This window comes from Sphingomonas sp., assembly GCF_035910975.1.
In the GTDB taxonomy this organism is placed as follows: Bacteria; Pseudomonadota; Alphaproteobacteria; order Sphingomonadales; family Sphingomonadaceae; genus Sphingomonas.
In genome coordinates this window covers 113902-171572 of the sequence record NZ_JAMHWM010000005.1, presented here as the reverse complement: position 1 = coordinate 171572, position 57671 = coordinate 113902, and the positions used below count along the sequence as shown (strand labels likewise).

Genomic DNA, 57671 nt, shown 5'->3' with positions numbered 1-57671 from the left:
GGCGCTAGTCGCGGCCGCAGCGGGACAGGAACAACCGGCATGACCGCGACCGATCACGCACCGGTCGAATGCGGCGCGCGCGGGGAGTTCGCCCTGCTGACGCTCCGGCGCCCGCAGGTGCTGAACGCGATCGACGTTGCGCTGCGCGACGCGCTGCTGGCCGCCTGGCATGCGGCCGAGCGTGAGGACCGGCGGGGCATCATCCTGACCGGGGCGGGCCGGGCGTTCTGCGCCGGGACCGATTTGAAGAACCCGCCGCCGGACATCGACGCGCATATCGACGTGATCCATCGCCTGCTGCTCGCGATGCGCCGCTCATCGCTTGTCAGCGTCGCAGCGCTGAACGGCCTCGCCCTTGGCGGCGGCCTCGAACTGGCGCTTGCCTGCACCTTTCGCGTCGCGGCGCCCGACGCGACCTTCGGCCTGCCGGAGATCCGGCTTGGCGTGATGCCATGCTATGGCGCGACGCAGTTGCTACCGCGCCTGATCGGCGAGGGTCGCGCGCTCGACCTGATGCTCAGCGGGCGTTCGATCGATGCCGCGACGGCATTGTCATGGGGACTGATCGACAAGATCGCCGACGATCCGGTGGCGGCCGCCGCCGTCTGGGCCGAGGCCCGCACCGGCCGCGCCCCGGTCGCTGAGCAGGCGATCCGCCGCGCCGTCGACCACGCGTTCTCCGGCCTGCCCGAAGCGCTTCGCGAGGAACAGCGTCTGGCGCGCGAGGTGCGTCATCATCCCGCGACCCGATCGGCGCTGGCCTCTTTCCGCGACCGCAGGCGCGACGGCGCTGGCTGAAGTCCGGCGCGCTTACGCTGTCACCGGCCGCCATTGCAGCAGCGAATAGCCTTCGGCACCGTCGCCGTGGTGCTCGAACACGCCGACCACGGCATCGTCGATCCGCGGATCGCGATCAGCGGGCGCCAGCAGATTGCCGATCAGCCGGACATTCGGCGACGCTGCCAGTTCGACCAGCACGACGAGATAGGGTACATCGGCGGCCAGCGTCTCGCGAACGGGGTGCCACACGCGCGTCCAGCTGAAGATGCGCCCGCGCGGCGCGACGTCGGTCCACCCGATGTCGAAGCCGTGGCAGGCATGGCAGATCCATTCCGGACCCCATTGGCAGGTGCCGCAGGTCTCGCAGCGCTGGACGCGCAGGCGTTCCTCGCGCAGCCCGGCCCAGAAGGGTGCGCTCAGCCCGTCGCGTTCGGCAACAGGCTGGCCGAGCGGCGCCGAAAGATATGGCATCACAGACATGCCGCCGTCCCCAGGATCAGGCTGCTGACAGGTGCGACCATCGGCCCGGCGATCATCATGGAGACCTTCGCGCCGGCCACCTGGTTGGGCGAGGTGCCGCGCAACTGGCGCGTCGCCTCGACGATCAGGTTGGCACCGTGGATATAGGCCTCCGCCAGATGGCCGCCGCTGGTGTTGAGCGGCAGGCGGCCGGTCCCGGCGGTCAGGTTTTCCGGCGTCAGCGCCGCGTTGGTTTCGTCGGGGTGGAACAGCCCGTGCTCCGCTAGCGACATCATCACCCCGCCGGTGAAATTCTCATAGGCCTGGACGACATCGATGTCCGCCGGGGTGACTCCGGCCTGGTCGTAGAGGTCGGCCGCCACGGTCTTGAAATTGGCGCTCGCGAAATCGTCGCCGCTATGGCTGGTGGCGCCATAGCGGCGCTGCGAGCCGGCCGCGACGCCGAGCAGATAGGCCGGGGTGGTCGGCAGGTCGCGCGCCTCTTCGGCCGATACCAGCAGCACCGCCGCGGCGCCGTCGTTCTCCTGGCAGCAGTCGTAGAGGTGGAACGGCTCGGCGATCCAGCGCGAGGCGTCATACGCCTCCGCCGTCAGCGGTCGTCCGTACATCACCGCGCGCGGGTTGGCCTGCGCGTGGTGGTAGGACGCCAGCGCGATCGCGCGCAGCGCGTCCTGGCGAACGCCGTGATCGTGCATGAAGCGCTTCGCCTTCAACGCATAGCGCTGCGCCGGCGAGATTGCGCCGTAGGGGAGCGAAAAGGCGGTTTCGCCGGACACGGTCGCGCCGGCCGCGCCGCCATAGCCCCCAAGGCCGAAGCGTGCGAACTGGCCCTGGGCGAGCGCGCGGAACACGATGACGCGCCGCGCCATCCCGGCCCGGATCGCGGCGGCCGCCTGCTGGACCGCGCCTGCGGTGCCGCCGCCGCCACCGCCCCACTGCATGCTCGACCAGCGCAGCGCATGGATGCCCAGCGCCGTCGCCAGCCGCACAGCATCGTTGCGATCGTCGCTGTACGACGCGAAGCCGTCGATCGTGCGCGGATCGATGCCGGCGTCGGCGCACGCCGCCAGGATCGCCTGCAGCGCCAGCTTGAATTCGGGATCGGGCGATTTGCCGTGACGGTAATAGGCAGATTCGCCGATGCCCGCGATCGCGACCGCGCCTTTCTGCCACCGTGCCATCATCGTCCCCGCGCGCGCCGTTACATGCCCAGCGTCTTGGCGATGACGTTGCGCTGGATCTCGTTGCTGCCCCCGCCGATCGGCCCGACGCGCGCGTCGCGAAAGAACATCGCCATGTCGTATTCGGTCGAATAGCCCGCGCCGCCCATCACCTGCAGCCCCAGGTCGGCGCACTTGAAGTTGTTCTCGGTGCAGATGATCTTCGCCATGCTGACCTCCCGCACCACGTCCTTCCCGCCGTCGAGCAGGTCGGCGACGCGGTAAACCGACTGGCGCGCCGTCTCCGCCATGATCGCCATGTCGACCAGCTTGTGCGAGACCGCCTGGAACTCGGTGATCGGCCGGCCGAACTGGATACGCTCCCTGGCATAATCGAGCGCATATTCGGTGATCTTGAAGCAATGGCCCGCGGAAATCGTCGCCAGGCACAGCCGCTCGAACGCCAGGCAGTGCATCAGGTTCTTCCAGGCCTTGTTCTCCTCGCCGATCAGGTGATCGGCCGGGACGCGGACGTTGTCGAAGAAGATCTCGTTCGCGTGCGTCGTGCGGCGGCCCAGCATGTTGAGCTTGCGTATCTCGACGCCCGGCGCCTTCGCATCGACCAGCAGCGTGCTCAGCCCGCCGTGGCGCTGCGCGCTGGGATCGGTGCGGGTGATGACGACCAGATAATCGGCGACGTGGCCGCACGTGATCCAGATCTTCTGTCCGTTGAGGATATAGTCGTCGCCGTCACGTACCGCGGTGGTCTTCAGGCCCGCGACGTCCGATCCCGTGCCGGGTTCCGACATCGCCAGCGCCAGCTTCACGTCGCCGCTGATGATCTTCGGCAGATATTTGCGCTTCAGCTCGTCCGATCCGTATTTGACGAGATGCATGCCGGCATAGACGATCGTCGTCATCACGCCCTGCGCGATGCCGGTATAGTAGTAGCCGAGCGCCTCGATGAACGAGGTGAAATCCTTGTAGCTGCCGCCCATCCCGCCATATTCCTCGGGATAGGCGATGCCTAGGAAGCCGGCGTCGGCCAGCGCCTTATAGGCCTTGAACGGGAAGTCGCGGTTCTCGTCCATCTCGCGGATCTCGGACCACGGCAGCTCACGCGACAGCAGCTCGAGCACATTCTCGCGGACCATCAGCTGCTGTTCGTCGAGCCCGAAGGTGTTGGTCAGTTCCATCTGGGTCATCTCACTTCTGGTCGCGGGGAACGGGGTTCGCGCGCGTGCGCACCATGGTGGTCATCAGGCCGGTCTGGACCACTTCGTCGCGCTGGTTGAGCAATTCCATCCGGCGGACGAGGACGCCGCGATCGGGCTTCGACGTCGGCCGGGCCGACACGATCGTCGTCCGCAGCCGCACCGTATCGCCGATGAAGATCGGCAGCAGGAACTTCCATTCGTCGACGCCCAGCGCGGCGATCGCGGTGCCGTCGAGCTGCCCCATGCGGGCGCTCAGGCCGGTGGCGATCGACATGCCGAGCGTGCCGTGCGCGATCCGGCGGCCGATGGGCGAGCGCGTCGCGATCTCCTCGTCGGTGTGCATCGGGTTGGTGTCACCGGACACCCAGGTGTAGGTCACGACATGGGTTTCGGTGACGGTGACCGCGGGACTGTTGCTGACCGCGCCCTCTTCGAAATCCTCGATATATTTAAACATCGCATCTTCCCTCGATCATCTCTCGCGGCACCGGCGGCCGCTGCCGTGCCTACTGTTCCGACAGTCTTACCGCGCCGGCGCGTGCCAGGTCGGCGACCGCTTCGTCGTCCAGCCCCAGCACCTGCGTCAGGATCTCGCGCCCATGCTCGCCGATCCGCGGCGCCGCGACCGGATCGGCGCAAGGGGTTCCGCTGAAGCCGAACGGCAGCGACACGTTGGGGATCTCGCGACCCGAGGGATGCGGCACGCGCGTGACCAGCCCCGACGCCCTCGTCGCCTCCGACGTCAGCGCGCCGGCCACCGTGCGCACCTCGCCGACGGCGACGCCGGCATCGCGCAGCAGTGGCCCCCAATGGCCCCAGCTTTCCCGGCCGAACGCGTCCTGGAGGATCGCGAGCAATTCGTCGCGCCGCGCCAGCCGGCCGCCGACGGTCTGCAGATCGGGCTGTTCGGCCACGTCCGGACGGTCGATTGCCTTGAACAGCTTGTGGAAGATCGCGGTGCTGGTCGTCGAGATGTAGAAGGACGCATCGCTGGCGTGGAACACCCCGGTCGGCGCGGTATCGTTGCTGACATTGCCGTTGCGTCGCGGCTCGACACCGGCGAGCAGATACTGCGCGGTGGCGAACCCGACCATCGTCAGCGCCGAACCATAGAGCGACACGTCGATCCGCTGGCCTTCGCCGGTCGTGTTGCGGGCGACGACGGCGCCCAAAATGGCGTTGCTGCTCATCAGCGCGGTGCCCAGGTCCATCACCACTGATTGCGCGCGCACGCCGTCGCGGTCGGCATAGCCGTTCATCGACATGAAGCCGCTTTCCGCTTGCGCCACCTGGTCGAAGCCGAGCAACTGCGCAAAGGGCCCCGTGCGGCCATAGGCGGAGATCGAGCAGTAGATCAGCCGCGGGTTGAGCGCGCGCATCTCGTCATAGCCCAGTCCGAGCTTTTCCATCACGCCGGTCGAGAAATTCTCGACCAGGATATCGGCGCGCGCCACCAGATCGCGAGCGATCCTTAGCCCTTCAGGCGTCTTCAGGTCGAGCGCGATGCTGCGCTTGTTGCGGTTGCACCACAGGAACGGCGCGCCCGCCTCGAATACCGTATCGACCGGCGGGTACACGCGGAAATTGTCGCCGCCCGGGCTTTCGATCTTGACGACGTCGGCGCCCATTTCGGCCAGCACCATCGTCGCCACCGGACCCGCGACATAATGGGTGAAGTCGGCGACCAACAGGCCGCCGAGCGCCAGCGCCGCGCCGGGATCGCGCGGGGTGTGCGCTGGAAAGTCGTCGATGGGTCGCGGGTCGCTCACGCCGATTCATCCCTGTTGATCGCCCTCGGCATGCGGGTCACACGTCTAAATGTCAATGGTTGGATCATTCTGGCTCTGTGGGTATCCGCAGTGTCCCGTCGCCATGCCAAACGGCTGATACGGACCGATTATCAGCTGCTCGAAGCTGCCCATTCCGGTGTGGCGCGCACCGTCCGATCCGGTCCATGTCGCGCGCACCGGCACCTGTACGTGCACATTGGCGGGATCGAGCGGGTCGAGATCGGCCAGGACCAGATCCTCGCGCTCGACGACACGCTCCCCCTTGTAGGTGCCGTGCATCCATCCCGGCGCGAAATATCCCGCACCGCGCATCTGGAACCCGCGGTTGAGCGGCGCCAGCTCGATGACCGCTTCCCCGCGATCGGCCAGGTCGATCCGCAGTTCGGCACGTTCCGCCCACCGCGTTCCGGCCCGCATCGGCGTGTCGATCCGCCCTTTGCCGCTGGCGAGCGGCAGCGCGGGATCGTCGGGGATCAGCACCGCGTGGCTGTTCCACACCCGGCCTTCGCCATCGGCATTGACGTGGAACAACAGGCTGAAGTCTTCGAAGTTGAGCGGAACCCATCGCCAGAACACCTGGCGTTCCTTGGCCGGGACCAGCGGCTGGGGATCGGGCGCGCCGAGCGGACGAATGCCCCAGCTGCGATCGCGCGTGCCCCGCGCTCCGCCCAGATCGATTCGCTCGCCATCGATCGCGATCCATCCGCTATAGTTGCCGTTCTGGGTGAGGCGGGTGTAATCGTAGATCAGCCGCGTGCCGTGGCGGTGCGTGAAGCGCGGCTCCTGCACGGGTCGCGACCGCGCTTCGAACACGATGTCCGCCGAGATACCGGTCTCGTCCTCGACCACCAGGCGCAGCCGCTGCAACGGTTCATCTACGATCACCCGTACCGGGCCGACATCCAGTCGCATGCGATCGCCGTCGAGCGTGCGCGACGCGTGGACGGCGTATTCGCGACCGTCGCGCATCACGGCGAAATGCGCGTCGGCGACGCCGACATTGGGATAAACGCCGAACGCTAGGCCGAAATACACCGACCCGTCGGGCGAATAGCCGTGAAACCAGTAGCGATCGTAGAAATTGCGGTCCGACCCGGCGAAGGCGATCGGATCGGGTGTCTGGTGAACCGGATAATCGTCTGCGGCGCTCAACACGGCACTCTCTCCCGGCAATGGATGATCCAATGATCTTTGCAGACGGGTCATTGTCGATTACAGCACAACGGGCAAGCCGTTTCGGCGGTCGCTTCACCCACCCCGTCCGGCGATCCGGACCATCTGGCCGGAGACATGATGGCGACGCCGGACAATTCGACCCATGACGTGGTGATCGTCGGCGCTGGCGCCGCCGGTCTGACCGCGGCGATCGTCGCGGCGCACGCGGGCCTCCGCCCGATCGTTCTGGAAAAGGCGCCGGTGTTCGGCGGAACCACCGCCTTTTCCGGGGGGGTGCTGTGGATTCCGGGAAACAGCCACGCCCGACGCAACGGAATCGCCGACAGCAGCGACGCCGCCCGTACCTATTTGCGGCACGAGGCCGGAAACCGGTACCGCGAGGACGTGACCGACATGTTCCTGCGGCACGGCCCGGAAATGCTCGATTATCTCGAAGCGCACAGCGAAGTCCGCTTCCAGCCATCCGAATACCCCGATTACCATCCCGAGGCGCCCGGCGGCGTCCAGCGCGGGCGATCGGTGACGACGGCGCCGTTCGACGGGCGCCGGCTGGGGCGCGACCTGCACCGCCTGCGCCCGCCGCTGCGATCGATCACCTTTCTGGGCATGATGTTCAATTCGGCGAACACCGACCTGAAGCATTTCTACAACGTCACGCGGTCGCTGAAATCGGCGGGCTATGTCGCGAAGCGGCTTGCCGTCCACATGGCGCATCTGCTGCGCCACCGGCGCGGGGTGCAGCTGACCAGCGGCAACGCGCTGGCTGCCCGCCTCGCCCGCTCGGTACTCGACCTAGGAATCGAGATCGTCACCGGCGCCGACGTGCGCGAGCTGATCGTCGAGCATGGTGCCGTCACGGGGGTGATCGCTTCGATCGATGGTCGGGACCGGACGTTCCGCGCCGGTCGCGCGGTCATCCTGGCGTCGGGCGGGTTCGCCCGTGACGGCGCGCGCGTCGCCGAACGCTATGCCCATCTCGGCCCCGGCACGCCGCACCTGTCGCCTGTTCCCGACAGCGTGACCGGCGACGGCATCGACATGGCCGAACGCGCCGGCGCGGCCTTTGCCGGCGACTATCCCAACGCGGCCGCCTGGATGCCGGTGTCGCGCGTGCCCGGCCCGACCCCGCTGGCGTTTCCCCATCTGGTCGATCGCTACAAGCCCGGCTTCATCATGGTCGGCGCCGCCGGCCGCCGGTTCGTCAACGAATCTCACTCCTATCACGACGTCGGCGCGGCGATGCAGGCGGCGCGCGGCGCCGCCGACACGGCCAGGGCATGGCTGATCGCCGATCACCGCGCCGTTCGGAAATACGGCATCGGCTTCGCCAAGCCCGCGCCGATGCCGATCCAGTTGTACCTGCGCAGCGGGTATCTGGTGCGTGCCGACAGCATCGCCGGGCTCGCCCAAAGGATCGGCGTTGATGCCGACGCGCTGCAGGCGACGATCGCCTCGTTCAACGCCGGCGCCGCACATGGCGAGGATGCCGCGTTCGGCCGCGGATCGACCGGTTTCAATCGCTATCTGGGCGATGCCGAACACCAGCCCAACCCCAATGTCGCGCCGATCGTCAAAGGCCCTTTCTATGCCGTCGAGTTGCGGATCGGCGATCTTGGGACGTTCGAGGGCCTGTCGACCGATCGCTACGGCCGTGTCCTGCGGGCCGACGGCAGCCCGATCGACGGCCTGTATGCGGTCGGCAACGACATGGCGAGCATGATGGGCGGCGCCTATCCGGGCGCGGGCATCACGCTGGGCCCAGCCATGACCTTCGGCTATGTCGCCGCGCGCCACATCGCGGGCGACCTGCCGGGCGAGCCCGTCGCCGCCTGACGATCACGGCATGAACGTGCCGCCGTTGAGGTCGATGATCGCGCCGGTGATGTAGGCGGCGCCATCGGACGCCAGGAACTGCGCGGTGGCGCCGATCTCCTCCGGCGCGCCGACTCGCCCCAGCGGCCCGCGCGATGCGGTGCGAGCGATGCCCTGGCCGCCGTCGGCGGTGCTCATCGGCGAGGTGATCGGCCCGGGCGCGATGCAGTTGGCGGTGATTCCGTGACGCCCCATCTCGCCCGCGATCTGCCGCGTCAGCCCGATCACCCCTGCCTTCGTCGCGGCGTAATGCGCCGCCGCCGTGCCGGTATACGTCCGCCCGGTGCGCGACGAGATGTTGATGATCCGCCCCCAGTTGCGCCGCTGCATGTGCGGAAGCACCTGTACGCACAGGTGGAATACCGAGTTCAGATTGACATCGACGACGTGCCGCCAGCCCTCGAGCGGGATCTCGAGCAGTTCGAAGATGCCGCCAGAGGGATTTTTCGGGTTGATGCCGGCGTTGTTGACGAGGACGTCGATGCGCCCGTGCTCGGCGATCACCGATGCGACCAGGGCGGCGACCGCGGGATAATCCGTCACATCGACCGCGTGCCCCTCGGCGGTGCCCAATGGGCTCGACAGCCCTTGCGCCACGGCATGGACCGAATCCGAGCGGTCGAGCAGGATGCAATGATGGCCGGACGCGGCCAGGCCGTTTGCGATCGCCAGGCCCAGCCCCTGCGCGGCTCCGGTCACGATGGCTGTGCGCGCGTCCGTCATGTGAAGGTCTCCCAGGCCTGTCGGCATTGATGATGGAACGGTCATTGCCCGTCGGCGGGCGCAATGGGCGCGCTTTCCCAGTCGCGTTCGATGAACCGACCGGCGACGTGGAACAGCACCGCCGCAATCGGCAGGATCACGATCGCGGCATAGATCATCGCGTGGCGCAGCGGCTCGGCAGTGTTGCTCGCGACAAAATGATCCGACAACACACCCATCGCCGCCGTCCCGCATCCCAGGCCGATCAGGTTGACGACCAGCGCGTACACCGCGGATCCGCTGGTCCGCGCGCGGGCCGGCAGCACGCTCGTCATCGCCGCCAGGATGCCGGGCACCCAGAATTGTTGCGCGATCATCGGGATCAGCAGGGCGGCGATCGTCACGGTCAGGCTGTCGCTGGTCATCGCGACAAGCATCGACGGCAGGGCGAGCAGCGCGACGATCGCCGGCAGGTTGCCGTAATGCCGGCGATCGCGCGAGCCGAAGCGATCCGACAGCAATCCGCCGGCGCTCATGCCGATGACGCCGGCCGCCAGCGTCAGCACGCTCATCACCTGCGCCGTCTCGATCAGCGTCAGCCCCCGCTCGCGGACGAAGAAGCTGGGCAGCCAGAAGGCCATCCCGAACCCGAGCATCGACATGATCCCGGCGGAAAACGCCATCAGCCAGAAGCTGCGCTTGCCGCGCACGATCGCCAGCGTGCCCCGCAGGCTGACCTTCGGCTCGGTGGCGGCAGCAGCCGCGCGCGGCGGATCCATCGCGCCGCGTACCGGCTCGCGGACCGACTTGTAGAACAGCGGCGCGAAGAAGATGCCGACCAGCCCGACGATGACGAACGTCGCGCGCCACCCGAACGTGGCCGCCACGACCCCGCCGATGAACAGTCCCAGTGCCGACCCGAACGGGATGCCGAACGCGAACACCGCCAGCGCCCGGCCGCGTTCGGACGCCGGATAATAGTCCGCGATGATCGAATAGCAGGGAGTGACGCCCCCCGATTCGCCGACACCGACCAGCATGCGCGACAGGAACAGCGACCAGAAGCCGACTGCCGCGCCGCACAGCGCGGTTGCTCCGCTCCAGATGGTGATGGCGCCCGCGATCACCCCGGTTCGCTTCCGCCGGTCCGCCAGCAGGCCCGCCGGTATGCCGAGCACGGTGTAGAAGATCGCGAAGGCGAAGCCGCCCATCAGCCCCAGCTGGGTATCCGACAGGTGGAGGTCCTGCTTGATCGCCGGTCCCAGAATCGCGATGATCTGGCGATCGAGATAGTTCAGCGTGAAGACGATGAACAGCATCGCCAGCACGAAACGGCGATAGGCCGGCGTGGCTGGTGCTGTCGCCACGCCTATTCCACCGACGCGCTCAACGTCGCCAGCTGCGTTGGCGTGTCGCCAAACAGATGTTCGAACGTCATCAGCCGCCGGAAATAATGCGACCCCGCATATTCCTCGGTCAGCGCGATGCTGCCGTGAAGCTGGACCGCCTCCTGTGCGAAGCGGCGCGCGGCCTTGCCGACGACATATTTGGCCTGCGCGATGGCGCGCGCGCCATCCTTGGCGTCGGCGCTCGCCAGCGCGTCGATCGCGACGATCGTCGCGCTGCGGACCGTCTCGACCGCGATGCGCAGATCGACCGCGCGGTGTTGCAGCGCCTGGTTCGATCCGATCGGTCGCCCAAACTGGACGCGCGTCTTGAGATAGTCGAGCGTCAGCGCGAGAAAGGCCTCCATCGCGCCCAGCGTTTCCGCGCACAGCGCGGCGATACCGCGTTGCAGCACATCGGCCAGCACCGCTGCACCGTCACTCTCTCCACCGAGCGGCTCCGCCGCCGCGCCGTCGAAGTCGATCGCGGCGGCGCGGCGGCCGTCGTGCAAGGGGTGGCCGCGCCGGTTGACGCCCGGCGCGGCGGCGTCGACGAGGAACAGGCGCACCGCGCCTTCCGCGTCGCGCGCCGTGACGACCAGCCGGTCGGCGACGTCGCCGTGCAGCACCAGCAGCTTCGACCCGCTCAGCCGCCAGTCGTCCCCGTCGCGCGTTGCTCTGGTTTCGACATGGTCGATCCGACCGCGGTTCGCCGCTTCGTCATGCGCGAATGCCACGATCGTCTCGCCGGCGAAGATGGCCGGCAGCAGACGGTCGCGCTGGGCGTCGCTGGCGCCCGCCGCGATCGCGCCGCCCGCCAGGATCACCGTTGACAGATAGGGTTCGAGGGCCAGCACCCGGCCGATCGCCTCGCCGACGATCATGATCGCGGTCGGGCCGCCGCCGAAGCCCCCGTGCGCCTCATCGAACGGCAGCCCGAGCACGCCAAGCTCGGCAAACTGCCGCCAGACGTCACGCGACCAGCCGTCGCCCGATTTCAGGATCGCGTCACGGCTGGCGAAATCATATTCCTTCGCCAGCAGCCGGCTGACGCTGTCGGCGATCAGGCGTTCGTCGTCGTTGAGATCAAAGTTCATTGTAGCCCCAGCGAGCGTGCGATGATGTTGCGCTGGATCTCGTCGGATCCGCCGTAGAGCGAGATCGCGCGCGACAGGAGGTAGCCCGACGTCGCGAGCGACGGCCATGCGGTGTCGTCGGTGTCGAACACGGGGGTGTCCTCGACGTCGATCGCCTCCAGCCCGGCGGGGCCGGCGATGTCGTGGATCAGTTCGTAGACCGCCTGCTGCAACTCGGCGCCGCGGATCTTCAGCATCGACGTGCCGGAGCCGTCGGGATCGCCGCTTTCGGCGAACTGCAGGCGCAACTGGGTGACCTCCAGCATGCGCAGATCGGCCTGGAGATCGGCGATCCGCTCGCGAAAGCGCGAGTCCTCGATCAGCGGTCGCCCGCCCGCCTGGACCGCACGCGCGCGTTCGATCGCGTAGCGCAGCCGCTCCTTGATCTTGCCCAGCCGCGCGATGCCAACCCGCTCGTGGCCCAGCAGGAACCGCGCATAGGTCCAGCCCTGGTTCTCCTCTCCGACGAGGTTCTCGACCGGTACGCGCACATTGTCGAAGAAGACTTCGTTGAGATGCGGGTGGCGATCCATCGAATGGATCGGTCGCACGGTGATGCCCGGCGTCTTGAGATCGATCAGCAGGAACGAGATGCCGCGCTGCGGCTTGGCGGCCGGATCCGTCCGCACAAGGCAGAAGATCCAGTCGGCGACATGCGCGGTCGAGGTCCAGATCTTCTGCCCGTTGACGACATAATGGTCGCCGTCGCGCACCGCCGACGTCTTGAGCGAGGCGAGGTCCGACCCGGAACCGGGTTCCGAAAACCCCTGGCAGAACCAGATGTCGGCGTCGGCGAGTTTTGGTAGGAACTCGCGCTTCTGTTCGTCCGATCCGAAATGCGCCAGGATCGGCCCCAGCATCCACGAATTGAAGGGGATCGGCTCCGGTCCCCAGCCGAGATAATTCTCCTCGGCCAGAATCAGCTTCTCCATCGGGCCGAGCCCGCCGCCATGTTCCTTCGGCCAGCCGGGGGTCGCCCAGCCGCGGCGGTTCATGATCCGCTGCCAGGCCACACTGTCCGACTTGCGCGGATAGCGGCCGAGCCGGATCCACTCGCGCGTATCCTCCGGCAGGTTCTGCGCGATGTATTCGCGCACCTCGCGCCGGAACGCCTCGTCATTTTCGTCGAGCGACAGGTCCATCTGCTATCCCTTCACCAAGCCGAGCCGCCGGTCGCTCAAACCGGGTCCCAGTTGATGTACTTGGCGCTCGACACCAGCGGCATGAACGCATGCTTCAGCGCGGGCATGGCGTGCGCGGCGATCGTCTCGGGCGTCCAGCCTTCGGCACGGTGGACGGTCCCGACCGGACGCGGCTGGCTGTAGAGGTAGATCTCGTTCATCCTAGTGCCGAAGATCTGGCCGTTGACATCCTTGGCCGCATCCGACGCCAGGAACACCGCGAGCGGCGCGTTCTTGTCCGGCGTCATCTGCTGAAGCTTGGCGACCAGCGCCTTCTGGGCGTCGGTCTCGGTCGGGATCGAACTGGTCATCCGGCTCCAGGCAAAGGGCGAGATGCAGTTCGAACGGACACCGTAGCGCTCCATGTCGAGCGCGATGCAGCGCGAAAGCGCCGCGATCCCGCCCTTTGCCGCGCCGTAGTTCGACTGGCCGACATTGCCCATCAGGCCGGTGCCGCTGGTGATGTGGATCATCGACCCGCTCGATTGCGCGCGGAAATGGTCGGCCGCGGCGCGGCTGATGTAGAAGGTGCCGCTCAGGTGCACCTGAATCACGCGCTGCCAGTCGTCGGGGTCCATCTTGTGGAAGATCGCATCGCGCAGGATGCCGGCGTTGTTCACTACCGCATCGATCCGTCCGAACGCGTCGATCGCGGTATCCACCGCGCGCTTGGCGCTGGCCCATTCGGCGACGCTGTCGGTGGTGATGACCGCTTCGCCGCCGGCTTCCTGGATCATCGCGCGGGTCTCCTCGGCGGGCGAGCTCGATCCGCCCGCACCCTCCAGCGACACGCCGATATCGTTGATGACCACCCGGGCGCCGGCCGCGCCCATCGCGACCGCGATCGCGCGGCCGATGCCGTTGCCGCCACCCGTGACCAGAACCACCTTACCCGCCAGCAGCGACATCAGCCTTCTCCATCGTTGATCATATGTTGGTCGAGTCCGTCGGCGGTGAAGCGCCCGCCGGCCAGCACCGGGCGATCGCGTCCCGGCACGCGCCCTTCGAACAGGACGGCGCCGTCCTCATGCCAGCCGCTGAGCTCGATCGTCTCTCCGGGCGTGACCGGCGCGGAGAACTGGGCGCGGATAGTGCGGAAGCGGACCGCGTCTTCCGCGCAGCACTGGCGCAGCAGCGCCGCGCCGACCATGCCGAACGCGGCGAGACCGTGCAGGATCGGCCGCGCGAAGCCCACCGACGTCGCGCGTTCGGGGTTCCAGTGCAGCGGGTTGAGATCGCCGCTGAGGCGATAGATCAGCGCCGCGCGGGGCGAAGTCGGGAGTGCCACCACGAAATCGGCAGCGCGCTGCGGCAGCGGCGATTCCTGGACCGGAGCGCCGGCATTGCCGCCGAAGCCGCCATCGCCACGGCAGAACGCCTCCTGGACCGACGTCGCCAGATGCTCGCCGGAGCCCTTGTCGTAGAGTTCGCGAGTGGTCGATACGATCGCCCCGCGGCCCTCGCCCTTGTCGACCAGTCCGGTGACCGACGCGCGGCTGTACACCGTTGCCGCGGCGGGCAACGGGCGGTGCATCGTCAGCGATTGCGCACCATGCACCACCTTGGCGAAATCGATCCCGGCGCGCGGGTCGGCAATCAGGCTCGGCCCCTGGGCCAGCACCAGCGCCATCGTCGGCAGCGCGCGCGGATCGGGCGCGGCGACATAGGCGAGGTCGCCCGGATCGCCGCCCAGACCGAGGCCGAGTGCGTAGATCCAGCTGTCGCGCTCGGTATAGCTCTGCTCGGTCTCGGTACGCAGCGCCAGCAGCGCCTCGGGATCAAGCATGGCCGGGCACCGTCGGTGCATCGCCGCCCGCGCGGATCAGCAGGGCATCGACCGCGATTCCGCCGGTCGGTCCGCATATCACGGGATTGATGTCGATCTCGCTCAGCTCGTCGGCGAAGTCGGCTACGAACTGCGAAAAGCGCGAGATGAGCTCGGCGATCGATGCGAGATCGATCGGTACCGAGCCGCGGAAGCCCGTCAGCAAGGGTGCCGATTTCAGGTCAAGCAGCATCGACCGCGCGGTCGCGATCCCGAACGGCGCGAACGCGACAGAGGTGTCCTTGAACAGCTCGACCATCACCCCGCCCAGGCCGACCATCACCAGTGGGCCGAAATGCGGATCGATGCGGGCGCCTACCATCACCTCGACGCCGCGTTCGACCTGCCGCTGGACGATCACGCCGTTGATGACCGCGTCGGGTGCCGCGCGATGCGCGTTCGCCATCACCTCGTCGAACGCGGCGGACACCGCCGCGGCGTCGGCCAGTCCCAGCCGGACCACGCCTGCCTCCGACTTGTGCGGGATCGCCGGGCTCTCGACCTTCAGGACGACGGGATAGCCGGCGGCGTCGGCCGCCGCGATCGCGTCGGCGACCGATCCGCACAGACGTTCCTGGACGACCGGAACCAGGTATTCGGCCAGGATTTCCTTGGCCTGGGTCTCGGTTACCACGCGTTCATCGCCTGCCCGCTCCAGCAACGCCGCCGCCCGTTCGCGCGCGCCCGCCGGGACGGTGGCGACAGGATCTTCGGGCCGGGCGTCCGCCGACCGCAGCCAATAGGACAGCGCGTTGAAGCAACTGTCCATGCTGCGAAACAGGCCGATGCGCGGATTGCTCTCCGCCTCCGCCGCACCGGGGCCTTCCAGCCAGTGATTCATCCACACGACGCATGCGAATTTGCCGTGTGCCGACGCGAGATCGCCGAACATCGCCAGGCGGGGCGTCGCGGCGTCATAGGCGACCGGGTGCGGATAGATCACCGCGGCGACCCCGTCGTCGCCCAGGATCGCGTTGCCGCACGCCTCGAGCGCCTGCGGATTGTTGAGCACCTGCGCGGTCACGTCGCACGGGTTGCGCGCCGAACCGAACGACGGCACCCACTGGCTGAGCACCTCGGCCGCGGACGGCGACGGCTGTGGCAGCGGCACAGCATGCGCCTCGGCGAAATCGGCGCACATGATCGCGCCCCCGCCCGACGTCGAGACGACGGAAACTCCGCTGCCGCGCGGCGACGGCGCCTTGGCGAAGAACGCCGCGGTCTCGATGACATCCTCGATCCCGTCGACGAGGATCGCGCCGGCGTTTCGCAGCGCGGCGCTGTAGAGCAGGTTCGAGCCGGCGAGCGAGCCGGTGTGCGACATGGCGGCGGCCGCGCCTTGTTCGCCGGTCGCGATCTTGAACACCACCAGCGGCTTGCCCGCCGCGCGCGCGATCTCGGCGGCCTCGATCAACCGACCCGGCTCCGCCATGCCCTCGAAAACGCAGGCGATCGCGCCGCAATCGGTCGATTCCGCCAGATAGCTGATATAGTCGGCGGTATCGACGTCGCAGGCGTTGCCCGACGTCAGCATGTGACTGATCGCGGTCCCGTGGTCAGCCGCCTGCACCATCCCCTGGCCCAGCGCGCCCGACTGGCTGACGATCGCGACGGCATGCGACGCCGACGTCACCGCGACGGGGAGCGGGCCGAACGTCATGTTCGCGTGGGTCGCAAAATTGCAGATGCCGATGCAGTTGGGCCCGACGAGCCGCGTCGGCGTGCCCGCGACCAGCGCGGCCAGCCGCGCCTGGAGCGCCGCGTCGTCGGCATCGCCGGTTTCGGCGAAGCCCGCCGCATAGACGATCAGTCCGCCGACGCCGAGTTCGACCGCCTCCTTCGCCACCGCCTCCACCGCATCGCGGGGTGCTGCGATCACCACGCAGTCGGGGACGGCAGGCAAGTCTGCCAGCGAGGGATGGCACGGCAGGTCGCCGATCGTTTGATAGCCGGCGTTCACCGGGTAAATGACCCCGTCATACCCCGACAGATTGGCCAGAAGGCGCGATCCGAACGATCCAGGCTTGGGCGAGGCGCCCACGATGGCGATCGACCGCGGCTCAATCAGCCTGACGAGGTCGGCGTGACCATAGACGGCGCGACTGGCGCCGCGACGCTGGCCCGTGCCCTCCGCCATCGTCACCGTGCGGGACGGAAGAAGGGGATGGCGGCCTCGCCGTCAGTCGGCACGAAAACCACCTCGACCTTGTCATCGATGCCGATCGCGTCGAGATCGCAATCGACGATGTTGGTCGCCATCATGCAGCCCTCGTCGAGCGTAACATAGGCGAGCGCATAGGGCTCTTTGACGCCGCGACGCAGGACGCTGACCGAATAGATCGTCCCCTTGCCGCTCGCCGCGTCCCACGTCACCGACGCGCTGAAGCACAACGGGCAGAACGGCCGCGGATGGAAATGCGCCTTGCCGCAATCGGCGCAGTTGCCGACCAGCAGCTTGCCTTCGAGCGTCGCGTCCCAGAACGGCTTGGTCTCCGGGTTGACGGTCGGCGCCAGCGCGCTCTGCGGAATGCTCGCCGGGGTCATTCTATTCCCTTTCCAGAATGAGGGTCGCGCTACCGTGGCGGGTGGCGATCCAGCCGCCGGTGCCGTGCGCCAGCGCCAGATCGCAGTTCGGCACCTGGACCGCTGGATGCGCTTCGCCGCGCAGCTGGCGCACCGCCTCGATCACCTTGGTCATGCCGCCGCGGTTGGCGGGATGGTTGCTGCACAACCCGCCGCCGTCGGTATTGAACGGCAGCTTGCCGACGCCCGAGATCAGGTTGCCGTCCGATACGAACCGGCCGCCCTGCCCCTTTTCGCAGAAGCCCAGATCCTCGAGCGCGATCAGCACGGTGATGGTGAAGCTGTCGTAGATCGACGCGTATTTGATGTCCGCCGGCGTTACGCCCGCCTCCGCGAACGCATCGCCGCCCGACTTGCGCGCACCCGACCACGTCATGTCGAAATGGCCGCCGTTCACATGCTTCACCGCCTCGCCCATGCCCTTGACGGCGATGCGCGGCCGGTTGAGCGAGCGCATAACCTCCGGGCTGACGACGACCAGCGCGCCGCCGCCGTCGGTGATGACGCACGAATCGAGCCGCCGCAGCGGATCGGAGATAACCGGCGAGTTCATCACGTCCTCGACCGTGACGACATTGCGCATCAGCGCGTGCTCGTTGTGCTGCGCGTGGTGCGACGCGGCCACCTTGATCCAGGCGAGCTGCTCGCCGGTGGTGCCATAGTCGTGCATGTGGCGCGCCGCCGCCAGGCCGTAGAGGTTGGGCACCATCGGCCGGTACGCCGCCTCGAACGCGAACTCGGGGCCCTGGAAATTGGGGCCGACCATCTCCGCGCCTTCCGCGCGCGGACGACCGGCCAGCGTGATGAGCGCGACGCTGCACTTGCCGGCGGCGATCGCCTCCAGCGCGTGCGAGACATGAAGGATGTACGACGATCCGCCGGTGTCGGTCGAATCGACGTGGCGCGCGTTGATCCCGAGATATTCCGCCATCGATATCGGGCCGAGTCCCGGCACCTTCGCGCAGAAATAGCCATCGACATCGGCCATGGTGAGCCCGGCGTCCTCGAGCGCGCCCCGCGCGACTTCGGCATGCAGCTGCGGCACCGACTTGTCCGTCGCCATGCGCGTCGGGTGTTCATATGCGCCGGCGATATAACCCTTGACCATTCGGCACCCGCTCCCTCCGACGCCCGCGCCGGACCGGTATCGCCGTGCTGGCGCCGCCGCTCCTTCCGGGCCGTGATCCTGACAGCGACCCTGCGGACCAGCCGCCCGTTCGCCGCGCAAGCTATAACAGCGAAATCCTTTGGATCAACCTTTGACTTTTGCGGTTGTGCCGGTTCGTGATAGGGCGGCGTCGAAAGGCAGCACGATGGAACTCAAGCAGCTCAGATATTTCCTCGCCGTCGCCGAAGAACTCAACTTCACGCGTGCGGCCGCCAAGGTCGGTATCGCCCAGCCGCCGTTGTCGCAGCAGATTCTGATCCTGGAGCGGCAGTTAGGCAAGCCCCTGTTCGTCCGCACGAAGCGCAAGGTAGAGTTGACTCCGGCCGGCGAAATCCTGGTCGAGCGCGCGCGCCGCATCATCAACCTGTGCGAGGAGGTGAGCGAGGATATCGCCGCCACCGACGGTCCGCAGATCCGTCATTTGCGGATGGGGGCCATCTACACCATCATCAGCCTGCTCGCGCCGCAGCTGTTCCGGGCGTGCCGGCGCGATATTCCGGCCCTGCGCATCGATTTTCGCGAGATGACGGCGCCGCAGCAGTTCGAGGCGCTGCGCGACGGCGCGATCGACATCGCCGTGATCCGCGGGATGATGGAAGGCACGCTGTTCTGCACCCGCAAGCTGTTCGACGAACCGTTCGTCGCCGCGCTGCCGGACACGCTTGCCGAACCGGGTGCCACCGTGACGCCCGACTGGCTCGCGCGGCAGGACTTCATCTGGATGACGCGGGCCACCAACACCCATTACGACAATCTTTTCCGGTTGCTGCCGGTGCCGTTGAACGACCGTCTGAACGTGGTGCAAACGACGACCGACATGCACACGATGCTGTGCCTGGTCGCGGCCGGGATCGGCGTCGCGCTGGTGCCGCGCGCGACCAGCACGACGCCGATCAAGGGCATCACCTATCGCGGGATCGAGGGGGATATCCCGCACTCGAGCGTCAGCGTCTACTGGCGGCGCGAGGACGACGATCCGCTGTTGCTGCGCGTGATCGAGCTGATTGCGGCGATCGCCGAGACGATGCACGTGGCGGACGACTGAGCGCCTGCCACGATCGATCAGGCGACGATGTGATCGCGGTACAGCGCCGTGATCGCCGCAGTGTCGAGCCCGAGTTCGACAAGCACCTCGCGCGTGTGCTGGCCCAGCAGCGGCGGCGGCCGGGTGATCGCGGTTTCGCTGCGGCTCATCTTCAGCGGCGACGCGACGGTACGGATCGCGCCGGCCGTCGGGTGGTCCATCACCTGCACGATGCCGCGGCTTTTCGCGACCGGCGATTCGAGCGCCTCTAGCACGTCCTGCACCAGTCCGGCCGGGATCCCAGCGGCATGCAGGCGGGCGATGGCCACTTCGCGCGGCAGGCGGACGAGGTGCCCGGTCAACCAAGCCTCCATCGCCGCGCGGTTCTGCCGCCGATCCTCATTGGTCGCGAAACGAGGATCGTCGGCGGCGCCGGCATCCTCCAGCACGTCGCGGGCGAGGCGGCGGAAATGCTCGTCGCTGCCGACGTGAAAGACGATCGGCCCGGTCGCGGTCTCGTACAATCCCTGCGGCAGGATATCGGCATGGCTGTTGCCGAACCGACCGGGCGCGCGTTCGAGCAACAGCGCATTCGCCGACACGGATGCGTGGTTCGCCATTGTGCAATCGAACAGCGATATGTCGATCGCCTCGCCTTCGCCGAACCGTTCACGGCGGAACAGCGCGGCGAGAATCGCCTGGATCGCATACATGCCGGCGGTGATATCGCAGACCGGCACCCCGACCTTGTACGGCTCGCCGTCCGCCGGGCCGGTCACCGACATCAGGCCGCTTTCCGCCTGGATGACGCTGTCGTAGCCCGGACGATGCGCCTCCGCCCCGGTCCGGCCATAGCCCGAGATCGAGCAGTAGATCAGTCCGGGGTTGCGCGCGCGCAGCTGGTCATATCCCAGACCATAGCGTTCCAGCGTGCCCAGCATGTAGTTTTCGATCAGCACGTCGCTGCGCGCGGCGAGATCGGCCAGCAACGCGGCGCCGGCGGGCTTTGAGAAGTCCACTGCGATCGCCCGCTTGTTGCGGTTGATCGACAGGTAATAGGTCCGCTCGCCGCCTTCGACCGGCGTACCCCAATGGCGCGTCTGGTCGCCGCCGCGCGGCGATTCGACCTTGACCACCTCGGCGCCGAGATCGCCGAGCGTCATCGCGCAGAACGGCGCCGCGAGCACGCGGGACAGGTCGAGGACCCTGATCCCGCGGAGCGGCGGCGTCTTGGGCTGTCCGGCACTCACGCAAGGTTCCTCAGTCTGCCAGCCCGAATTCGCGGAGCACTTCGTCGGTATGCTCGCCCAGCACCGGGAACGGGCGGCGCGTGGTCGGCGGGGTGAGCGACAGCTTGACCGGGTTACGGATGACCTTGATCTTGTTCGCCTTGGGATTGTCGAGCTCGATCACCAGGTCGCGCTTCACCCGCTCGTCCTCGAACACCTCGGGGAAGCTCAGGACCGGCGCGTACATGATTCCGGCGCCGTCGAGCTTGTCGTTCCAGTAATCGAGCGTGTTGCTCTTGAAGATCGCCGCCAGGCCCGTATCGACAAGCTCGCGATGCTCGAGCCGTCCGGCCTTCTTCTCGAGCCGCGGATCGGCGCCCAGTTCGTCGGCGCCCACCGCAGTGCACAGCTCGCGCCAGAACTTGTCGGTGTGGGCAATGATCATCATGTGGCGATCGTCGCTCGTTTCGTACGTGTTGTACGGGACGATCTGCCAGTGAGCGTTGCCGATGCGGCCCGGCGTCTCGCCGCCGGTCGCGAAGTAATAGGCGTCGCGCGGCAGCATGCTGAAGATCGTCGCGTCGATCATCGACAGCTCGACATACTGTCCCTTGCCGGTCGCCTTCTTGTGATACAGCGCCGCCATCAGCCCGATCGTCGACAGCAGCGGGGTGATGAGGTCGCAATAGGGCATGCCGGTCTTCAGCGGGCCGGTACGCTCGTCGCCGGTCAGCTGCATGATTCCGGACAGTGCCTGGACGACCGGATCCATGCCCGGCCGTCGCGCATCGGCGCCCTCGCGACCAAAGGCCGAGGTCGAGCAGTAAACGACCTCCGGGTTGACGCGCTTGATGTCCTCGTACGCGATGCCCAGCTTTTCGGCGACGCCGGGCCGGAAGTTCTCGACCACGACGTCGACCTTGGCCGCGAGCGCGAGCGCCTTTGCGCGGTCGGCTTCCTGCGACAGGTCGAGCACGACGCTGCGCTTGTTGCGGTTGAGCGTCATGAAGAATGCGGCATCGTCGCCGATGAAGGTCTCGCCGGTCTTGCGCATCGTGTCGCCGGTCGGTGGCTCGACCTTGATGACGTCGGCGCCGTAATCCGCCAGCATCAGGGTGCCGAAGGGCCCGTTCATCATCTGGGTGAAATCAAGAACGGTAATGCCGTCGAGTGCAGCGGTCATCTAGCCATGGCTCCCTGGAAAATCGCCGGTCATAATACTAATGGTTGATCCAATCGACAAGTGCCAATCGGCCGTGTCGTGCGACGTAGATAACCGCCGGTCAACGCGAGTAACCCATTCTGATCGCACCATCCAGGCGGATATCCTCACCGTTCAGATAGGGGTTTCGGCACATTTCCAGCACCAGCGACGCGTATTCGCTCGGTTCACCCATTCGGTGCGGGAACGGGACCGATGCCTCCAGCGCGGTGCGGACCTTTTCCGGAACGCCGCGCATCGGCGGGGTCGAGAAGATGCCGGGCAGAATGGTGTTGATACGAACGCCGTCGCGCCCCAGATCGCGCGCGATCGGCAGAGTCATGCTGACGATGCCGCCCTTGGCCGCGGCATAGGCCGCCTGGCCCATCTGGCCGTCCTCGGCGGCGGCGCTCGCGGTGTTGACGATCACCCCGCGCTCGCCGTGATCGAGCGGGTCGAGCGCCAGCATCCCCGCCGCGGCGAGCGACGCGCAGCGGAACGAGGCGATCACGTTCACCTCGATCACCTTGCGGAAATGCTCGATCGGCATCGGCGCGATCTCGCCCGTCTCGCGGGAGCGCGACACGGTCTTCATCGATCCGCCGCCGCCCGCGCAGTTGACGAGTACGCGTTCCTGGCCGTGGGCGGCGCGCGCCGCCGCGAACCCCGCCAGCACCGACGCGTCGGACGTCACGTCGACTTCGCAGAAGGTGCCGCCGATCTCGCCGGCGACGCGGGCGCCGTTATCGGGGTTGAAATCGAAGACGGCGACGCGGACGCCTGCCGCGGCCAGCGCCCGCGCCGTCGCCTCGCCGAGGCCCGAGCCACCGCCCGTCACGATGGCGCTGATCGAGGAATTCAGTTTCATGTCGCAGTTCCCAATCGGTTGGTGGCGGGGTCAGTCCGGCTTGCGCGAGGGCAGCCCCTCGACGATCAGCGCGCGGTAGTCGGCGCCAAGGTGGCGGTGCTTGCGGGCTTCGCGATAGGCATCGCTCTCGTACCAGGCCTCCGCGTCCTCGAAGGTCGGAAATTCGACGACGACCACCGCCTCGGGCGCGGCGCCCTCCAGCGACCGCATCCGGCCGTAGAAGGCCAGCGGCTTGACCCCGAAGGGCTGGGCACTGCCCTTGGACTTGGCGAGATACTGCTCCATCTCCGCTTCGTCCCGGGTATTTTCGCGAATGAACACGGCATAGGCCGGCATGGCGCTTTCTCCTGCTATGAGTGACCTGATTGCTTTACCCCGCGCGCGGATCGGCGATGGCGCGGGCGATGATGAGTTTCATGATCTCGTTCGATCCGCCGTAGATGCGATCGACGCGGGCATCGCGGTACATGCGCGCGATGCGATATTCGTTCACATAGCCGAAGCCGCCGTGCAGCTGCAGGCATTCGTCGACGACGCTCGACTGGATTTCGCTCGTCCTCAGCTTCGCCATCGCCGACAGCGCATTGTCGAGCGTCCCGGCGAGCAGGCGTTCGATGCAGTGGTAGGTGAACACCTTGGCCATCATCGCGTTCGCGGCTGCCTCGGCCAGCTTGAACTGGGTGTTCTGAAAGGCGGCGATGGGCTTGCCGAACGCCTTGCGCTCGCCGACGTAGCGCAGCGTGTCCTGGACCGCGATCTCGGCGGTCTCTGCCGCGCCGATCGCGATCGCCAGGCGTTCGCGCGGTAGTTCCTGCATCAGCTGGATGAAGCCGCGCCCCTCGACCCCGCCGAGCAGGTTGTCGACTGGCACCAGGACGTCGTCGAAGAAAAGTTCGGAAGTGTCCTGCGCATCCATGCCGATCTTGTCGAGCCGCCGGCCGCGCCGGAAGCCTGCCGTATCGTGCGTTTCGACGACCAGGAGCGAGATGCCACTGCCCCGTGCGCCGGGATCGGTCTTGGCGACCACCACGACGAAATCGGCGATCGCGCCGTTGGAGATGAACGTCTTGGCGCCCGACAGCCGGTAATGGTCGCCATCGCGCACCGCGGTGGTGGTGATCGATTGCAAATCCGATCCGGCATCGGGTTCGGTCATGGCGATCGCCGCGACGAGTTCGCCGCTGACCAGCCGGGGCAGCCAGCGCCGCTTCTGTTCTTCGGTGCCGTGCGCCACGACATAGGGCACGACGATGACATTGTGCAGACCCGCGGCAAACCCCGACACCTCGTGCCGCTTGATCTGTTCGAGCAGCACGACGTCGTACCGGAAATCCGCGCCCGCCCCGCCGTAGTCGACCGGCACCGTCGCGCCGAGCAGCCCGGCTTCGCCCGCCTTCGTCCAGAACGCGCGATCGACGAAGCCCTGGTCGCGCCAGCGCTCGGTGACCTCGCGCGGGGCGTGACGCTCGAAGAACCGCCCGACGCTGTCCTCGAACGCGCGAAGCTCGGGATCGTCCATGAAGGCGGGGCGCTCGAACCGCATCATCGTGCGCGCTCGGGCAGGACGTGGTCGGAGGTGCTACGTGGCTCAATCATCGACATGCACGATCCATTCGCTGGCATCGGCGCGCTCGGTTCGCAGCGCGTTGATCGGGTGGAGGGGGTCGGCGCGGCCAATCGCCACGCCGCAGAACAGCATGTCGTCCGCGCCGATCGGCACATGCCGGCGCACGGTTTCGGGAAGGGTCGCCCAGGCCTCCTGCGGGCAGGCGTCGAGCCCAGCCTCAACCAGCAGCAGCAGAAACGACTGGAGGAACATGCCCAGATCGGCCCATTGCGGCGGCCCCATCAGGCGCGGGGTGTGCAGGAATACCGCCGCGGGGGCGCCGAAGAACTCGAAATTGCGCGCCAGCCACCGCAGGCGTCCGTCGCGATCCTCGCGCGCGACATCGATCGCGGCGTACAGGGCCTCGCCGCCCGCATACCGGCGCGTCCGGTACGGATCGACGAGATCCGACGGGTAGATCGCATATTCCGGGGCCTGCGACCCGCGCGCGACCGTCGCGGCGTCATCCTTCAGCCGGTCGAGCCGGGCGCCGGTGACCAGCGTCGCGTGCCAGGGTTGCAGGTTGCCGCCCGACGGGGCGCGGGCCGCGCGGCGCAGCAGGTCGAGGATCAGGTCGGGATCGATGGGATCGGGCAGGAACGCGCGTGTCGAGCGGCGCCGCGCGATCACCGCCGAGACACTGGCGTCGGCGCCTGGGCCATCGGGCGCGGGCGCGGCGTCGGGGCGTTCGGTCGTCATGCCGCGTCCCCGTGCGCCGCCGCCAGCAGCGCCACGGCCTTGGCGTGCAGGCGGCGGCCGGTGGCAGGATCCGCACGGCCGCCCAGCGCACGGGCGTGGGTGCCTTCCAGCATGATGCCCAGCTTGAAGCGCGCGAAGCGTTCGTACCAGTCGATGTGGCGCACGTCGCGGCCCGACGTTTCCGCATAGCGGGCGATCAGCGCGTCGCGATCGGGGAAGCCCGACCATGGCTGGATCGGCGTCACGCTCCCCATCTGCAGCCCGTCGCGGTCCGGCCACGTTGCCAGGATCCAGCCGAGATCGACGAGCGGATCGCCGATCGTCGCCAGCTCCCAATCGACGATCGCTGCCAGTTCGGGTCGGTCGCGATGAAACAGCACGTTCGCCATGTGATAGTCGCCATGCATCAGCCCCAGCGGCGCATCGGGGGGCAGGGTGGCGGTAAGCCGGGCTGCGACATCCTCGACCCCTGGCAGCACGCGTGGTCCGGGCCATCCCTCACATTCGGCATAGCTCGCGAGTTGGCGCAGCCAACGGCCGACCTGGCGCTGGAGGAAACCCTCTCCGCGACCGAGGTCGGACAGGCCGGACGCCGCCGCGTCGAACCGTGCCAGCGTGGCCGCGCCGTCGACCAGTGCCAGCCCCATCCGGTGGCGCAACGCCGGATCGTCCGCGAACGGCGACGGCAGGCCGAGCGAGGGATTGAAGCCTTCGACCGCTTGCATCAGATAGAAGGGCGCGCCGATCACATCGGAATGGCCGCAGGCCGCCAGCAGGCGCGGGTGGGGCACGTCCGACGCCCCCAGCGCTTCCAGGATTCGCGCCTCGCGACGCATCGCCTCGTCGGCCCCGGTGCGCGGTTTGCCGGACGGCCGTCGCAACACGAAGCTGTCGGCACGGCGGTCAAACCGCAACAGCAGGTTCTGCGTGCCGCCGGCCAATGGCTGCGGCGCGACGATCGGGCCGTCGCCCAGGCCGCGATCGTCCATCCACGCGCGCAGCCGGTCGAGATCGACCAGCGCCCGCCAATCCTCCGCGAAGCGCAGGCCGTCAGCCGGCATCGCCCGTCCGGCCGAAGCGCCGCTCCGCCTGCGCGCGCAGCTCTGGCAGATGGTAGGCGGGGAACGTCCCCGGATCGGGCTGGTAATCGCGCAGCACCTGGCGCGCGACCGTCACCTTGTGGACCTCGGTCGGGCCATCGGCCAGGCCGAGCATGTACGACGCGATCACCTGCTCGGTGAACGGCATCTCGTTCGACAGGCCCAGGGCGCCGTGCAGATGCAGCGCGCGCGACGCGATGTCGTGGAGCAGCTTGGGCATCGCCGCTTTCACCGCGGCGATATCCTTTCGGACGCGCTTGTAGTCGTTGTAGCGATCGATCCGCCACGCGGTGCGCATCAGCAGCAACCGGAACTGCTCGATCTCGATCCAGCTGTCGGCGATCTTTTCCTGGACCATCTGCCGGTCGGCGAGCCGGCCGTCGCGGGTCAGCCGCGACACCACCCGCGTGCACATCATGTCGAACGCCTTCTGCGCTTGCGCCAGCGTGCGCATCGCGTGGTGCACCCGGCCGCCGCCCAGCCGGACCTGCGCGATCTCGAACGCCGCACCGCGCGATCCCAGCAGTGCGTCGGCGGGAACCCTAACGCCGCTGTACCGCACATAGGCATGGCTGTGATGCTCGGGGTCGATGCCGTAGGCGATGTCGCGCACGATCTCGATTCCGGGGGTCTCGGCCGGCACGATCAGCATCGACATGCGCGAGTGCGGCGGCGCGTCGGGTTCGGTGACCGCCATGACGATGTAGAAGCTGGCGTAGCGTGCGTTTGACGAAAACCATTTCTCGCCGTCGATGACCCAGTCGTCGCCGTCGCGGACCGCGGTGGTGGTGAACAACGTCGGATCGGCGCCACCGCTCAGCTCGGTCATCGAGAAGCACGACACGATCTCGTTGTCGAGCAACGGCTGGAGATAGCGCTGTTTCTGCTCGTCCGTGCCGAAATGCGCGAGGATTTCCGCATTGCCGGAATCGGGTGCCTGGACGCCGAACACGATCGGCCCGAACATCGCCCGGCCGATAATCTCGTTCATCAGCGCCAGCTTGACCTGTCCGAAGCCGGGGCCGCCCAGCTCCGGCCCGAGATGACATGCCCACAGCCCCTGCTCGCGCACGCGCGCCTGAAGCGGACGAACCAGCGCGACATTGTCGGGATTGGCGACATCATACGGACTGCCCAGCACGAACTGGAGCGGTTCGACCTCGTCCCGAACGAACGCCTTCATCCAGTCGAGCTTCGCCTGAAATTCGGCGGGGGTTTCGAAATCCCAGGCCATCGTCATTCCTCCCCGATCGTCGCTACCCATTGCACATCGGTTTGCGCCCGTCTAGCATTGGTCCAATCTTTGACAGAGAGGGCGTATGATCGAGGTGCTGTTCGCTCCCACGCCCAATTGCTGGAAGGTGACGATCCTTCTCGAGGAAATGGGCCTCGCGTACCGGACAACGCCGGTCGATCTGGCGGGCGGCGCGCAGCATGCCCCGGCGTTCGTCGAAAGGTTCGCCAACAACCGCGTCCCCGCCATCGTCGATCGGCGCGATCCCGCCGCGCCGCTGCACCTGTTCGAAAGCGGCGCGATCCTGTGGCACCTCGCACGCGATGACGCGCGCTTCCTGCCGGCTGATCCGGCGCGACGCGCCACCACGATCCAGTGGCTGATGTGGCAGATGGCGGGGCTGGGACCGATGCTGGGACAGCATGGACATTTCCTGCTCTATACGCGCGAACGCCACGACTATCCGCTCGACCGCTATCGCGCCGAGGCGCTGCGCCTCTACGGCGTACTCGATCGCCAGCTGGGCAGCACCGGAGCGCATGTCGCGGGCGACGACTATTCGATCGCCGACATCGCCTGTTTCCCCTGGGTCATGACGCACAAGAAGCAGCAGATCGACCTGGCCGCATTCCCGAACGTCGCGCAATGGTATGCCCGCCTTCGCACCCGTCCGCTGCTGCAGGCGGGCCTGGCGATCGGCCGCGACACGATGGGCGGCGGTCCGCCGATGGACGATGCCGCCCGCGCGCGTTTCTTCGGGGCGGTGGAACGATGACGGGCGCGGTGACCGCGCGAGTCGAATTCTTCTTCGACTGTTCGAGCCCCTGGACCTATCTGGCGTTTGAACGCATGCGGCGGCTGTCGGAAGCGCGGGCCGAAGCCATTACGTGGCGGCCGATCCTGGCCGGCGGGGTCTTCAACGCGGTCAATCCCGAACTCTATGCCCGCCGCGCTGCGATCTCGCCGGCGCGCGCCGCGCACAGCGCCAAGGACATGGCCGACTGGGCGCGGCTGTATGGCATCGCGGTGCACTTCCCGCCGGCGTGCGGTCACCCGGTGAACAGCGTCAAGTGCATGCGCGCCTGCACGGTGCTCGACAGTGCGCCGCGCCTCGCCTTCGCCGAGCAGGCGTTCCGCGCCCTGTGGCGCGACGGTCGGGACCTCGCCGACGACGGCGTCCTGCGCGACATCGCGACGGCGGCAGGTATCGACGGCGACTGGCTGGCCGACGCAATCACCCGGCCCGCGGCGAAGGCCGGGCTGCGCGCCGCGACCGATGAGCTGATCGCGCGCGGGGGCTTCGGATCGCCCACGATCTTCGTCGATCGCGACGACATGTATTTCGGCAACGACCGCATCGTGCTGGTCGAAGCCGCGCTCGACAAACCTGCGCGAACGCCGGTCGATCGGCGCGGCGATCACTGAAGGGGGAACCACAATGCATCCGGCCAATCATGCGGCGACGTTTCCCGACAAGCCCGCCGTCATCATGGCGGGCAGCGGCGAGACGATGACCTACGGCGAGCTCGACGCCCTGTCGTCGCAGGGTGCGCATCTGTTGCGAGCGCACGGGTTGAAGCGCGGCGGCGGCATTGCGGTGATGATGAAGAACGGCACCGATTATTTCACCGCCTATTGGGCGGCGCAGCGCGCCGGGCTGTACTTCACGCCGATCGCGACCCACCTGACGGCGGACGAGGCGGCGTATATCGTTCAGGATTCGGGCGCCGGCGTGCTGCTGATCTCGCAGGACATCGCTGCCGCCGGGGAGATGCTGGAGCGGCGGGCGACCCTGCTGCCGGGGGTGGAGATCTTCGCCGCCGGGCGCGCGTTCGCCGGCCTGACGAGCTGGCGCGACGCCGGCGCCGGCCATCCGCAGGATCCGATCGCTGACCAGTCGCCGGGCGCGCCGATGTACTATTCCTCCGGCACCACCGGCCGTCCGAAGGGGGTGAAGATTCCCCTCCCCGAGGGCCCGTACGACATGCCCGCACCGCTCGAGACCCGACTGCGCGAGCATTTCGCGGCGGACGAGACGTCGATCTACCTGTCGCCCGCGCCGCTCTATCACGGCGCGCCGACCAGCTACACGGCGGCGTTCCAGCGGTTGGGTGCGACCATAGTGGTGATGGAACGGTTCGACCCCCTCGATCTGCTCCGCGCGATCGAGACCCACAAGGTGACGCACATTCAGCTGGTACCGACGATGTTCGTGCGGCTGCTCCGTCTGCCGGAGGCGGAGCGGCACCGCCACGACCTGTCATCGCTGACCTTCGCGGTCCATGCCGCCGCCCCGTGCCCGGTCGAGATCAAGCATCAGATGCTCAACTGGTGGGGTCCGATCATCTACGAATATTACGCGGGGTCTGAAGCAAACGGGCAGACCTTCATCAGTCCCCATGAATGGCTGCGCAGGCCGGGGTCGGTCGGGCGCCCGATCCTGGGCAGGCTGCACATCTGCGCCGACGACGGCGCGGAACTGCCCGCCGGGCAGACCGGCAACATCTATTTCGAGGGGCCGAGCACGTTCGTCTATCACAATGATCCGGAAAAGACGGCGGACGGGCGCCATCCCGATCACCCGACCTGGTCGCGGATCGGGGACGTCGGCTACATCGACGATGAAGGCTATCTGTTCCTGACCGATCGCGCGTCCGACATGATTATCTCGGGCGGGGTCAACATCTATCCGCAGGAAGTGGAGAACACGTTGATCCTGCATCCGGCGGTGATCGACGTCGCGGTCTTCGGCGTGCCCGACGAGGATATGGGCGAACAGGTGAAGGCGGTGGTCAAGCCGCGCGACTGGGACGAGGCGAACGCGGATCTGGCGGCGGAACTGATGAGCTTCTGCCGGTCGCAGATCAGCCACGTCAAATGCCCGAAATCGATCGATTTCGAACGCGAGCTTCCGCGGCTGGATACCGGCAAGCTCTACAAGCGGTTGCTGAAACAGCGCTACTGGCCGGCGGCGGGCGAAGCGGCGCGGCCATGACCGCCGCCGCGGACGAGCCCGTCATCTATGCGCAGGACGGGCGGCGGGGCGTCATCACGCTGAACCGGCCCGACCGGCGCAACGCGATGATCTGGCCGATGATGGAAGCGATGGCGGCGTTGCTGAAGCGCCTGCGTGACGATCGCTCGGTCGATGTGCTGGTGCTGCGCGGCGCCGGCGGAAACTTCTGCGCCGGCGCCGATATCGCCGCGCTGCCATCGGGACCGGGGGGAAGGATCGCCCGGCATTTCGAACGTGCGCCCTTTTATCACATGGGCCGGTTGCTGCGCGAGATGCCGCAGGTCACCATCGCGCAGGTGGAGGGCGCCTGCGCGGGGGCCGGTTTCGCCTGGGCGTGCGCGTGCGACCTGCGCTACGCCGCCACCGATGCGGTCTTTGCGACCGCCTTCCTCAACGTGGCGGTCGCCGGCGACATGGGCGGTGCCTGGCTTCTGCCCAGGCTGGTGGGGTCGGCGCGGGCGCACGAGCTGTTCTTCTTCCCACGCAAGATCGATGGCGCGCAGGCCGCGACGATCGGGCTGGTCAACGAGGTCTTTGCGTCCGACGCGCTGGCTGCTGCGGTCGATGCGCGATCGGCCGAACTGGCGCGCCGCTCGCCAACCGCGTTGCGGACCATGAAGGCCAATTTCCTGACTGCCGAACGCACCGGCTTTGCCGAATACACCGAGATCGAAAGCGCCCGCCACGCGCTGCTTAGCGAGGGACCGGACGTGAAGGAGGCGTTCGAGGCATTCCTGGCGAAGCGTGAGCCGCAATTCGCCGGGAGCTGAACCGGTCTAGAGAAAGGGCGCGATCATCCGCGCGGCACGGCTCACCCTGGGCACCAGGCCGCCGACCTCCGCATCCGAAATGCTGCCGAGCGCGGCGATCGCCAGCGCATGGCCGGACGGTCCGCTCCCTCCGACGCGGACCGCCATGCCGAACAGCCCGGAATTGTTGTTGCCGCGATCGCACGCGTAACCGGTGCGCCGGGCGTCCGCGATCTGCGCGAGCCACGCGTCCAGCCCGGGCGGGTTGGCCCAGCCCAGCGTCGGATAGATCGCGGCAAGTTCCTCCGCCGTCAGGCCGGCCTCGATCGCGAAGATGCGCCCGACCGCACCCTGCAGGAGCGGCGCGCGGCGGAGGAGCGGGAACGACAGATTGACATTCGCGGGCGCGGAGGCGGCGACCAGTTCCGCATCGTCCGCGCCCGCCATGCGCCACAGCAGGACCGACAGGCCAAGCGACCGCGCCAGTTCGTCCATGATCGCGGCCACCTGCGCCGATCGCCGATCAGACGCGGCACTCGCCCCGAGCTTCAACAGCCCCTCGCCGATCTCATATCTTCGGCGCGGGACGTCGTGGCGGACCAGACCCTCGACGCACAGGGTGTGGAGGATATTCAGCGCGGTGCTGCTGTTCAGCCCCGTCAACGCGACGATATCCACCAGACGGAGCGGTGGCGAACCTGCCAGGACGCGCAATATGGCCGCGGAAGCCTGCACCGCGCCGACGATCTTGGGCACGGGCAACGCCTCTTGTTCGACCCGATTCGGGTCTATCAGCCCGCCCGAAACCTGTCCACAGCGCGCCGTCGGCAGCGTCGGCCCCTGGAAACCACGCCAACGAATACTCTCCATCGAGAATTTTCGGGGAGGTCATCACCATATCAAATCGCTGTGAGCCGGTAAATTCGCGAGCCGTCCAAGCGACTTCCCGGTAGCCGAACGTCAGGCCCGCCGACGCGCTCCGGTCGCGCCTGCCGCACCGCGCAAAACTCCATGGAGAAATTGCGCAATATGCAAGAAAAACATTGATTATCCGTGGTTTAGAAAACATCCTGGGGCCAAGTTGAACCCGGGGCGCGGCAGCGATGTGGCGCGGATCGCCCGGGCGTTCCTGCACCGCGGCCCGCGTCAGGCGGGTCGCTGCATTGGAGAGGCCGGACCATGGAATATGATGTGCTGATCCGCGGCGCCAACATAGTCGACGGCACCGGGCGACCCGCCTTCTCGGGTGATGTCGGCATACGCGGCGACCACATCGTCGATGTCGGCGAGCTCGGCGGCCGCATTGCCAGCCGCACGATCGATGCCGGCGGCCTGACGCTCACGCCCGGTTTCGTCGATATCCATACGCATTACGACGGCCAGGCGTCGTGGGACAGCCAGCTGGCGCCGTCGTCGATGAACGGAGTCACCTCGGTCGGGATGGGCAATTGCGGCGTCGGCTTCGCGCCGGCGCGCCCGTCGTGGCACGACCGGCTGATCGGCATCCTCGAAGGCGTCGAGGACATCCCCGGCACCGCGCTCGCCGAGGGATTGACGTGGGACTGGCAGAGCTTCCCCGAATATCTCGACGCGCTCGACCGCCGATCCTTCACGATCGACGTCGGCGCGCACATGCCGCACGCCGCTCTGCGCGTGTTCGTGATGGGAGATCGCGGCGCCGACCACACCCAGGCCCCGACTGACGCCGAGATCGCCGAGATGGAACGGCTGACGCTGGAGGCAGTCGAGGCGGGCGCGATGGGCTTCAGCACGTCGCGCACCTGGGCGCACCGCGACAGCAACGGTGTCAGCATCAACACGCTGACCGCCGCCGGGCGCGAACTCGCCGGGCCGGCGCGCGCGCTGCGACGGGCCGGGCGCGGCGTGTTCCAGCTGGTGTCCGACGTCTACAACACCACGCAGGACGAACTTGTCGCCGGCGAGCTCGCGCTGATCGAGGACGTCGCGCGCCTGTGCGGCCGCCCGCTGTCGTTCTCGCTCATGCAGTCGAACCAGGCGCCGCGGCGCTACCGCGAACTGCTCGACTATGCGCAGAAGCTTGCCGGCGACGGCCTGGACGTGCGCTGCCAGGTCGCGCCGCGCGGCGTCGGCGTCATCATCGGACTGCGCACCACGCTCAACCCGTTCTGTGCGCTGCCGAGCTATCGGACGCTCGGTGCCGACCCGGTGGGGCGGGTGCAGTCGCTGCGAGACAGCGGCATGCGCGAACGCCTGCTGGCGGAGGCGCGGCGCGGCGAGTTCGATCATCCCTCGGCGGAACTGATGCGCAAATACGAGATGATGTTCCGCATGAGTGACCCCGTCGATTACGAACCCGACCCCGCCCGGTCGATCGCCGCCGAGGCTGCGGCGTCGGGCCGCGACGTGCTCGACTATCTCTATGACGTGCTGCTGGAGGAGGACGGGCGACGCCTGCTCTACATGCCGGCGCTGAACTACAGCGACGGCGATCTCGACGCGGTGTTCGAAATGATGACGGCGGACAACACGCTGTTCGGCCTTTCCGACGGCGGCGCGCATTGCGGCACCATCTGCGACGCCAGCTTCCCGACGACCACGCTGGCGCTGTGGAGCCGCGGCTCGCGCAACGGCCACCGGAAGCCGATCGAGTGGCTGGTGCACGGCTACACCCAGCGCAACGCCCGCCATGTCGGCTGGTTCGATCGCGGCGTCATCGCCCCCGGTCATCGCGCCGACATCAACCTGATCGATCTCGACGCGCTCGCTCTGCCCCCGCCCGAGCTCCACTACGACCTGCCTGCGGGCGGGCTGCGTCTGATGCAGCAACCGCGCGGCTATCACATGACGCTGAAAAACGGCGTGACGACCTTCGATCGGGGCAAGTGGACGGGCGCGATGCCTGGCGGATTGCTGCGCGGCGAACAGCGGAGTGCCCTGTGATGCTGGACCTTGCGATCAAGGGCGGGGCGGTGCTGGACGGTTCGGGGAGCGACGCCTTCACCGCCGACATCGGGATCGCCGACGGGCGCATCGTCGAGATCGGCAAGGTCACCACCCCCGCGCGGCGGACGATCGACGCCGACGGCGCCACCGTCACGCCGGGCTTCGTCGACCTCCACTCGCACTATGACGGGCAGCTGACCTGGGGCGAGCGCATGTCGCCGTCGTCCGACCACGGGGTCACGACCGTCGTGACCGGCAATTGCGGCGTCGGCTTCGCGCCGTGCCGGCCCCAGGATCGCGCCCGGCTGATAAACCTGATGGAGGGGGTCGAGGATATTCCCGAACTCGTCCTGTCCGAGGGCCTCCCTTGGGCGTGGGAGACGTTCGGCGAGTTCGCCGACTTCGTCGGCGCGCGGCGGTTCGACGTCGATGTCGGGTTGCAGCTGCCCCATTCCGCGCTGCGGGTATACGTCATGGGCGAACGCGGCGCCGCGCGAGAGCCCGCGACAGACGACGAACTTTCCGCGATGCAGGGGATCGCCGCCGACGCGATGCGCCTCGGCGCGCTGGGCTTCGCCACGTCGAACACCCTGTTCCATCGCACCGCCGATGGCGCACCCGTCCCGACCCAGGGCGCCGCCGAACGCGAGCTGATCGCGATCGCCGGCGGGCTGCGCCAGGCCGGCCACGGCGTGATCGAGATGCTGATCGACCTGTACGCCGGGGACATCGACGAGAATGTGGCACGACTGGCGCGCATCGAGCGCGCATCGGGCCATGGGCTGAGCTTCACCCTCGCCCAGGCCGGGCCGAGCAGCGACAGCTGGCGACGTGCGCTGGCCGGGATCGAGGCCGCCAACGCGGCGGGTGCGCGGGTCTGCGGGCAGGTGATCGGTCGGCCGATCGGCATCCTGATCGGTCACGCGCTGTCGTACAATTGCTTCTTCGGCTGCCCCAGCTACGCGCCGCTCCGCGATCTTCCCCTGCACGCGCGCATCGCCACGCTGCGCACGCCCGAAGTGCGCGCCGCGCTCCTCGCCGAATCGCCAGAAGCGTCGAACCAGCCGATCCACGCGTTCGCGCGCCGCTTCGAACAGATCTTCCGCGTGTCCCGCATGATCGATTACGAACCCCGCGCCGACCGGAGCGTAGCGGCGCTTGCCGTCGAACGCGGCGTGTCGCCGCTGGAGATGGCCTATGACCTGTTGCTGGAGGATGACGGCCACGCGATCCTCTATGCCGTGATCGGCAACTACATGGACGGCAATCTCGATTACGCGCTGGAACTGATGCAGCACCCGAATACCATATTGGGCCTGGGCGACGGCGGCGCGCACTACGGGCTGATCTGCGACGCCAGCTACAGCACCCACATGCTCACCTACTGGAGCCGCGATCGCGCGGCGGGGCGGATCCCGCTTGCCGAAGTGGTGCGCAAGCTGACCAGCCAGCCGGCGGAGATGGTCGGACTGAACGATCGCGGTCGGATCGCGCTGGGTCGCAAGGCCGATCTGAACGTCCTCGATCACGCGCGGATGACGCTTTACGCGCCGCGCGTCACCCACGACCTGCCGGCGCGCGGCAAGCGCCTGGTCCAGCCGGTCGATGGCTATCTCGCCACCATCGTCGATGGCGCCGCGACCTACCGCCACGGCGTCGCCACGGGCGAACTGCCCGGCCGGCTGATCCGCGGCCCGCAGGCCTTGCGGCAGTGAGACGGCCGTTGGGGCACACCAAAGTTGAAGGGACATGGCATGACCAGTGCTGACGCAGCTGAGCGATCCCCGCCTCATCGGCAAACCGATGTCGTTGTGGTCGGTGCCGGGTTCGCCGGCCTGTACCTGCTCCACCGCCTGCGTGGCCAGGGGCTGAACGTCCAGGTGATCGAACGCGCGCCCGACGTCGGCGGCACGTGGTACTGGAACCGCTATCCGGGCGCGCGGTGCGATATCGAGAGCTTCGACTATTCCTATTCCTTTTCCGAGGACCTCCAGCAGCAATGGTCCTGGTCCGAGCGCTATCCCGCACAGCCCGAGATCCTGCGCTACCTCCGCCATGTCGCGGATCGGTTCGACCTGCGATCGGGGATCCGTTTCGACACCAGCGTGACCGGCGCGGTGTTCGATGCCGCCAGCGCCCGCTGGACGGTCACGACCGATCGCGGAGACCAGGTCAGCAGCCGCTATCTCGTGATGGCGACGGGCTGCCTGTCGGTACCGACCGAACCGCGTTTCGACGGCATGGATCGCTTCGCCGGCCCGATCTACCGCACTTTTGACTGGCCCAGCGACCCGGTGTCGATGGCCGACCTCGACATCGCGATCGTCGGGACGGGATCCTCCGCCGTCCAGGCGCTGCCGATCCTCGCCGAACAGGCCCGGCAGGTCACTGTCTTCCAGCGCACGCCCTGTTTCAGCGCACCGGCCAACAACCGGCCGACCGATCCCGACCAGGAAGCCGAGATCAAGCGCGCCTATCCGGCGCGACGCGCCGAATCGCGGCGATCGCGCGGCGGCTTTCCGATGAAGCGCGGCACCGATTTCGCCGCCGACGTTTCCGTCGAGGAGCGCGAGAGCCGGCTGCGCGCCGCCTGGGTGGCGCATCCGTTCGTGCTGACCTCGGCGTTCGCCGACGTCCTGCGCGATGTCGATGCGAACGCGATCGTCGCCGAATTCGTCCGCGACCGGATCCGAGAGAAGGTCGCCGACCCGCATACCGCCGAGCTGCTGTGCCCGAAGGACCAGCTGATCGGCACCAAGCGGATGTGCCTCGATACCGGCTATTATGAGGCGTTCAATCGCTCCAACGTGCGTCTGGTCGATGTCTCCCAGACGCCGATCGAACGATTCACGACGAACGGCATCGTCGTCGCCGGCACCGAACACCGGTTCGACCTGATCGTGCTGGCGACGGGGTTCGACGCGATGACCGGCGCGCTGCTGGCGATCGACATCCGCGGCGCAGACGGGCAGCTGCTGAGCGAGAAGTGGGCAGGGGGGCCGATGACCTATCTCGGCCTCACGATCGCGGGCTTTCCGAACATGTTCGTCGTGACGGGCCCGGGCAGCCCGTCGGTTCTGACCAACATGGTCACCTCGATCGAACAGCATGTCGACTGGATCGCCGATTGCCTGGCGACGCTCGATCGCGAGGGCGCATCGACGATCGAGGCGTTGCCCGACGCGGAAAGCGACTGGGTGGCGCACGTCAACGACATCGCCGGCACGACGCTCTACCCGCGCGGCAACAGCTGGTATCTGGGCGCGAACGTGGTCGGCAAGCCACGGATCTTCATGCCCTATGCCGGCGGCCTCGACGCCTATCGCGAGGTCTGCGACGCGGTGGCGAGCGACGGCTATCGCGGCTTCCGCATCGCCTGACCGCCGTTCCCCGCGCCGACCGACCGGGTCCCGTCAGGACGGCGCATCCCCCGCACGCAGCCGCGACAGTTCCGCCACGATCGACCGGTGCCGCTGCGCATCGATCCGGAACAGCGAGATCAGCAACCCCGACAGCAGGGCGAACAGCAGCGGCGTCATGCAGACGGCGAACGCCAGGCGATCAATCACCTCGGGCGATGTCGGCGCGTTGGGGACGAGCCCGGCCCAGGCCAACATGACCGCCGACAACGCCGCGCCGGTCGCCGCGCCCATCTTGTTCGACATCGCAAGCGCGGCGAACGCGTAGGATTCAGCCCGCACGCCCGACCGCCACTCGCCGTAATCCACCGCATCCGCGATGATGGCGTAATAGGTCATCAGGATCGCCGCCTTGCCGGCGCCGAGCGCGAAATACGGGATGAGCAAGGTGGCGACCGGGGCCCCCCGGCTCAGATACAACGCCAAGAGCGCGCAGACCGACACAAAACATCCGGTTGCCCAGGTGAACGCCTTGCTCCGCCGGCGGGTCAGCCAGGTCCAGCACGGCAGGCCGAGCAAGCCGCCCAGCGCCATCGCGGTGACCGCCAGCTTTGCGTATTCCGGCTGGGCGACGACATATTTGAAGTAATAGATCACGCCCGCGCCGCTCGACGCCCAGGTGATGAAGAAGAAGAAGTTGGCACCCAGCGCGACCATCGCCTGACCGTTGCGGACGAGCGCGCCGATCGCGGTGCCCAGCGACTGCGCGTCGGACCGGCCGCTGCCACCCGCGCGCCGCTCAGCGGTGGTCAGCGCCGAGATCAGCACCGAAACGCCGATCACCGCACCGAAGATGATGCCGAACCACATGAAGCCGTCGCGCTCGTTGCCGGCACCCAGCACCTCGATCGCGCCGATCCCGAGGATCCCCGCGGTCAGCGTGCCCAGATTGGCGGCAAAGGCCTTGTACGATCCGATTGCGGCACGCTCGTTGGCGTCGTTCGACATGGTGCTGATGAGTGCCGAATGCGGCATCGAGGTGAAGGCGAAGCAGATGCGGTAGCCCGCATGCACGAATACCACCCACGCCAGGCTCCACGACGACAGCGAGGTGGGCGCGATGAACAGGCAGGCGAAGAACACGGCGAGCGGTACGGTCATATAGAACAGGAAGGGCCGGTACCGCCCCAGCCGGTTCTCGAACCGGGCGGACAGCCACGACACCAGGAAGTTGCCGACTCCGTCGATCAGCGTCCCGCCGAACAGCACGGCTCCCGCGAAATACGGGTCGATGCCGACCACATCGACGTAGAAATACAGCAGGAGCACGGAGATGCCGTTCGCGGCGATCGTCAGGCCGTACATCGCCGAACTATAGCCGACCTTCACGCCGACGCTGACGCGCGGCGTCGCCGGTGTCGCATCTGCCGCTGGACTTTGCATCGTCATATCATGGTCTCGGGGTTCGGCGCCGACGCCCAGCGCGGTTCGGGGATTCTTCTGGCAGGGCGTGGTCCGGCAGAAGGCGTATGCGAGAAGCGGGGCGCCGGCGCCGGCTGTGTCACGCCGTTGTGTTCGACGAAGACGGATCGTTCGGCATTGTGCGGGTGCACCGCCGCTTCCGTCATAGAAAGCACGGGCGCGAAGCAGATGTCATACCCGGCAAGCCGCTCGCACCAGTCTTCGCGCGTTGCGGTGGCGAACAGGCGAGCCAGCACCGCGCGCTGCGCGCTCCATGACGTCTGGTCATGCTGTTCCGCGAACGCGGGATGCTGCTCCAACCCCAACGCGTCGAGAAGACCCTGGAAGAATTGCGGTTCGATCGCGCCGAGTGCGACGAACTTGCCATCCGCCGTCGCATAGGTGTCATAGAACGGCGCGCCGCCGTCCAGCAGGTTGACGCCGCGCGTGTCGCGCCAGATCCCGCGGGCCTGCATCGACCAGACCATCGCGGACAGAGCTGCCGTGCCGTCGACGATGGCGCAGTCGATCACCTGCCCGCGCCCGGTGCGCCGGGCATGCAGGATGCCCGCGAGGATGCCGAAGGCAAGCATCATGCCGCCGCCGCCGAAATCGCCAATCAGGTTCATCGGCACGACCGGCGGCTCGCCGGCGCGGCCGATACCGTGCAGCGTCCCGCTGAGCGCGATATAGTCGATATCGTGTCCGGCCTTGGCCGCCAGCGGGCCGGTCTGTCCCCAGCCCGTCATTCGCCCGTAGACGAGGGCAGGGTTGTCGGCGAGCAGCACATCGGGGCCGAGACCGAGCCGCTCCATCACGCCGGGGCGGAACCCCTCGATCAGGCCGTCCGCCTCCGTCGCGAGCGCGCGGACCTGCGCGACGCCGTCGGGCGTCTTCAGATCGCAGCTGTAGATATGGCGCGACCGACTGAGGATATCGGCATCGGTGCCGACCCGCGATCCCGGCCCGGGCCGGTCGATCGTTATCACCTCCGCGCCATGATCGGCGAGCATCATGCCCGCGAACGGGGCGGGACCGATCCCGCCGATCTCCAGGATCCGGATCCCCTCCAGCACGCCCGCCATCGCCGCTACGGCTCCATCTCGACGAGGATGCGCCCCGGCTCGGCGCCGGATTGCGCCCGTCGCATCGCCTCGGCGAAATCGGCCAGCGGCAGGACATGGGCGATCCTGGCCTGAAAGCCGTGGCGGCCGCGCAAGTCCATCAACTCCTCCATCATCCGGGCGGCGTCGTCCGGCTCGCGCAACCTATACTGGCGAATGTCCACCCCGACGAGCGCGCTGCCCTTCAGCAGCGGCAGGTTCAGTGCCAATTTCGAAATCTCGCCCGAGGTGAAGCCGATCACCAGGTGACGTCCGCCCCAGGCGAGCGACCGGAACGCCTGCTCGGACAAGGTGCCGCCGACCGGATCGAGCACCACGTCGACGCCGCGCCCGCCGGTTTCTTCGCGCAGCCGGTCGCGCCAGTCCGCGCCGCCGGTGCGCACGATCGCGTCCGCCCCCGCCTCGCGCGCGGCGTCCGCTTTGGCGTCGGTCGATACCGACGCGATCACCCGCGCGCCCATGGCTCGCGCGATCTGTACGCCGGCCGCGCCCACCGCGCCGCCGGCGCCCAGCACCAGCACGGTCTCCCCTGCCTTCAGCTGGGCGCGCCGCGCCAGCGCATAATAGGCGGTCGAATAGCTCGCCCGGAACACCGCCGCCTGTTCGAACGACATGTCCGGCGGCATGCGATGGATCGCGCCTTCCAGCGCCATGGTCTTTTCGGCGAGCGTACCGCGATGGGCGACGCCGAACACCCGGTCGCCGGGCGCCACGCTGGTCACGCCCGCGCCGACGCGCTCGACGATGCCGGAAAACTCGCTGCCCGGACGGTGCGGCAGCGCGAATTCGAGCTGATATCCCCCGGCGGCGATCAGCACATCGACGAACGACACGCCTGCCATTCGGACGCGGACGGCAACCTCGCCTGGCCCGGGCTCGGACTCGGCGCAGTCCACCAACCGGTAGAGATCGATCGGCCCGAGGCTGTCCGACTGGACCGAACGGATCGTCGCGGTCATGGCAATCCCCCGTCGACCCGGATCGTCGCGCCGGTGGTAAAGCTCGATGCGGGGCTCGCCAGGTAGAGCGCCGTCGTCACGATTTCCTCGGGATTGCCGGGGCGTCCCAGCGCGTTTGTCGAGGACGTGCGGCGCTCCTCGGGCCAGGCGCGCGCGACATCGGTCAGGAACGGGCCGGCCAGCACCGCATTGACCCGGACGAGCGGGCCGAATTCGCGCGCGAAGGCGACCGTCAGCGCGTTGAGCCCGGCCTTTGCCGCCGCGTAGACGGCAAAGCTGGGATCTGGCCGGATCGATCCGGTCGACGAGATGTTGACGACGCTGCCCCCGGCGCCGCTGCGCACCATCCGTTCGCCCGCCAGCGCGGTCAGCCGGAACGGCCCCTTCAGGTTGACGCCCACCACCTTGTCGAACAGCGCCTCGCTGACCGCGGACGATCCGTCCGCCAGCGGCGACATGCCGGCGTTGTTTATGAGTATGTCGAGCCGCCCGAATTCCTGCCACGGCCGATCGGCCAGGGCGTCGATTTCGTCCCATCGCCCGACATGGCAGGCGTGCGGCACGGCGTGGCCGCCGCGCGCCCTGATATCGGCCGCAGCCGCCTCGCACGACGCCCCGTCGCGGCTCGATATGACGACGGCGGCACCGGCACCGGCCAGCGCGCGCGCCATCTCCAGCCCTAGCCCGCGGCTCCCGCCTGTCACCAGCGCCACCCTGCCGCGCAGGTCGAAAAGCTCGGCCGGCGTGGTCATGCCCTGACGCCCGCGACGCCGTGGCGGCGTGCGAACCGCGCGACATCGGTGAAATACTCCGCCGTCTCCGGCGCATCCGGCACATACCAGTGCCACAGGTGCGGCATGCACGGATACAGGTGGAACTCCACCAGCCCGCCGGCGTCGGCGACCAGCGCGGCGGCGCGCGCGCCATCGGAACGCAGGCGTTCGAGCCCGCCGACATGGATCATCATCGGCGGCAGGTTCGCGAACGATGCAAAATGCGGGGACAGGGCAGGGTGGTCGGCTGGCGCCCCGCCGGCGACCAGCGCCGCCATTCGATCGAGGCCCGCGCGGGTCAGTTGGGGATCGCGATCGTCGTCCATCGCCGCGCCGCCGTTGGTCAGATCGGTCCACGGCGACGCCAGGATCAGGCATGCCGGGGCCGCCAGCCCACGATCGCGAACCGCCATCGCGAGCGACAGCGCAAGCCCGGCTCCGGCCGAATCGCCCATCACGATGATCCGGTCGGCCTCGTAGTGTTGCAGCAGCGCGGCATAAGCCGCCAGCGCGTCGTCGAATTGCGCTGGGAACGGATGCTCCGGCGCCAGCCGATAATCGAGTGCGAATGCCCTGGCCCCCGTCGCCAGGCAAGCCTTGGCGACGACGCTCTGGTGCGCGAGCGGCGAACTGACCAGATAGCCGCCGCCATGCAGGTAGAGCATCGCCGGCGCGGCATCGTCGTCGCCGCATTCGAACCACATTCCGGGGACGCCGCCCAGGTCGCCGGACGTCATCGACGTGCCGGGCGGCGCGGGCGCACGCGCCGTCATCGCCCGTTCGAAATCCGCACGCCACCCCGGGTAATCCAGCGTGTCCGGGAAGCTCGCGTCGGTGACCTGCGGGCAGTTCGCGACGAACGAGGCGATCGCGTCGCTCTGCCCGGCGGGTCGGCGGGTGGCGGTGGGCGTCATGCGGCGAGGTCGATCAGGATGCGGCCCGACGTGCCCGCGCGCAGGCGGTCGAACCCGGCGTTGATCTGTTCGAGCGGAAGCACGTCGCCCTTCAGCATGTCGAGGTTCAGCCGGCCCTGGCGCCACAGGTCGAGCATACGCGGGATATCGACGCGGAAATGGCTGCCGCCCATCATGGTCCCCTGCAGGGTCCGGTCCTGCAGCAGTTCGATGCCACTCAGCGTGATCGGCTGGCCGGGCGGGACGACCCCGATCACCGTCGCGACACCGCCGGGGCGGGTCATCTGGAACGCCTGCTGCACAGTCGCCGGCGAACCCAGCGCCTCGAATGCGTAATCGACCCCGCCCAGCGTCAGATCGCGCACCTGCGCGACCACATCGCCGTCTCGTGTCGCCAGGACGCCGTCGGTCGCGCCCAGCCGGCGGGCCAGGTCGAGCTGTTCCTGTCGGGTGTCGATCGCGATGATGCGCGCGGCGCCCGCTATCGTGGCGGCATTGATCGCCGCCATGCCGATCCCGCCGCATCCGATCACAGCGACGCTGGAACCGCCCCGCACGCGCGCGGCGTTCACAACCGCGCTGTACCCGGTCAGCGCCCCGCACCCGAGCAGGGTCGCGATGTCGAGCGGCACCTCGCGGTCGATCTTCACCGCGGCGTGCTCGTGGATCAGCATCTGTTCGGCGAACGACGAGAGCTGCAGGAACTGGTGCACCGGCGCGCCATTCTGGAAGATGCGCCGCGCCGCGCCGGGCGGCAGCTTGACGTCTTCGTTGGTGCAGTGGGTCGGCAGCCCGGTGGTGCAGTTGGCGCATCCGCCGCAGAATACCGACAGGCAGGTCACGACATGGTCGCCCGGCACGAAATCGCGGACTTCGGTGCCTACCGCCTCGACGATCCCCGCGCTCTCGTGGCCGAGGACGGCGGGCAGCGGCCAGGCGATATGGCCGTCGAGGAAATGCAGGTCACTGTGGCACAGGCCTGCGTAGCTCGGGCGGATGCGGATCTCGCGAGGTCCGGGCGACGCCAGATCGACCTGCTCGATCTCCAGCGGAGATCCGGCTTGCCTGAAAATCGCAGCCCTCATCTCGACCACCTTAACCGCAAACAGAAGCGCACGCCGCCGCCCCGAACGGTGACGGGCGAGTGGCTGGGCCACTCGCCCGTCGCAGCTTCAGAAGTTCACCGATGCGGCGATGGCGATCGAACGCGGCCGCTCCAGGACCGACTGGATCGTCCCAGGCGAAGTACCAAGGTTGCCGGTATTGGAGCTCTTGACCTTCTTGTCGGTCAGGTTCTTGGCGACAAGCGCGAGTTCCCACCGGCCGTTCTGGGCGACATAGGCGATCCGCAGGTCGAACTTCGCGAACGCTTCCTGGAACACCAGCGGATCACGCGTGACGCTGAGGAAGTATGACGAGGTGAAATAGACGCTCGGATCAAACTTCAGCAGCTCGTTGTTGCCCATCGGAATGCCCAGGCTGGCGCTGACCGCTCCGGAGAACTTCGGCGCGAGCATGCGCGTCTGGCCCGACAGGTCCTGGATGCATTGGTTGCCCTGTTGCCGGATCAGGAGCGGGGTGCACTGCCCGCCCTTGTAGTCCGTATAGTGGGAATCGATGTAGTTCGCCTCGACGTTGATCGTCGAATGCCGCGCGACGCGGTAGTTCGCCGAGAATTCGACGCCCTGCGAAACCGCCGCTGCCGCGTTGCCGACGGTGGTGACGACGATGCCGTTCGGCGCCACCAGCGAATTGGCTTCCTGCAGGTTGCTGTAGTTGCTGCGGAAGATGTCGAAGGTGTAGAACAGGCGGTTGCCGAGCAGGTCGCCCTTCACGCCGATCTCGAACGCGTTCACCACTTCCGAATCGAACTGCGACGGCGTCGCGCCGTCCGCGAAACCACCCGCCTTGAAGCCCTTGGTGTACGTCGCATAGACCGACGCCGACCCGAACCGATACTGTAGGTTCACGGCGGGGAGCAGTTTCTTGTAGCTGGTGTCGGGATTGGCGAAATTGGCACTGCTGCCGTTCGCGGCGGTTACCAGTCGCGCGGTCGTTGCAGCATCCAGCGTCTGGAAGACGGCGGGATCGCTGGCGCCGATGCCCGCTGAATAGGTGCGCGTGGCCTGTTTGTGCACAGAGGTGTAGCGCAGGCCCAGATTGACCTTGAACCGCTCGCTCACGTCCGCCGTAAGCTGGCCGAACACGGACCGTACCTGGTCTTCCTGCCGCAAGGTGCGCAGAAGGCTGATCGGCGTCGTCGCGCTGGTCACCGGCGCGCCGGCCGCGCCGAGTGCCGCGGCATAAGCCCCGGTATAGGCGCGGCTGGAAAGATCGCCTTCCGAATAATAGGCGCCGATCATGTAGTTCAGCCAGCCGTCGTTCTGCGATTCCAGTCGAACCTCCTGGCTCCAGTTCTCGAACGTCTCGAACTGATGGAACGGTGACCGCGACGCCATGCCGCCAATGCCTGGGACATCGAGCGCGATCCCCTGCACGAAGTTCTCGACATCGTGCTTATACCAGCTGGTAAGGAAATTGACCGCGACCGGTCCGAGATCGACCCGGTTCGTCCAGCCGATCTCATGCGCGTCCAGATTGAAGAACGAATTCGGGACGTCGGTCACATAGTCGAGCTTGTCGTCGATCACGTTGTTGTTAGCGGTGAGATAGGCGAGGCAGATCCCCGAAGCCGCCCCATACTCCGCCGCCGGTGGGCAATAAGCGATCTCTGCCGGGTAGGTACCGCGATCGCGGTTGCGGACGCGGTCGTAGCGCAGGTCCGAACGGAAGTTCTGGGTCGGTTCCCAGCGCAGCGAAACGCGTCCGACCATGTCCCGCAGACGCGGCTCGTTTTCCCCTGTCGACTGGTTGAAATAATAGCCGTCCATGCCGGACAGTCGCAGCGCCCCGCGCGAGAAAAGGTTTTCCGTGATCGGGACGTCAGCGCCAAGCTCGACGTTATACTCGTCGGCGTTCGGGGAATACAGGGCGCTGGCGTTGGCGCCGGCGACATTGCCGGGCTTGCGCGACGTGATGTTCAGTGCGCCGGCGATGGTGTTGTTGCCGAAGAAGGTCGTCTGCGGCCCCTTCAGCACTTCGACACGCTCGATGTCGAACAAGGCGGCGCGGCTTGCGCGCGAACGCCCGCGATAAACGCCGTCGACGAAGGTTCCGACGGCCTGTTCAAAGCCCGCATTGATGCCCGAACCGATGCCGCGGATCAGCAGGACGTCGGAAATCAGCTGGCTGCCCACTTTCACGCCCGGCAGGCGCGTCGACAGATCCTGCAGATCGCGAATGTTGAGCTCGGCAATCTGGGTGCCAAGCGTAACGGTCACGGCGACGGGCACGTCGCGCAGCCGCTGCTCGCGCCGCTGCGCGGTCACGACGATCTCGCCCGCGCTGCCGGCTTGTTCCTGCGGAACCGGCGCGGCCGCCCGTCCAGCGTCCGTCACCGACTGCTGCTCTGCGGAAGCCGGTGCGGAATCCGCGCCCTGCCCCTGCGCCATTACCGCCGCCGGTGAAACACCGCCCAGCAAGATCGCCATTGATCCGAACAGGAACTTGTTCTTGCGCATATCTTCCTCCCCAAAGGTCTTGTTCTGTTTGCCGCTCTCCGCGGTCGGTGAATGTCAGGCGGCGCGCTTGCCGCTAGGTTGAAACGGAATGGCGAACCACGAATGTGCGCGGCGCCGTGAAGGACAACAGGCCCTCCATGCCGTTCTCGGCACCGACCCCCGACTGCTTGTGCCCGGCGAAGGGCGCCGACGGCGGCAGGGTCGGGCTTTCGTTGACCCACACCATGCCGCTCTGCAGCCGCCGGGCGACCGCCAGCGCGGACGCCTCGTCGGCGCCCCAAACCGACGCGCCCAGGCCATATTCGGTGGCATTGGCGCGGTCGATCGCGTCATCGATGTCGTCGAACCGCATCAGCGGCACGATCGGGCCGAACTGTTCCTGGCGGACGATCGGCGCGTCTTCCGGTGGATTGTCGACGATCGCGGGCCGGATGAAAAAGCCCGGCCCAGCGGCCGGCGCGTGCTGCGGCACGATCCGCAACCCGGCGGCCACTGACTGATCGATCAGTGCGCGCACTCGCCGGAACTGGCCGGCATTGTTGAGCGGGCCAAGCTGCACGCCCTGCTCGGTGCCGTCGCCGACCCGCACATCTTCCGCCATCCGGGCGAAAACCGACAGCATCCGGTCGTAGATGGCCGCATGCACGTAGATGCGCTTGGCGGCGATGCAGATCTGCCCCGAATTGCGGAATGCCGCCCAGAACAGCTTGGGTGCGACCTGCTCGACATCGACGTCGGGCAGGACGATCACCGGATCGTTGCCGCCAAGCTCCAAGGTCAGGCGCTTCAGCGTCGGCGCGGCGCTTTCCATCACGCGACGCCCGGTCTCGGTCGATCCGGTGAAGCTCACCTTGTCGATGCCGGGGTGCGCAGTCAGCCACGGCCCCAGCTGGTCGCCGCCGCTGATGACGTTGAGCACGCCTGCGGGTAGGATGTCGCGCGCGATCTCGCCCACGCGCAACGTTGTGAGCGGTGTGAAGGGCGACGGCTTCAGGATGACGCTGTTCCCGGCCAGCATCGCCGGCGCGACCTTCATGATCGCGAGTACGATCGGGAAGTTCCACGGCGAGATCGCGGCGACGACGCCCAGGGGCACGCGGACCGTCTCGACGCGCCGCTCGGGCGTGTCCTCGGTCACCAGCGTTGGCAGGTCGAGCGTGGTCCAGAAGCGGATCGCCCGCGCCGCGCCCTCTATCTCGCCGCGGGCATCCGCCAGCGTCTTGCCCTGCTCGCTCGTCAGCAGGCGGCTGAGGTCGTCGGCCGCGGCGAGGATCGCGTCGGACAGGGCGCAGAGGTGGCGCTTGCGCTCGTCGATCGGGCGCGCCGCCCAGGCGTCGGCCGCGCCGCGCGCAGCGGCGACCGCGTCGTCGAGCTGCGCGGGCGAACAATCGGGCGCGCTGCCCAGCACCTGTTCGGTGGCCGGGTTCACGACGTCGATCCGCCGCGTCGAATCGACGGCCGCGCCACCGATCGTCATTACCGGCTCGATCGCACTCATCGTCCGATCCTCTCCTTTGTTTGTGGCGACACGGTCGGCCGCGCCGTAAATAATGTCAAGGGTTGATCCATTGCCTTATACGGTAATGGCTTCGGTGTGTCGCGGCTTCGTAGATTGCGAGGATGGATTGCCGGTGACAACGGCCACGATTCGGTCAGCGGAGTCACCAATGACGTCGCCGCGCCAGGCGACTTGACCGTCGGGACGGACGAGTACGAGCTTGCGCTCGTACAATGTGGCGGCGGCGGGGTCGTCGAGGTCGATCACCTCCAGCGGCATCCCCGCCGCGGCCGCTGCGGCGACCAGCGCAGCGATGTCCGCCCCGGCATCGAAACGCATCAGGACGAACGCCTTCCCGAACAGGTCCAGGCTGGATCGGCCGTCGGGCAGCCAGAAGTGCGGCGCGCGCGAGCCCGGCCGGGCCGTCGGCACATAGGTGGTTATCGTGTCTTCCGGCTGGGGCGTACCATCGGCGCAGATCACCGGCGAACCTTCGTACATATAGCCGAGATGGACGCCGATCGAGAACCATTCGCGGCGCATCAGGTCGGTATAATGGTCGCCGAACGTCTTGCGCGCCACGTCGCCGACGGGACCGCTGTCGTCGAAAATCTCCGGCGGCGGCGACACCGCCTGAGGGGAAAGCATGCGGCGGAGATTGCCGGTTGCCTCTGCGACGTTGCGGATCGCGACCGGACGCTGTTCGATCTCGTAGGATTTGAGGAGCTGGGGTCCGCCCCAGCCCTCCAGCGCGCCCGCCAGCTTCCACGACAGGTTGACCGCATCCTGGATGCCGGTGTTCATCCCGAATCCGCCGGTCGGCGAGGTCAGGTGCGCCGCGTCGCCGGCGATGAACACGCGTTCGCTGCCGTAACGGTCGGCGACCAGCTGGCGACGGATCCACGGCAGGATCGACAGGATCTCGAAATCGAACGGCTTGCCCACCGCACGCACGATCGCGGCGCGCAGTTCCTCCTCGCTGACTTCCCGCCGGGTCTGGTCCCCGACCAGCGAGAAGCGCCATTGATCGCGGCCGTTGATCGCCACGAGGGTGGCCCATGTACCTTCCGGCCCGATGAAGATGAAGCGATAGCCCGGCGCCTTGTCGTGCAGCGCCTCTAGGTTGTCGGTGCGGAACACGACATTGGTCGTGTAGGTCAGCGTCGGCTCGCCCTGCATCTCGATGCCCAGCGCGTGGCGGACGGTACTCGCACCTCCGTCGGTACCTACCAGATAGCGCGCACGCACGCGGCGGGTTTCCCCGCTGTCCACGTCGCGCAGCGTGACGTCGACGTGATCGTCAGCCTCGGTGAAATCGGCCAGTTCGGTGCGATAATCGATCCGCACCGTGTCGAACTGCTCGGCGAAACGGCGCAGCACCGGATCGAAGAAGTTCTGTGGACAGCGCTCGCGCTTCTGCGGGCTCTGCGGCGGCGGCTTCTCGTCCTGCGGCGCAGGAAACACCTCGCGACCGAACTCATAACCGTTCAGGCCCGTCACCCAGGCGCAATCCTGCGGATAGGCGCGATTGTATCCAGCGGATTCGACCCAGGGAATGATTCCCCAGCGGCGGCAATATTCCATCGTGCGGATGCCGACCATGTCCATCTTGGGCTGGGTGATCGCTCCGTCCCCGCGCTCGACGAGCAGGCACGATACGCCGCGGAAACCCAGATCCCCGGCAAGCGCGAGACCAATCGGGCCGGCGCCCACGATCAAGACCGGCACATATTCCATCACTTCTTCCTTCTCGGCGCCACCCCGGCGCGCCATTGTTCCGTCGTCGCCGTGCGGCGACGTCAGATGATTTCCTCGAAATACAGGCCGAGCGCCTTCAGGGCGGGCACGTCGCTGACCTGAAACAGCAGCGCGTCCTCGGCATGCGGGTTTTCGTGGCGATGCGTTGACCAGGCGGGCACCGCGAACAGATCGCCCGTCCCCCAGTCGAACCGCTGGTCGCCGACGGTCGTCAGGCCGGCGCCGCGGACGACGTAGAATACCGAACTGCCGGTGTGCCGTTGCGCGCGGCAGGACACCCCCGCCCGGATCATCTGCAACGTTGTACCGACCGTCGGCAGCGCCGGCCCGCCCGTCGCCGGATTGACATAGTCCATCACCACGTCGTCGGCGGGATCGGCCGGCAGCCGCTCGGCCGCGGCCCGCAGCGACGCCTCCGCCTGAGCGCGCGGATAGGCCAGCAGTCCCGCGTCCGCCCGGCCTTCTACCAGGCGGCGGCGCGGCTGCATCCAGCCACCGCCATATGATCCGTACGACCAGGTCGGATGGGCGGACACCGCGCGCCGCGGCACGTCGGACCCTTCGAAGAACACCGCCTCCAGCCGCCGCACCAGCGAGATGTCCAGGACGTCGAGCCAGATCATCGGCGCGTCGCCCAGATGCTCGTGATCGTGCCAGGTCATGCTGGGCGTCAGGACGAGGTCGCCCTCGCTCATGTCATATTGTTCGCCGTCGACGATCGTGTTCGCCCCGCTGCCCCGCATGATGAAGCGCAACGCCGATGCGGTATGACGGTGCGCGGTCGCCACCTCGCCGGGCAGGATGACCTGGATCGACGCGAAGAGACTCGGCGTGGTGCCATAGCCCAGCCCCGGGTTCGTCAGGCGCAAGGTCCGGCGGATACCGCCCGCCTCGAGCTTCAGGTCCGAGCCGATCCGGTCGAGCAGCCGCGCCAGATCGGCCGCCCGCCAATGCACGGGCACCATCTCCGACACCGGTTCGCGGGTGAAAAGCGGTGGATCGTCGGGCTGGCCGACGCGGGTATTGAACGCTGCGAGTTCGTCGATCAGCGCGCGGCGCTGCTGCGCATCGCTCATCGTCGCCAGTTCCGGCACCGCTTCCTCCCCGCCTGACCTTCTGTCTTGTCGAGGAGGGTGGCGGTGCCGGCGGGCGGCGTCCAATACCGTAACACTCTATCCTGATACGCGGTTCAGGCGTCGTCCTTGTTCCACACCTCGTGGTCGCCGCGATCGTCGGCAACCACGTCGAGGGTCATCTCGCCCACGCCGCCGATCTTGATATGCAGCGTGTCGCCGCCGTCGATCCGCCCGACCCCCTTGGGCGTGCCCGACGCGATGATGTCGCCGGGATAGAGCGTCATCACCGTCGCCGCCATGTGGATCATCGCCGGGATGTCGACGATCAGATCGCGAGTGTTGGCCGACTGGCGGCGCTCGCCGTTGACGCTCAGTTCGAACGCGATGTCGCGCGGATCGGCGATCTCGTCGGCGGTGACGATATACGGCCCGACCGGGCAGAAACTGTCATAGGATTTGCGCATGACGCGCTCTTCGCGCCCGCGCACCACGACATCGACCAGGCACGAATAACCGAACACATGGTCCATCGCGTCCTCGATCGCGATGTCACGGCCGCCCTTGCCGATGATGATCGCGACCTCGGCCTCGTGATGGATCTGGCGCCCGGTGATGTTGGGCAGCAGGATCGGATCGGCGGGTCCGCTGAGACTCGAATTGGCCTTGAGGAAGAAGCCCTGGCCGTTCGCCTTGAACGGGGAGATCAGGCCGGTGCCGGTCTTCATCTCCTCGACATGCTCGTGATAATTCGCCGGATAGGCGATCACCTTGTTCGGCCATGCGATCGGCGTTTCCAGCCGAACGCCCGACAGCGGCCGGCGTGGCCGTTCGCGCAGCGCCTGCTCGATCGCCGGTCGCAGCTCGTCATAGCCGGCGATGAAGCGCAACATGGCCGTCGGCGGCCAGGCGGGCGCGTCCTGCCCGACCAGGTCGGTGACATCGACGAACATGTCGCCGTCGATCAGGGCGATGCCGCCGTTTTCGAACGCCCCGATCCTCACGACGCGCCCTCCACGGCGACAGGTTCGATCTCGTTGTCATGCTCGCCGATCGCGGGCGGGCCCGATCTCGCGCCCAACCTGCGGCCGTCGAACGTGGCCGGATAGCGCGCGGTGCGCAGCGGCCCGATGTTCGAATTGATGACCTCGAACACCCCGTTGTGCTCGACCTGCGCATCGTTCAGATACTCGTCGAGCGACAGGACCGGGCCGCCGGGCACGTCGAGCTCGACGAACCGCTTCAGCCAATAGTCGGTCGGCTTCGTCGCCATCACCTCGCCGACGCGGCGGAAGAATTCGTTCGCCATCGCCACCGGATCGCGAATCTGCTTGAATTCGTCTTTCCATTCGAGGCGGTCGATCGCCTCCAGCGTCTTCGACATCTGCTGGCCGTTGGCCGGGCTGATGACGACATGGCCGTCGCTGGTTTTCATCACCTGCGACGCCGGCGGCTTCCAGTCGCTGGTGTCGCCATCGAACGTGCGATGCTGGAACATGTCCGGAAAGTTGAAATAGCCCAGCGTGTCGAGCATCGGCAGCTTGACGTGCCCGCCGCGCCCGGTGCGCTCGCGCTCGTACAACGCCGCCAGCACCGCCTGGGCGGCGAACGCGCCGGTCACCTTGTCGACCATGTTGAATGGCGTGACCGCGGGGTCGCCGTTGCGCCCTTCCGCGGCGATGATGCCGGTGCGGCCCTGGATCAGCGAATCGAACGCCGGCGCATCGACCAGCGGGCCGCTGTCACCGAAGCCAGTGATCGAAAGGCGGATCAGCCGCGGGTTGACCTTGGAAAGCACGTCGTGCCCGAGCCCCAGCTTGCCCGCGACGCGCGGACGCCAGTTCTCCATCAGCACGTCGGCGGTCGACAGCAGTTTCTTGAGGCGCGCGACGCCGGCCTCGCTCTTCAGATCGATGACGATGCTGCGCTTGCCGCGGTTCGCGCTCGTCCACGACGCGCCATAGCCGTCGCGATTGTGCCCGAATCGACGAAACCCGTCGCCCCCCGGCGGCTCGACCTTGATGATGTCGGCGCCCAGGTCGCTCAGCATCATCGCGGCGAACGGGCCGGTCAGGAAGCTTGAAGTCTCGATGACGGTAATACCGCTGAGCGGCCGATCGCCCGCCCCGGTATCGACGTTTGCACCGACAGTCATGAATGGCACTTCCGATTGGTTGGTCCTTTGACCGTCGTTTCAGGTCGCATTTGGCCTGTCAAGCGCCTAACATGCAAAATCCGCTGCGAAAATCCGTTGCCAAAGGCCGAAAGCTGGGGGTATGGCCCAACCAATAGACCGGGAGGCGCAGTGACGTATCTAACCGCATCGTCGCAATCGGCCGTCAGCGCGGGCAAGCGGTTCCGCACGCTGCTCGACGCCGGCCCCATCCTTCGGCTGCCTGGCGCACACAACGGCATGGCGGCGCTCCAGGCGCAGGCGCACGGCTTCGACGCCGTATATCTGTCGGGAGCGGCGATGAGCGCTTCGGCGGGCATTCCCGATGTCGGCATCCTGACCGTCGATGAGGTCGCGCGGCGTGTCGCCGAACTGTCGCGCGCGGCGGGCCTGCCGATCCTGGTTGATGGCGACACCGGCTATGGCGAGGCGCTGAACGTCATGCACATGGTGCGGGTGTTCGAGGATGCCGGCGCCGGCGCGGTGCATATCGAGGACCAGATCCTGCCCAAGAAATGCGGGCACCTGAACGACAAGAAGCTCGCGACCGTCGACGAGATGGCCGCCAAGGTCGCCGCAGCCGCCGCAGCGCGCCGCGACCTGGTGGTGATCGCGCGCACCGATGCGATCGCCACGGAGGGCTTCGACGCCGGCGTCGCGCGGGCGAAACGCTATCTGGAAGCCGGCGCCGACGCGATCTTCCCCGAGGCGCTGACCAGCGCGGAGATGTTCCGCGCCTTCGCCGCGGCGATCGACGCGCCGCTGCTCGCCAACATGACCGAATTCGGCCGCACCCCGTTCTTCACCGCCGCAGAGTTCGCGGACATGGGCTACCGGATGGTCATCTGGCCGGTCAGTTCGCTGCGCGTCGCTGCGAAGGCGCAGGAAAAACTCTACGCCTCGATCCGCGACACCGGCGGCACCCAGGCGATGCTGGGGCGCATGCAAACCCGCGCCGAGCTCTACGACCTGATCCGCTATCACGAGTTCGAGGCGCTCGATGCCTCGATCGTCGCGACCACCCTACCACAGCAATGACATCCATGAGGGCGACCCGATGAGCGAAGACACCAAGGACCTGGTCCGGTACGAGGCGCGCGACGGCAAGGCGTACATCACCTTCTGTCGCGACGAAAAGCGCAACGCGCTGACCTACGAGATGTTCGACCGGTTCATGGAGCATATCCGCACCGCCGAGCGGGATGACGATGTTCGCGTTATCCTCATCAAGGGCGACGGCCGCGATTTCTCGACCGGGCACGATCTCGCCCAGGTCGGCTCGGAATACGGCTTCTCGTCCGAACCCGGCGCGCGCCGCCCGAGCCAGCGCAAGCGGCTGCACTTCGACAAGTTCCACGTCGAGCAGTTCCGCGAATTCTTCTACTGCGTGAAACCGACGATCTCGCTGGTGCAGGGCTATTGCGTCGGCGCCGGCGCCTATATCGTCGAGTGCTCGGACCTGGCGATCGCCGCCAACGACGCCAAGATCGGCCATCCCGAACAGAAGATGCAGCTGGCCGGCGCGACGTACAACACGACCTGGCTGATCCTGGCGCTCGGCCCACGCAAGGCGCGCGAGCTGACTCTGCTCGGCGAGACCGTCGATGGTGTCGAGGCGGCGCGCATCGGTCTCGTCAACAAGGCGGTGCCGTCCGAGGATCTGGTCGCCGCGGGCGAGGAGTGGGCGGATCGCATCGCCCGCCTGCCGCGCGACGCGATCGCGATCGGCCGCGCCGCGACGCACATGGCGATGGATTCGCTCGGGATGACCTCGCAGTTCGTCCATGGCTACGTCAGCCACGTCATCGGGACCAACATCCGCTACGAACCCGACGAGCACAATTTCATGAAGTCGCGGCGCGACAAGGGCGTCACCGGCGCCACCAAGGAACGCGAGGGCCGCTATGAGAGCGGCGGCACGAAGAACTGACCGGTCCGGGAGAATCAGATATGCAGCAGGATATGACCGGGACGAGCACCGTCGTCATAGGCGGGACCAAGGGTATCGGCCGCGCCAGCGTGATCCGCTTTGCCGAGGCCGGCGCGAAGGTGGTGTTCCAGGGGCGGGATCAGGCGGCGGCCGACGAGCTGATCGCGCGGTGCGCCGACCTGCCCGGCGAGGCGATCTTCGTGAATTCGGACCTGATGACCTATGAGGGCATCGAGGCGCCGATCGCGGAGGCGCACCGCCTGTTCGGCAGGGTCGATGTCGTCGTCGCGAGCGGCGGCCCGCGTGAGCCGCGGCCCAAGCTGTTCGTCGATATGGCGCCGGGCGACGGCATCGCGATGCTAGAAAGCCGGCTGATGCCACGCCTCAACGCGCTGCACGCGTCGGTGAAATTCATGCGCGACCAGGGGCACGGCAAGATCATCCTGGTCACCACCGATGCCGCGCGCATCCCGACGCCCAGCGAATCGATGATCGGCGCGGCCGGGTCGGTCGTGATGTTCCTCACCCAGTCGCTGGCGCAGGAGCTCGGCCGGCTGGGCATCCGCGTCAACGCGGTCGCGACGACGCTGACGACCGGCACGCCCCCCTATGACGCCTATCTGAAGGCGGTCGAGAGCGGATCGGGCGAGGTGATCGTCAAGGCGTTCAAGAAGGTCGAGAGCAAGGTCGCCTTCCGCATCAACGCGGCGGAGGACCTCGCCGACTACATCTTCTTCCTCGCCGGCCCGCATTCCGACCAGATCTCGGGATCGACGATGAGCATCAACGGCGGCCTGTCCTTCCCCCGCTACTGACCGGAGTCGTTGCCGCCATGCAGTTTTCCGAAGAGATCGAAGCGTTCCGCGAGACCGTCCGGCGGATCGGCGAGGACCATGTCGCCCCGATCGTGGCCGATCTGGAGCGCACCGACCGCTTCCCGCACGAACTGGTCGAGGTGTTCGGCGACGCCGGCCTGCTCCAGCTGTGGCTGCCTGAGGAATATGGCGGGCCGGGCGGCAACCTGACGCTGGTGTGCATCGCAAAGGAGGAACTGGCGAAATTCTCGCTCGCCGCCTCCACATTGTGCGCCAACAATTCGATCTCGTTCGTGCTGCCCATCCTGAATTTCGGGTCGGAAGAACAGAAGGCGCGCTGGCTGCCCGAGGCGGCGAAGGGCCGGCTCGTCTCGGCGATCGGCATGACCGAGCCGCAGGCCGGATCGGACGTCATGTCGATGAAGACGCGCGCCGTGCGCGACGGCGACAGCTATGTCATCAACGGCCAGAAGATCTGGATCACCTGGGGCGGGGACGCCGACTATGTCCTGCTGTTCGCCAAGACCGGCGAACGCGCGATCACCCCGTTCATCGTGGATACCAAGACCCCCGGCTTTCAGCGCGGGCGTCAGGAACACAAGCTGGGGCGGCACGGATCGCCGAGTTACGAGCTGTATTTCGAGGACATGCGCGTCCCCGCCGACTGCCGGCTGGGCGAGGAGGGCCAGGGCTTCAAGGCCTGCATGAACATCCTCGACCTCAACCGTCCGACGATCGCGGCGTCGTCGCTCGGGCTGGCGCAGGGCGCGCTCGACTATGCGCTGCAGTACAGCAAGCAGCGCCATCAGTTCGGCCGCCCGATAGCCGATTTCCAGGGGATGCAGTTCAAGCTGGCCGACATGGCGATCCAGACCGAAGCCGCCCGCAACATGCTCTATTCCGTCGCACAGGAGATCGATTCGGGCGATCACAGCCGCCTGAACCTGATGGCGTCGATGGCGAAATGCTTCGTGACCGACGTCGCCATGAACGTGACGATCGAGGGCGTGCAGGTGCTCGGCGGCTACGGCTATTCGACCGAATATCCGATGGAACGCTACATGCGCGACGCCAAGGTCAACCAGATCATCGAGGGCACCAACGAGATTCACCGGATGATCGTGGCACGCCGCATGCTGGCCGACTGAACGGTGTCGCCGGCCTCTGTCCCGGCAGTCTACATGCGCGGCGGCACCAGCCGCGCGCTGATCTTCCACGAACGCGATCTGCCGCTGGTCGGCGCGGATGGCGACACGTCGGCCCGCGACGCGATCTTCTGCGCCGCGATCGGCGCCCCGGACCCCAACGGGCGCCAGTTGAACGGGCTGGGCGGCGGTGTCACCTCGCTGTCGAAGGTCGCGATCGTCGGCCCGCCGAGCCGCCCTGACGCCGACGTCGACTATACGTTCGGGCAGGTCGGCGTCACCGCGCCGACGGTCGGCTACCGCGGCAACTGCGGCAACATCTCGGCGGCGATCGGGCCGTTCGCGGTTGACGAGGGGCTGGTTGCGCGCGGCGACGGCGATGCCGTAGTCACGATTCACAACACCAATACCCGCAAGCTGATCCGCGCGCGTTTTCCGGTCCGGGGCGGACGGGCGGTTTCCGCAGGCGATTTCGCGATAGACGGGGTGGCGGGCACCGGCGCCCGGATCGAGCTGGCGTTTCTCGATCCCGGCGGCGCGGCGACCGGACGCCTGCTGCCGACCGGCCACCGACGCGAGACGCTGGCGATCGCCGGATTCGGCGACATGGCCTGCTCGATCGTCGATGCCGCCAATCCGGTCGTGTTCGTCGCCGCCGCCAGCCTTGGCCTGAACGGTATGGAACGCCCCGCCGATCTGGGCGCCGATGCCGCGCTGATGGCTGCGCTGCACGCGATTCGCGCCGCCGGCGCGGTCGCCGCGGGAATGATCGGCACGCGGGCGGACGCCGTCACGCTGTTGCCCAACCTGCCGCTGGTGGCACTGGTATCGCCCGCGCCCGACGACGCCGGGGACGCCCGCGGTCTGACCGTTCGGATGATCTCGGCCGACCAGCCGCACGGCGCAAGCCCGCTGACCGGCGCGATCTGCGCTGCGGTCGCCGCCGAGCTGGCCGGCACGATCGTCCGCGAACTCGTCGGGCCGGACGCCGCCGCCGGACGT

The 57671-nt window shown here is 67.6% G+C and carries 52 protein-coding genes (2 of these 52 only partly in view); 16 read left to right on the top strand and 36 right to left on the bottom strand.

The window, feature by feature from the left end; all coding sequences use genetic code 11:
• Together VYI76_RS00865 and VYI76_RS00860 are read left to right on the top strand one after the other, a co-directional pair.
• Window positions 1–43, top strand: partial view of an enoyl-CoA hydratase-related protein gene (locus VYI76_RS00865; protein ID WP_326522875.1) — the end only. It extends 1616 nt beyond the left edge of the window; only the last 43 of its 1659 coding nucleotides appear in the window; its start codon lies beyond the left edge, outside the window; it ends in the stop codon at window positions 41–43.
• Window positions 40–798, top strand: a complete 759-nt coding sequence (locus VYI76_RS00860) for an enoyl-CoA hydratase/isomerase family protein (RefSeq protein WP_326522874.1) — start codon at window positions 40–42, stop codon at window positions 796–798. Before VYI76_RS00865 ends, VYI76_RS00860 begins: the two co-directional genes overlap by 4 nt.
• 12 nt (window positions 799–810) lie before the next feature.
• Here the strand turns inward: VYI76_RS00860 and VYI76_RS00855 are convergent, their stop codons facing one another.
• Genes VYI76_RS00855 through VYI76_RS00830 form a run of 6 tightly spaced genes read right to left on the bottom strand, consistent with a single transcriptional unit; the run spans window position 811 to window position 6582 of the window.
• On the bottom strand, window positions 811–1260 hold the full coding sequence (locus VYI76_RS00855; protein WP_326522873.1) for a Zn-ribbon domain-containing OB-fold protein: 450 nt from the start codon (window positions 1258–1260) through the stop codon (window positions 811–813).
• Window positions 1251–2444, bottom strand: coding sequence for a thiolase C-terminal domain-containing protein (locus tag VYI76_RS00850; RefSeq protein ID WP_326522872.1), 1194 nt, complete (start codon window positions 2442–2444; stop codon window positions 1251–1253). Before VYI76_RS00850 ends, VYI76_RS00855 begins: the two co-directional genes overlap by 10 nt.
• 17 nt (window positions 2445–2461) lie before the next feature.
• The gene (locus VYI76_RS00845; RefSeq protein ID WP_326522871.1) at window positions 2462–3625 is read right to left on the bottom strand and encodes an acyl-CoA dehydrogenase family protein; all 1164 of its coding nucleotides are present in this window, start codon (window positions 3623–3625) and stop codon (window positions 2462–2464) included.
• Between the two features lies 1 nt (window position 3626).
• Window positions 3627–4094 carry a MaoC/PaaZ C-terminal domain-containing protein gene (locus tag VYI76_RS00840; RefSeq protein ID WP_326522870.1) on the bottom strand — a complete coding sequence of 156 codons (468 nt, stop codon included), beginning with the start codon at window positions 4092–4094 and terminating at the stop codon, window positions 3627–3629.
• Between the two features lie 49 nt (window positions 4095–4143).
• Entirely contained in the window at window positions 4144–5406 is a 1263-nt protein-coding gene (locus tag VYI76_RS00835; protein ID WP_326522869.1) for a CaiB/BaiF CoA transferase family protein, read from the bottom strand.
• 45 nt (window positions 5407–5451) lie between these two features.
• Window positions 5452–6582: a hypothetical protein gene (locus VYI76_RS00830; protein ID WP_326522868.1), complete on the bottom strand. Its 1131-nt coding sequence runs from the start codon at window positions 6580–6582 to the stop codon at window positions 5452–5454.
• A 135-nt stretch (window positions 6583–6717) separates the two neighbouring features.
• Here VYI76_RS00830 and VYI76_RS00825 point away from each other — a divergent pair, with 135 nt between their 5' ends.
• Window positions 6718–8436, top strand: a complete 1719-nt coding sequence (locus tag VYI76_RS00825) for an FAD-dependent oxidoreductase (RefSeq protein ID WP_326522867.1) — start codon at window positions 6718–6720, stop codon at window positions 8434–8436.
• Between the two features lie 3 nt (window positions 8437–8439).
• Here the strand turns inward: VYI76_RS00825 and VYI76_RS00820 are convergent, their stop codons facing one another.
• The 9 genes from VYI76_RS00820 to VYI76_RS00780 are packed head-to-tail and all read right to left on the bottom strand — an operon-like array spanning window position 8440 to window position 18395.
• Entirely contained in the window at window positions 8440–9198 is a 759-nt protein-coding gene (locus VYI76_RS00820) for an SDR family NAD(P)-dependent oxidoreductase (protein ID WP_326522866.1), read from the bottom strand.
• A 41-nt stretch (window positions 9199–9239) separates the two neighbouring features.
• Window positions 9240–10544, bottom strand: a complete 1305-nt coding sequence (locus VYI76_RS00815) for a spinster family MFS transporter (RefSeq protein ID WP_326522865.1) — start codon at window positions 10542–10544, stop codon at window positions 9240–9242.
• Between the two features lie 2 nt (window positions 10545–10546).
• Entirely contained in the window at window positions 10547–11659 is a 1113-nt protein-coding gene (locus VYI76_RS00810; protein WP_326522864.1) for an acyl-CoA dehydrogenase family protein, read from the bottom strand.
• Window positions 11656–12840, bottom strand: a complete 1185-nt coding sequence (locus VYI76_RS00805; protein ID WP_326522863.1) for an acyl-CoA dehydrogenase family protein — start codon at window positions 12838–12840, stop codon at window positions 11656–11658. The genes VYI76_RS00810 and VYI76_RS00805 overlap by 4 nt, the downstream gene beginning before the upstream one ends.
• Before the next feature lie 35 nt (window positions 12841–12875).
• Window positions 12876–13787, bottom strand: coding sequence for an SDR family NAD(P)-dependent oxidoreductase (locus tag VYI76_RS00800; RefSeq protein ID WP_326522862.1), 912 nt, complete (start codon window positions 13785–13787; stop codon window positions 12876–12878).
• Window positions 13787–14665: a MaoC family dehydratase gene (locus VYI76_RS00795; protein ID WP_326522861.1), complete on the bottom strand. Its 879-nt coding sequence runs from the start codon at window positions 14663–14665 to the stop codon at window positions 13787–13789. Before VYI76_RS00795 ends, VYI76_RS00800 begins: the two co-directional genes overlap by 1 nt.
• Window positions 14658–16841 carry an acetate--CoA ligase family protein gene (locus tag VYI76_RS00790; protein WP_326522972.1) on the bottom strand — a complete coding sequence of 728 codons (2184 nt, stop codon included), beginning with the start codon at window positions 16839–16841 and terminating at the stop codon, window positions 14658–14660. The genes VYI76_RS00795 and VYI76_RS00790 overlap by 8 nt, the downstream gene beginning before the upstream one ends.
• Window positions 16842–16843: 2 nt before the next feature.
• Entirely contained in the window at window positions 16844–17248 is a 405-nt protein-coding gene (locus VYI76_RS00785) for a Zn-ribbon domain-containing OB-fold protein (RefSeq protein WP_326522860.1), read from the bottom strand.
• Window position 17249: 1 nt separating this feature from the next.
• Complete coding sequence (locus tag VYI76_RS00780) at window positions 17250–18395, bottom strand: thiolase domain-containing protein (protein ID WP_326522859.1); 1146 nt, start codon at window positions 18393–18395, stop codon at window positions 17250–17252.
• Between the two features lie 205 nt (window positions 18396–18600).
• Between VYI76_RS00780 and VYI76_RS00775 the strand changes: the two genes are divergently transcribed.
• Window positions 18601–19500 (top strand): LysR family transcriptional regulator, encoded by a 900-nt coding sequence (locus VYI76_RS00775; protein ID WP_326522858.1) that lies wholly within the window; start codon window positions 18601–18603, stop codon window positions 19498–19500.
• Window positions 19501–19517: 17 nt separating this feature from the next.
• Here the strand turns inward: VYI76_RS00775 and VYI76_RS00770 are convergent, their stop codons facing one another.
• From VYI76_RS00770 to VYI76_RS00735, 8 genes are all read right to left on the bottom strand, one after another.
• The gene (locus VYI76_RS00770) at window positions 19518–20729 is read right to left on the bottom strand and encodes a CaiB/BaiF CoA transferase family protein (RefSeq protein WP_326522857.1); all 1212 of its coding nucleotides are present in this window, start codon (window positions 20727–20729) and stop codon (window positions 19518–19520) included.
• Between the two features lie 10 nt (window positions 20730–20739).
• Complete coding sequence (locus VYI76_RS00765; protein ID WP_326522856.1) at window positions 20740–21891, bottom strand: CaiB/BaiF CoA transferase family protein; 1152 nt, start codon at window positions 21889–21891, stop codon at window positions 20740–20742.
• 100 nt (window positions 21892–21991) lie between these two features.
• Window positions 21992–22777, bottom strand: a complete 786-nt coding sequence (locus VYI76_RS00760) for an SDR family oxidoreductase (protein ID WP_326522855.1) — start codon at window positions 22775–22777, stop codon at window positions 21992–21994.
• Between the two features lie 30 nt (window positions 22778–22807).
• The gene (locus VYI76_RS00755) at window positions 22808–23113 is read right to left on the bottom strand and encodes a DUF1330 domain-containing protein (protein ID WP_326522854.1); all 306 of its coding nucleotides are present in this window, start codon (window positions 23111–23113) and stop codon (window positions 22808–22810) included.
• Window positions 23114–23147: 34 nt separating this feature from the next.
• Window positions 23148–24323, bottom strand: coding sequence for an acyl-CoA dehydrogenase family protein (locus VYI76_RS00750; protein WP_326522853.1), 1176 nt, complete (start codon window positions 24321–24323; stop codon window positions 23148–23150).
• A 42-nt stretch (window positions 24324–24365) separates the two neighbouring features.
• The gene (locus VYI76_RS00745; protein WP_326522852.1) at window positions 24366–25082 is read right to left on the bottom strand and encodes a nitroreductase; all 717 of its coding nucleotides are present in this window, start codon (window positions 25080–25082) and stop codon (window positions 24366–24368) included.
• On the bottom strand, window positions 25079–26143 hold the full coding sequence (locus VYI76_RS00740) for a phosphotransferase family protein (RefSeq protein WP_326522851.1): 1065 nt from the start codon (window positions 26141–26143) through the stop codon (window positions 25079–25081). The genes VYI76_RS00745 and VYI76_RS00740 overlap by 4 nt, the downstream gene beginning before the upstream one ends.
• Entirely contained in the window at window positions 26133–27422 is a 1290-nt protein-coding gene (locus tag VYI76_RS00735) for an acyl-CoA dehydrogenase family protein (protein ID WP_326522850.1), read from the bottom strand. Before VYI76_RS00735 ends, VYI76_RS00740 begins: the two co-directional genes overlap by 11 nt.
• A 79-nt stretch (window positions 27423–27501) precedes the next feature.
• Between VYI76_RS00735 and VYI76_RS00730 the strand changes: the two genes are divergently transcribed.
• From VYI76_RS00730 to VYI76_RS00715, 4 genes are read left to right on the top strand one after another with little or no spacing between them, the layout of a single operon-like run.
• Complete coding sequence (locus tag VYI76_RS00730) at window positions 27502–28191, top strand: glutathione binding-like protein (RefSeq protein WP_326522849.1); 690 nt, start codon at window positions 27502–27504, stop codon at window positions 28189–28191.
• Window positions 28188–28841, top strand: coding sequence for a 2-hydroxychromene-2-carboxylate isomerase (locus tag VYI76_RS00725; RefSeq protein ID WP_326522848.1), 654 nt, complete (start codon window positions 28188–28190; stop codon window positions 28839–28841). The genes VYI76_RS00730 and VYI76_RS00725 overlap by 4 nt, the downstream gene beginning before the upstream one ends.
• Window positions 28842–28854: 13 nt before the next feature.
• Complete coding sequence (locus VYI76_RS00720) at window positions 28855–30411, top strand: acyl-CoA synthetase (protein WP_326522847.1); 1557 nt, start codon at window positions 28855–28857, stop codon at window positions 30409–30411.
• Window positions 30408–31202, top strand: a complete 795-nt coding sequence (locus tag VYI76_RS00715) for an enoyl-CoA hydratase/isomerase family protein (protein ID WP_326522846.1) — start codon at window positions 30408–30410, stop codon at window positions 31200–31202. The genes VYI76_RS00720 and VYI76_RS00715 overlap by 4 nt, the downstream gene beginning before the upstream one ends.
• A 6-nt stretch (window positions 31203–31208) precedes the next feature.
• On the opposite strand, the gene VYI76_RS00710 is transcribed toward VYI76_RS00715, so the two are convergent.
• Window positions 31209–31937 carry an IclR family transcriptional regulator gene (locus VYI76_RS00710; protein ID WP_326522845.1) on the bottom strand — a complete coding sequence of 243 codons (729 nt, stop codon included), beginning with the start codon at window positions 31935–31937 and terminating at the stop codon, window positions 31209–31211.
• Window positions 31938–32360: 423 nt separating this feature from the next.
• Between VYI76_RS00710 and VYI76_RS00705 the strand changes: the two genes are divergently transcribed.
• The 3 genes from VYI76_RS00705 (at window position 32361) to VYI76_RS00695 (ending at window position 37486) form a co-directional block, all read left to right on the top strand.
• Window positions 32361–34103, top strand: a complete 1743-nt coding sequence (locus tag VYI76_RS00705) for an N-acyl-D-amino-acid deacylase family protein (protein WP_326522844.1) — start codon at window positions 32361–32363, stop codon at window positions 34101–34103.
• On the top strand, window positions 34103–35821 hold the full coding sequence (locus tag VYI76_RS00700) for an N-acyl-D-amino-acid deacylase family protein (RefSeq protein ID WP_326522971.1): 1719 nt from the start codon (window positions 34103–34105) through the stop codon (window positions 35819–35821). Before VYI76_RS00705 ends, VYI76_RS00700 begins: the two co-directional genes overlap by 1 nt.
• Before the next feature lie 96 nt (window positions 35822–35917).
• A complete protein-coding gene (locus VYI76_RS00695; RefSeq protein WP_326522843.1) occupies window positions 35918–37486 on the top strand; it encodes a flavin-containing monooxygenase in 1569 nt (522 codons plus the stop codon).
• 33 nt (window positions 37487–37519) lie between these two features.
• On the opposite strand, the gene VYI76_RS00690 is transcribed toward VYI76_RS00695, so the two are convergent.
• The 12 genes from VYI76_RS00690 to VYI76_RS00635 form a co-directional block, all read right to left on the bottom strand.
• Window positions 37520–38908: an MFS transporter gene (locus VYI76_RS00690; RefSeq protein ID WP_326522842.1), complete on the bottom strand. Its 1389-nt coding sequence runs from the start codon at window positions 38906–38908 to the stop codon at window positions 37520–37522.
• 2 nt (window positions 38909–38910) lie between these two features.
• On the bottom strand, window positions 38911–40011 hold the full coding sequence (locus VYI76_RS00685; protein WP_326522841.1) for a CaiB/BaiF CoA transferase family protein: 1101 nt from the start codon (window positions 40009–40011) through the stop codon (window positions 38911–38913).
• A gap of 5 nt (window positions 40012–40016) precedes the next feature.
• The gene (locus tag VYI76_RS00680) at window positions 40017–41009 is read right to left on the bottom strand and encodes an NADPH:quinone oxidoreductase family protein (protein WP_326522840.1); all 993 of its coding nucleotides are present in this window, start codon (window positions 41007–41009) and stop codon (window positions 40017–40019) included.
• Window positions 41006–41761, bottom strand: a complete 756-nt coding sequence (locus tag VYI76_RS00675; RefSeq protein WP_326522839.1) for an SDR family NAD(P)-dependent oxidoreductase — start codon at window positions 41759–41761, stop codon at window positions 41006–41008. Before VYI76_RS00675 ends, VYI76_RS00680 begins: the two co-directional genes overlap by 4 nt.
• Entirely contained in the window at window positions 41758–42696 is a 939-nt protein-coding gene (locus VYI76_RS00670; protein WP_326522838.1) for an alpha/beta hydrolase, read from the bottom strand. Before VYI76_RS00670 ends, VYI76_RS00675 begins: the two co-directional genes overlap by 4 nt.
• Window positions 42693–43781 carry a Zn-dependent alcohol dehydrogenase gene (locus VYI76_RS00665; RefSeq protein WP_326522837.1) on the bottom strand — a complete coding sequence of 363 codons (1089 nt, stop codon included), beginning with the start codon at window positions 43779–43781 and terminating at the stop codon, window positions 42693–42695. The genes VYI76_RS00670 and VYI76_RS00665 overlap by 4 nt, the downstream gene beginning before the upstream one ends.
• Window positions 43782–43868: 87 nt before the next feature.
• The gene (locus tag VYI76_RS00660) at window positions 43869–46277 is read right to left on the bottom strand and encodes a TonB-dependent receptor (protein WP_326522836.1); all 2409 of its coding nucleotides are present in this window, start codon (window positions 46275–46277) and stop codon (window positions 43869–43871) included.
• A 73-nt stretch (window positions 46278–46350) separates the two neighbouring features.
• On the bottom strand, window positions 46351–47775 hold the full coding sequence (locus VYI76_RS00655) for an aldehyde dehydrogenase family protein (RefSeq protein WP_326522835.1): 1425 nt from the start codon (window positions 47773–47775) through the stop codon (window positions 46351–46353).
• A gap of 75 nt (window positions 47776–47850) precedes the next feature.
• On the bottom strand, window positions 47851–49548 hold the full coding sequence (locus VYI76_RS00650) for an FAD-dependent oxidoreductase (protein WP_326522834.1): 1698 nt from the start codon (window positions 49546–49548) through the stop codon (window positions 47851–47853).
• Window positions 49549–49574: 26 nt separating this feature from the next.
• A complete protein-coding gene (locus VYI76_RS00645) occupies window positions 49575–50627 on the bottom strand; it encodes a cupin domain-containing protein (RefSeq protein ID WP_326522833.1) in 1053 nt (350 codons plus the stop codon).
• A 95-nt stretch (window positions 50628–50722) separates the two neighbouring features.
• Window positions 50723–51610, bottom strand: coding sequence for a fumarylacetoacetate hydrolase family protein (locus VYI76_RS00640; protein ID WP_326522832.1), 888 nt, complete (start codon window positions 51608–51610; stop codon window positions 50723–50725).
• Window positions 51607–52761 (bottom strand): CaiB/BaiF CoA transferase family protein, encoded by a 1155-nt coding sequence (locus VYI76_RS00635; protein WP_326522831.1) that lies wholly within the window; start codon window positions 52759–52761, stop codon window positions 51607–51609. The genes VYI76_RS00640 and VYI76_RS00635 overlap by 4 nt, the downstream gene beginning before the upstream one ends.
• 150 nt (window positions 52762–52911) lie before the next feature.
• On the opposite strand from VYI76_RS00635, the gene prpB reads away from it, so the two are divergent.
• The 5 genes in view from prpB to VYI76_RS00610 are tightly spaced (at most 32 nt apart) and all read left to right on the top strand, a layout consistent with a single transcriptional unit that may run on beyond the window.
• Window positions 52912–53817 carry a methylisocitrate lyase gene (gene prpB / locus VYI76_RS00630; RefSeq protein ID WP_326522830.1) on the top strand — a complete coding sequence of 302 codons (906 nt, stop codon included), beginning with the start codon at window positions 52912–52914 and terminating at the stop codon, window positions 53815–53817.
• Window positions 53818–53836: 19 nt separating this feature from the next.
• The gene (locus VYI76_RS00625; protein WP_326522829.1) at window positions 53837–54709 is read left to right on the top strand and encodes an enoyl-CoA hydratase/isomerase family protein; all 873 of its coding nucleotides are present in this window, start codon (window positions 53837–53839) and stop codon (window positions 54707–54709) included.
• Between the two features lie 32 nt (window positions 54710–54741).
• A complete protein-coding gene (locus VYI76_RS00620; protein ID WP_326522828.1) occupies window positions 54742–55524 on the top strand; it encodes an SDR family NAD(P)-dependent oxidoreductase in 783 nt (260 codons plus the stop codon).
• Window positions 55525–55541: 17 nt separating this feature from the next.
• Window positions 55542–56672: an acyl-CoA dehydrogenase family protein gene (locus tag VYI76_RS00615; protein WP_326522827.1), complete on the top strand. Its 1131-nt coding sequence runs from the start codon at window positions 55542–55544 to the stop codon at window positions 56670–56672.
• 3 nt (window positions 56673–56675) lie between these two features.
• Window positions 56676–57671, top strand: partial view of a PrpF domain-containing protein gene (locus VYI76_RS00610; protein WP_326522826.1) — the 5' portion only. The gene runs 141 nt beyond the window's last position; 996 of the gene's 1137 nt are visible here — the first part of the coding sequence; its start codon is at window positions 56676–56678; its stop codon lies off the right edge, out of view.

Bases quoted from the DNA above. Each gene is read 5' to 3' on its own strand.
- VYI76_RS00860 (WP_326522874.1), top strand. From the start codon at position 40: ATGACCGCGACCGATCACGCACCGGTCGAATGCGGCGCGCGCGGGGAG.
- VYI76_RS00855 (WP_326522873.1), bottom strand. From the start codon at position 1,260: ATGTCTGTGATGCCATATCTTTCGGCGCCGCTCGGCCAGCCTGTTGCC.
- VYI76_RS00850 (WP_326522872.1), bottom strand. From the start codon at position 2,444: ATGATGGCACGGTGGCAGAAAGGCGCGGTCGCGATCGCGGGCATCGGC.
- VYI76_RS00845 (WP_326522871.1), bottom strand. From the start codon at position 3,625: ATGACCCAGATGGAACTGACCAACACCTTCGGGCTCGACGAACAGCAG.
- VYI76_RS00840 (WP_326522870.1), bottom strand. From the start codon at position 4,094: ATGTTTAAATATATCGAGGATTTCGAAGAGGGCGCGGTCAGCAACAGT.
- VYI76_RS00825 (WP_326522867.1), top strand. From the start codon at position 6,718: ATGATGGCGACGCCGGACAATTCGACCCATGACGTGGTGATCGTCGGC.
- VYI76_RS00820 (WP_326522866.1), bottom strand. From the start codon at position 9,198: ATGACGGACGCGCGCACAGCCATCGTGACCGGAGCCGCGCAGGGGCTG.
- VYI76_RS00810 (WP_326522864.1), bottom strand. From the start codon at position 11,659: ATGAACTTTGATCTCAACGACGACGAACGCCTGATCGCCGACAGCGTC.
- VYI76_RS00805 (WP_326522863.1), bottom strand. From the start codon at position 12,840: ATGGACCTGTCGCTCGACGAAAATGACGAGGCGTTCCGGCGCGAGGTG.
- VYI76_RS00800 (WP_326522862.1), bottom strand. From the start codon at position 13,787: ATGTCGCTGCTGGCGGGTAAGGTGGTTCTGGTCACGGGTGGCGGCAAC.
- VYI76_RS00795 (WP_326522861.1), bottom strand. From the start codon at position 14,665: ATGCTTGATCCCGAGGCGCTGCTGGCGCTGCGTACCGAGACCGAGCAG.
- VYI76_RS00790 (WP_326522972.1), bottom strand. From the start codon at position 16,841: ATGGCGGAGGGCACGGGCCAGCGTCGCGGCGCCAGTCGCGCCGTCTAT.
- VYI76_RS00785 (WP_326522860.1), bottom strand. From the start codon at position 17,248: ATGACCCCGGCGAGCATTCCGCAGAGCGCGCTGGCGCCGACCGTCAAC.
- VYI76_RS00780 (WP_326522859.1), bottom strand. From the start codon at position 18,395: ATGGTCAAGGGTTATATCGCCGGCGCATATGAACACCCGACGCGCATG.
- VYI76_RS00775 (WP_326522858.1), top strand. From the start codon at position 18,601: ATGGAACTCAAGCAGCTCAGATATTTCCTCGCCGTCGCCGAAGAACTC.
- VYI76_RS00765 (WP_326522856.1), bottom strand. From the start codon at position 21,891: ATGACCGCTGCACTCGACGGCATTACCGTTCTTGATTTCACCCAGATG.
- VYI76_RS00760 (WP_326522855.1), bottom strand. From the start codon at position 22,777: ATGAAACTGAATTCCTCGATCAGCGCCATCGTGACGGGCGGTGGCTCG.
- VYI76_RS00755 (WP_326522854.1), bottom strand. From the start codon at position 23,113: ATGCCGGCCTATGCCGTGTTCATTCGCGAAAATACCCGGGACGAAGCG.
- VYI76_RS00750 (WP_326522853.1), bottom strand. From the start codon at position 24,323: ATGATGCGGTTCGAGCGCCCCGCCTTCATGGACGATCCCGAGCTTCGC.
- VYI76_RS00745 (WP_326522852.1), bottom strand. From the start codon at position 25,082: ATGACGACCGAACGCCCCGACGCCGCGCCCGCGCCCGATGGCCCAGGC.
- VYI76_RS00740 (WP_326522851.1), bottom strand. From the start codon at position 26,143: ATGCCGGCTGACGGCCTGCGCTTCGCGGAGGATTGGCGGGCGCTGGTC.
- VYI76_RS00735 (WP_326522850.1), bottom strand. From the start codon at position 27,422: ATGACGATGGCCTGGGATTTCGAAACCCCCGCCGAATTTCAGGCGAAG.
- VYI76_RS00730 (WP_326522849.1), top strand. From the start codon at position 27,502: ATGATCGAGGTGCTGTTCGCTCCCACGCCCAATTGCTGGAAGGTGACG.
- VYI76_RS00725 (WP_326522848.1), top strand. From the start codon at position 28,188: ATGACGGGCGCGGTGACCGCGCGAGTCGAATTCTTCTTCGACTGTTCG.
- VYI76_RS00720 (WP_326522847.1), top strand. From the start codon at position 28,855: ATGCATCCGGCCAATCATGCGGCGACGTTTCCCGACAAGCCCGCCGTC.
- VYI76_RS00715 (WP_326522846.1), top strand. From the start codon at position 30,408: ATGACCGCCGCCGCGGACGAGCCCGTCATCTATGCGCAGGACGGGCGG.
- VYI76_RS00705 (WP_326522844.1), top strand. From the start codon at position 32,361: ATGGAATATGATGTGCTGATCCGCGGCGCCAACATAGTCGACGGCACC.
- VYI76_RS00700 (WP_326522971.1), top strand. From the start codon at position 34,103: ATGCTGGACCTTGCGATCAAGGGCGGGGCGGTGCTGGACGGTTCGGGG.
- VYI76_RS00690 (WP_326522842.1), bottom strand. From the start codon at position 38,908: ATGCAAAGTCCAGCGGCAGATGCGACACCGGCGACGCCGCGCGTCAGC.
- VYI76_RS00685 (WP_326522841.1), bottom strand. From the start codon at position 40,011: ATGGCGGGCGTGCTGGAGGGGATCCGGATCCTGGAGATCGGCGGGATC.
- VYI76_RS00680 (WP_326522840.1), bottom strand. From the start codon at position 41,009: ATGACCGCGACGATCCGTTCGGTCCAGTCGGACAGCCTCGGGCCGATC.
- VYI76_RS00675 (WP_326522839.1), bottom strand. From the start codon at position 41,761: ATGACCACGCCGGCCGAGCTTTTCGACCTGCGCGGCAGGGTGGCGCTG.
- VYI76_RS00670 (WP_326522838.1), bottom strand. From the start codon at position 42,696: ATGACGCCCACCGCCACCCGCCGACCCGCCGGGCAGAGCGACGCGATC.
- VYI76_RS00665 (WP_326522837.1), bottom strand. From the start codon at position 43,781: ATGAGGGCTGCGATTTTCAGGCAAGCCGGATCTCCGCTGGAGATCGAG.
- VYI76_RS00660 (WP_326522836.1), bottom strand. From the start codon at position 46,277: ATGCGCAAGAACAAGTTCCTGTTCGGATCAATGGCGATCTTGCTGGGC.
- VYI76_RS00655 (WP_326522835.1), bottom strand. From the start codon at position 47,775: ATGAGTGCGATCGAGCCGGTAATGACGATCGGTGGCGCGGCCGTCGAT.
- VYI76_RS00650 (WP_326522834.1), bottom strand. From the start codon at position 49,548: ATGGCGCGCCGGGGTGGCGCCGAGAAGGAAGAAGTGATGGAATATGTG.
- VYI76_RS00635 (WP_326522831.1), bottom strand. From the start codon at position 52,761: ATGACTGTCGGTGCAAACGTCGATACCGGGGCGGGCGATCGGCCGCTC.
- VYI76_RS00625 (WP_326522829.1), top strand. From the start codon at position 53,837: ATGAGCGAAGACACCAAGGACCTGGTCCGGTACGAGGCGCGCGACGGC.
- VYI76_RS00620 (WP_326522828.1), top strand. From the start codon at position 54,742: ATGACCGGGACGAGCACCGTCGTCATAGGCGGGACCAAGGGTATCGGC.
- VYI76_RS00615 (WP_326522827.1), top strand. From the start codon at position 55,542: ATGCAGTTTTCCGAAGAGATCGAAGCGTTCCGCGAGACCGTCCGGCGG.